The organism is Acidovorax sp. GW821-FHT09B03 (assembly GCF_059418305.1).
In genome coordinates, this window is sequence record NZ_JBWKPP010000022.1 from 54,945 (window position 1) to 95,985 (window position 41,041).

The window sequence follows — 41,041 nt, forward strand, 5'->3', positions numbered from 1 at the left end:
TCCAGAGCCCGGGGCCTGGCAGGTGCGCTGCGACGCCATGCGCGCTGCCGGTTTCATCGAAGTGCCGCCCTTCAACCCCTACTGGGCAACGTCGGGCTGCACCTTCGAGGACCCTGATGGCTACCGCGTGGTCATCCAGCGCGCTGCGTGGGGCACAGGGTCCCTAAATGCGCACGGTGGAGAGTGGGTCGACCAGCAGCAACCCCCATGAACAACGATCACCCTGAACGAACTCCGTCTGCGTGGGCAAGAGAGTGCCTGGCGATACTTCAGCAAATCGACCCGGGCTACCGCAAGAACCGTGGAGTGTCGGGTCGATTCATGGAATTCGTGCGCCCGGATCCCAGCGGCCTCCTCGTTTCGCAAAACTTCCTGCGCGTCAGGGAGGACTACTACCTCAGCTACGCGCTGACCTTCACGGAACTCCCCCCTGACCGTGCGCCTTCACCACCCGCTGGTAGCGGGCGCACGGTTCGAGAACAGCGGCGTCTCACGGCAGTGGAGCGACGACTTTGGCATGCGCCGGGGCGATCCCGGCTACCCCAGCGGCCTGTGGTCGTTCGGACCCTGGCGCTCCAATACGCTGGAGAACATCGCCCAAGGATTCGCCTTGAACGACCAGTTCATGTACCCCCGGTACAGGCAGGCACTGGCAGAGGGCAAGGCCCACCTGGTCACCCTGTTCGAGGCGGCACAGCGCATCATTGCGCAGCTGGACCCCTCCATTCCTGTTGCGCAGCAGGCTGCCCGGTTCGGCGTGGACCCGGGTGTCCTCGCTGCGTACCCGCTGGTGTCGTCGGCGCTCGACGCCTTCACCATCGCCCGACAGGGCCAGTGCTACGCCGGATTCGGCCCCGCAACCAACACGGTGGACCTGGCCAGCATCGCGCCGGAAGTCATGGTGCTGCACTTTGCCAGCGAATTTCTCCTGGTGCGCGAGCGGCTTTCGGATATCCTGGCTACCGCGAAAGCGCTTTGAGGAGGATTGGGGACCCTGGGTAGCGCGACGATGCCCGGTTGGAATGGAGAACGAGTTCCAGTGCTCCTGGGCAAGGATCAGCCAATGGTTCGAACGCTCTTCTGCGCAAAGTAGAACCATTCGTTGCCCGGCATCGCTCCAGGGTTCGGGAAGACCACAAAGCCATCGGCAGGCGCCTTCACTTCGCGGCCATCGTGCCGCAGCCCGATGAGTTGCCCGGCCACCACGGGATCGAAGCTTTTCCACGGCTGGGCAAAGCGGTCATCGTCATGTTCGCGATCCACCACATCCTGTAGGCGAAGGACCTGGAACTCGGAAGCTGGCGGCTTGAGCGCAAGCGATGTCAGTCCAAGCACCGCGAGTGTCTGCCGGATCGCGCGATAGGCGACACCGACCGCTTCAGGGTCGTCATGCTGCCCGCATTCCAGCGTCACGCCGTAGCCACCACGCGAGCGCATGTACTCGGACGTGCCGATGCCATACCCCGTGTCCAGAAGAGCGGCGTTGGCAGACTGTTGGGCCTGCCGTCGCCGCTGCACGCCACGGGCATACACATCCATCCAGCCTTCCACCACCCGCCGAGGCCCGAGGTGCGCAACCAGGCGCTCCTCCTGCGCTGAATGCTGGAACGGCTCAAGGGTGCCGGTGTTGTTGGTGGGGCCCACCATGGTGAAGGGTTGCCCCGGGGTGTGAAACGAGTGCAGGTCGAGCAACACGTCGTGCGCGTCCAGCAAGGGGCACAGGACATTCGCGATATGGTCCTCGTAGTCGGTCGGCTCAGCGCTGACACGCAGATTGCGGTTGAGATTGCGGTCCCCTTGCCGGGTGCGCTGTTGATAGGCGCAGGGATTCGTCACCGGCACCATCGTGAGGACACCCCGTTCGATGCCAAAGGCTCCAGCCGCCAGTTCGTCCACGACCTGCGCAATGGCCTGGGCACCGCATCGCTCATTGCCGTGCACGGCACCAAGGACCACGACTCGCGGACCTGGCTTCAGTGCCATGAATTGGTGAACATGAAGAAATGACGGGCGGGTCGAAGAGGTCATGGGAGTTGGCAGCGTGGCGAGCAAAACGGTGTAGATGCAAATGTCACGCCACGACTGGAACTTTGTCAAACCCTGCAGGGGCCTTTCCAAACTGGTGAAGCAAGCGCCAGCAGTGCCAGAAACGCCGCAGCCCCCAGGCCTGCAGAAACCCACAGCGCCCCCGCACCCAGGCGGTCCAGGCACAGCCCAAACAGCCATGGGGACGCCGCCTGCGCAATGCGCGCCGGCACCATGAGCAGGCCCTGCCGATGCCCGTAGCCTGCGGGCCCAAACAGCACCAGCGGCAGCGTGCCCTTGGCAATGGTCAGGATGCCGTTGCCCGCACCGTGCAGCAGCGCGAACACTGCCGCCAGCGGCGCACCGGCCACGACCAGCAGCCCGGCGCCCAGCGGGTGCATCAGCGCCGCCAGGCGTGCTGAGAGCAGCGGGTGCACATGGCGCAGAAAGCCGAACTCCAGCAGGCGCCCCCCCACCTGGGCCGGCCCGACCAAGGCGCCCACGGCCACGGCAGTGGCCAGCGTGGCGCCGCCCTCCTGCAGCAGGCGCGGCAGGTGCGCCGCCATGGCGGTGCTGGTGAACCACGTGGCCGCGAAAACGAAGGCCAGCAGCAGGGAGGCCCGGCGCGCATGAGCAGGTTCAGGATCTGCAGCCAGCACTTGCACGCCCTGTGGTGTTGCGGTGTTCGCGGCCAACGCTTCGGCCTGCGGCCGGCGTGGCGTCCAGGCGTTGAGCGGCAGGCCCACCAGCAGGTGCAGCGCGGCCCAGGCCCAGCAGGCGCCGCGCCAACCCCATTGCGACTCCATCCACATCGACAGCGGCCAGCCGACGGTGCTGGCAAAGCCGGCGATCAGGGTGATGCCCGTGATTGAATTGCGCGCGTTCTTGCCATGCAGGTGCACCAGCGCGGCAAAGGCCGCCTCATACAGCCCGCTGCCCATGCCGGCGCCGATGAGCACCCAGGCGGCAAACAGCCCCCACGGGCCCTGGGCCATCGCCAGCGCGGCCAGGCCCAGCGCAAAGACCACGCTGGTGGCCATCAGCACCGGCCGGCCGCCCCAGCGGTCAATGCTGCGGCCGGCATAGGGCCCCAGCAGCGCAGAGACCACCAGCGCGCACGAGAACGCAGCGAACACCATGGCCACCGAAACACCCAGCTCGCGTGCCATGGGCGCGGCCAGGATGGCCGGCAGGTAGTAGGTCGATGCCCAGGCCAGGGTCTGGGCCGTGCCCAGGCTGGCGACGGTGGCCGCGGGATGGTGCCAAGTCACCGGGCGCAGCATGCGGGTGCGGCGGTCGCGGTGCGGCAGCACGGCGCGGCCGGCACCGCCTGTGGCAGCTGCACCCGGCGTTCCAGCGCCGCAGCCGACTCCTTGCGCTCGCTGTAGCGGTCCACCAGGTAAGGCGACACGTCGCGCGTGAGCAGGGTGAACTTCATGAGTTCCTCCATCACGTCCACGATGCGGTCGTAGTAGGCCGACGGCTTCATGCGGTTGTCGTCGCCAAACTCCTGGAAGGCCTTGGCCACGGACGATTGGTTGGGGATGGTGAGCATGCGCATCCAGCGCCCGAGCACGCGCATCTGGTTCACGGCGTTGAACGACTGCGAGCCGCCGCAGACCTGCATCAGCGCCAGGGTCTTGCCCTGCGTGGGGCGCACCGCGCCCTGGGCCAGCGGGATCCAGTCGATCTGGGTCTTGAGGATGCCGGTCATGGCGCCATGGCGCTCGGGCGAGCACCAGACCATGCCCTCGGACCAGGCGGCCAGGGTGCGCAGCTCCACCACCTTGGGATGGGTATCCGGCGCGCCATCGGCCAGCGGCAGACCGGTGGGGTCGAAGATTTTCACCTCGGCGCCCAGCGCTTGCAGGATGCGCGCCGCCTCTTCGGTGGCCAGGCGGCTGAACGAGCGCTCGCGCAGCGAGCCATAGAGCATGAGGATGCGCGCCGGGTGGGTCGAGACCAACGGGGCCGACAGGCGGGCGATGTCGGGCCGCTGCAGCAAGGGGACGTGGATGTGTGGCAGGTCGGTCACGGAAGAACTCCTGGGTGGTGGATGCAGATCGGGTCTGTAGGCATTCAATATTTCATCGAATGTTGAATCGACGAGCAGGCTGCGGCCTCAACGGGATGCGGCCCCTCAGGCCGCCGTGGCAGTCTTGCGGCGCTTGCCGGTGCCTGCGGAAGTCGCTGGGGCCGCGGGCGCGCAGCCCGCCCTGCCGGGCAGTTCGGCGCACAGGCCCGGATTGCCCGCGCAGCACTCTTCGGTCAGGTAGCCGATCAGCTCGGCCATCAGCGCCAGGTTGGCCCGGTAGCGCTGGTAGCGGCCCTCCTGCTCGACAGTGAGCAGCGTGGCGTGCGTCATGCCCTTGAGGTGGAAGGACAGGTTGGTGGGCGGCACGTCCAGCGCGGCAGCGATCTCGCCAGCCACCAGCCCACCCGGCCCCTGCCGCACGAGCAGGCGGAACACATCGAGCCGCACGGGCGAGGACAGCGATTCGAAGACGGTGGTGGCAGCGGCTTTTTGCACGGGCTGACTATACAAGACGGGTTGAAATGGGCGCGCGACCAGGGCGGTCAAACGACCCGCCGCCCCTGGGCGTCGATGACCAGCTCGCCGTCTTCCTTGGAAAAAGGCCCGGGCAAGGGGGGCAGAAGGTCCAGCACCGCTTCGGAGGGCCGGCACAGCCGGGTGCCCAGCGGGGTGACGACGATGGGCCGGTTGATCAGGATGGGGTGGACCAGCATGACATCGAGCAGGCGTTCGTCCGACAGCGCCAGATCCTGCAAACCCAGCTCGTCGTACGGCGTGCCCTTTTGCCGCAGCAGGGCGCGCACGGGGATGCCCATCGCCGCAACCAGCTCCTTGAGCTTCTCGCGGTCCGGGGGCGCCTTCAGGTACTCGATGACCGTGGGTTCGATGCCGGCGTGCCGGATCATGGCCAGCACGTTGCGCGAGGTGCCGCAGGCCGGGTTGTGGAAGATGGTGTGGGCGGTGGAAGCTTGCATGACATCAATAATACAACTATTATTGAAATGTTCAAGTGACTGCCTGCAACCCCGCTCCGAGGGCGCTTGCAGTGCCCCACGCCCCCTCTTCTCCTCCCCTTCAGAAAGACCACCGGATGCTTCTGGCCCTGTCGATATTTGTCGCCACCATCGCGCTGGTGATCTGGCAGCCGCGCGGGCTGGGCATTGGCTGGAGCGCCAGCGCGGGCGCTGCCGTGGCATTGCTCACCGGCGTGGTGCAGTGGGCCGACATGGCCGTGGTCTGGCAGATCGTGTGGAACGCAACGGCCGCCTTCATCGCCATCATCATCGTGAGCCTGCTGCTCGACGAGGCCGGCTTCTTCGAATGGGCGGCCCTGCACGTGGCGCGCTGGGGGCGTGGCAGCGGGCGCATGCTGTTCGCGCTCATCGTGCTGCTGGGCGCGGCCGTGGCGGCGGTGTTTGCCAACGATGGTGCGGCGCTGATCCTCACCCCCATCGTGGTCGCCATGCTCGCGGCCCTGGGCTTCGGGCCGGGCGCCACATTGGCCTTTGTGATGGCCGCGGGTTTCATCGCCGACGCGGCCAGCCTGCCGCTGGTGGTGTCCAACCTGGTGAACATCGTCTCGGCCGACTTCTTTCGCATTGGCTTCAACGACTACGCAGCCATCATGGTGCCGGTGAACCTGGCCTCGGTCGTGGCTTCGCTGGTGGTGCTGCTGCTGTTCTTTCGCAAGGAGATCCCCGCAACCTACGACCAGGCCCAGCTCAGGCTGCCGGCCGCCGCCATCCGCGATGCGGCCACCTTCAAGACGGGGTGGGTGGTGCTGGTGCCGCTGCTCGTGGGCTTTTTCGGGCTGGAGCCGCTGGGCGTGCCCGTCAGCGCCACGGCAGCCGCAGGCGCCGCGCTGTTGCTGGCCGTGGCCGGCCGGGGCCCTGTGATCAGCACGACCAAGGTGCTGCGCGAAGCGCCCTGGCAGATCGTGGTGTTCTCGCTGGGCATGTACCTGGTGGTCTACGGACTGCGCAACCAGGGGCTCACGGCCTATCTCAGCCAGTGGCTCAACGCCTTCGCGGGCTACGGCATCTGGGGCGCCGCCATCGGCACCGGCGTGCTGACCGCCGTGCTGTCCTCCCTCATGAACAACATGCCCACGGTGCTGGTGGTGGCGCTGTCCATCGATGCCTCTGCGGCCACCGGGGTGGTGAAGGAGGCGATGGTCTACGCCAATGTCATCGGCAGCGACCTGGGGCCCAAGATCACCCCCATCGGCTCGCTGGCCACCTTGCTGTGGCTGCATGTGCTGGAGCGCAAGGGCATCCGCATCGGCTGGGGCACCTACTTCCGGGTGGGGGTGACCCTCACCGTGCCCGTGCTGCTGGTCACGCTGGCGGCGCTGGCGCTGCGGCTATCGATCAGGTAGCCCGGCGGCTGCCTGGCACCAATCAGGTAGCCCGGCGACTGCCTGGCACAAATCAGGCAGCCCGGCGACTGCCTGGTGCAAAAAAAGCGGGCCGGCACCCGTGGGTACCGGCCCGCCATCAGGTCGCCAGGTTCAGGCGATCAATCGCAGCAGCCCAGCATCTCCAGGCAGCACTCGGCGAGTTCCGCGCAGCAGCCGGTCTGGGCCATGGCCATGCCCGCCATCGACAGCAAGACAGCGGCCACGCCGAATTTGAAAAGTTGTTTTTTCATTGGAAAATTCCTGTTGGGGTTGGATAGAAAAGAAAAAAAAGAATCCCTCCAAACCTCAATCCGGCGGCCTCCATACCGGGGCATTCCAGGACGCCCACTGTGGCCCCGTGCCCAAGGGCTGGCCCGACTGGCGCGGCACCTCGCTCAGCGGGGTGCGTGGGGCCGTCATCAGCGACATGCCGCAGGGCTGGCAGCCGGGCATGGCGCAGGCTGCATCGCCATCGCCGCAGTCGGCGATACAGCAATGGTCGTAGGCTGAAACGCTGGCCGCCACCACCTGGTTCAGGAACACGCAGCCCAGCAGCAACAAGCAGATGGCAAGAAATCTTCGCACGGCTGCAATGTACCCCAGCCTACTTGCTGTTGCCCCCGCCCTGCTCCACCACGGCCACGCGCCTGCGCAACCGGTCTGCCGCGTCCTTGTCGCCCGCCGCCTCGGCGCGTTGCACCTGCAGCAGCAGCCAGGCCATGAGCGGGCGGCGCCAGCCCTGGGCGGATGCGGTGTCGGTGGCCGTGGCGATGGCGGCCGGGTCGGCCCGGCCGGACTGCAGCAGCACGCCGGCCGCCACCAGGCGCGAGAGCGGGTCTTCGATGCCGGCCAGCGCGGCACCGCCCGCGCCTGCGGTGGCCACGGCCCGCTGGGCCGGGGGCAGCAGCGCCACATCGGGCGCGGCCAGCGGCTTGCCAGCCAGGTGGTCGGCATAGGCACGCTCGGGCGGCGCGGCATCCTGGCGCAGCGCCTCGAAGGCGGTGCAGGGCTCTCCCACCAGGCTGGCCACCTGGGCCGCGCAGCGCAGCAGTTCCAGCCGCGCCAGCAGGTCCGGGCGGCCAGTGCGGGCCACCTCGGCGCGGGCGCGCTCCCACTCGAGCTTTTCGACACGGGCATTGCCCGACAGGTAGGCGTCGAGCGCCTTCTGCGACGCACCCTGGGCGTTCATCTCCCATTCGGGCTCGGGCGGCTTGCTGGCGCAGCCAGCGAGCAGCATGCCGATGGCGAGCACGGCCCAGGTAACGGTCGTCGTTGTCATCGTCTTCATGGCAGCTTGATCTCCCGGTCGCGTGCAAACGGCCATTTGCGGTTGATCTCGGTGACCAGGCTGTCGATCTTGCGCAGGTTGCTCTCCACCTCGGCACGCAGGGCGCCGAGGTCGTTCGTGGCCTCGCGGGCATTGGCGCCCACGGCCTGGGCCTCGACCAGCACGGCGTCGACCTTCTTCAGGCTGGCGCGGGTGTCGGCGAGCAGGTCGTTGACTTGGCCCACGGCGGCACGCAGCTCGGGCACCAGCGCATCCTTGCTGTTGCCGTCGGCGCCGAAGACCTGGCGGTCGGCGCGCGCGGCCAGGGTATCGAGGCGCGCCAGCAGCGTGTTGGTGCGGTCCAGCGTGGTCACGAGCTTCTTGGCATCGGCCTCGCTGCCCATGAGTGCGCCCAGCACGCCGCCCGGGCCTTTCAGGCGCTCGGTGAGTTCCTGCACGTTGGACAGGGTGCTGCCCAGCGCCGCGTCCTGCGCAGTCAGGTTGTTCAGGTTGCCCAGCAGCTCGCGCGCCGAGGCCATGAGTTGCGGGATCTCGGCCGTGGCATCGCCGCGCAGCACCGGGCGCACGGCGCCGTCGGGCAAGGGCGGATCGGTCAGGATGCCGCTGTAGGCGCGGATGTTGGTGCCGCCCACGATGCCGCGCACCAGCGTGAACACGCTGGACTGGCGCAGCCAGTGCGCGTCCTTGCTGGGCACCTCGACGGTGATGCGCGCGTTGCCCGCATCGGCCAGTTCGATGCGGCGCACGCGCCCGATGGGAAAGCCCGAGAACGTCATGTCCATGCCCACCACCACGCCTTCGGAATCATCGGCCGTGAGCACCAGGGTCTGCGTGGGCTCGAACACGCCGCGCGCATACATCAGGAACAGGCCCGAGCCGACGATGAGCGACAGCGTGAAGAGCAGCAGCGCCGCGGCCTTGATCTCCAGGTAGGCCACGGGGCGCAGCGTCTCCTGCGTGGAGCCTTCGGTGCCGGGCGGCGGCGGTGCAGGCGGTGGAGTGCGGTCGGTCATGGGGGGTGTTGTTGTTATGGGTTAGTAGTAGTTGCCCATCAGCGAGGCCACCTCGATCAGCAGCAGCACGGCGAACATGCGCGCCAGGCCACCGAGCTCCGAATCGGGCTGGCCCCGGCCCTCGGCGTCGTACAGCCCGGCGGCCATGGGGATCAGCGCCACGGTGAGGCTGAAAAACAGCGTCTTGAGCGCGAACAAGGTGGTCACGCTGGGCGTGAACACGCGGCCGAACATGCGCGTGTAGCCACCCGCCTCGGCCAGGTTGAAGCCGTACACGCCCAGGTAGCCCATGACCAGCGCCACCACACAGCTGAGTGCGGCCAGCGTGATGCTGGCGAACACGCCGGCCACCACGCGCGGCAGCAGCTCCACGCGCACCGGGTCCGATCCCTGGCGGCGCAGCTCGTCGAAGCGGCCCGACTGGCGCAGCAAGGCCAGTTGCGTGCCATTGGGGATGGTGGCGCGCATGGCCACGAAGAGCGCGGCGGTGAGCGGGATCAGCTCCAGCACCAGCACGCGGATCACCATCTCCATGGCGTAGCGCGACAGGCCGTAGCTGAGCGCCGTGACCACCACGATGCGCGTGAGCACCAGGCTGATGAGGGCCGCCAGCACCGTGAAGCCCAGCAGCACGGGTGCCGTGTCCAGGTACAGGTGGCGCGCCAGCGAGCGGCGCGTGGCACGCCCGTAGCTCGACGGCGACAGCACCAGCACCAGCACCACCGCCCCCAGGTACAGGATGCGCCACCACGCCACGGCCCAGCGGCGCACCGTGCTCCAGGCACGCTCGGGCAGGGACAGGCCGGGCAGGCGGTTGATCATGAATTGATCATAGCCGCCGGGCCACGGGTTCCCAAGCGGATGGCCCGTCGGGTCCATCGGGCATTTGCACCAGGGCTGGCTTGTGTGGCATGGCCGTGCAGCTACACATTGCATAGCAGACGATACATGCGCTCACACCCCAGCCACGACACTGCCGGCTACCCCGCCTGCTTGCGCGGGCCCTGCTGTGCCGCCGGCATGCGCCCCACGTAGCGCCCGCGCGGGCGGATCACCTGGGCCACGCCCAACTGCTCCAGGGCATGGGCCAGCAGGCCCACGCTGCGTGCGGTGGCGAACAGGGCGAAGGCCGCGTCCGCCGGCAGGCGGTAGTGCGCGGCCAGGGCGGCCAGGGCCACGTCGATGGTGGGCTGCAGGCCCGTCTGCTCCTGCACCTTGGCGATGAAGCGCACGATGGCCTCGGGCGGCTCGAACAGCGCGAGCAAGGCCGCCGCGCGCGGGTCGCCATCGGGGTAGATGGGGTGACCAAAGCCGGCCAGCGGCAGGCCGTTGGCCAGGTAGTGGGCCAGCACCTTGTCCTCGCCCAGGCGCTCCACCTCGCTGAACAGCGCCTGCACGCGGCCCGAGGCATCGCCGTGCAGGGGCCCCGAAAGCGTGCTGAGCCCCGCCAGCACGCAGGCGGGCAGCGAGGCCCCGGTGGAGGCCGCGATGCGCGTGGCAAAGGCCGAGCTCGTGAGCTCATGGTCGGCCAGCAGCACCAGCGCCGTGCGCAGCAGTTCGGCCACCGGGGCGCCCTGCTTCCAGCCCTTGGCAAAGCGCAGGTGCAGCGCCTGCTTGCCGGGCTGGGCACCGAAGGCATTGGCCAGCTGGCCCACCAGGGTCTGGCCCTCGGCATGCAGCACGCGCGTGAGCCGGCCGCTGGTGGAGTGCCCGCTGGCCGCCAGCCCGGCGAGGGCCACGAATGCCGGGCCCCGCCCTGGCGCCCCTGCGCCCGGCGGCGTGGCGCAGGCGAAGTCCACGGCCTGCTCCGCCCCCCACAGCAGTTGCGCCGCCTCTTCGAGCGTGGCGGTGCGCGCCAGGGCGATGGCGTCTTCGCCGCGGTAGTGCGGGCGTTCGCGAAAAAAGGCTGACAGCGCCGTCGGAATGCTGGGCTCGGCGCCGAACAGCGTGTTGGTGGCCAGCGTCTCGCGCTTGCTGCCAGCCTTCTTGCGCCGGGCCAGCCCGCTCAGGTCCTCGGCGCGGTACAGGCTCTTGCGCGTGTCGGTCGGGTCGGGCATGACCTCGAGCTTGCCCCGGCTCACGTAGGCATAGATGGTCTGCGGCTGCACGCCGAGGAGCTGGCAGGCCTCGGTCATCGAAATCCAGGAAGCCATGGCAGTGGTGGTGGTGGTCGTTGAATATATACATTGATTTTACACGTCAAGATTGACCAATTCATCAACACAAAACTACGATGCCCTCCAACGCAATGCATAGCCCACCGCACCACCGCCATGACGAAACCCCAGGTCCTGCAGCTCAACCCCATCCTGATCCCCTCGGTCAACGACCAGCTCGCCGCGCTCTACACCGTGCACCGGTACTTCGAGATGGCCGACGGCCCGGCCTGGCTGGCCGCGCATGGCGCCGCCATTGATGCCGTGGTCACCGGTGGGCACACCGGCATTGCACGCGCCATGCTGGAGCAGTTGCCCGCCCTGAAGGTCGTGGCCGTCAACGGCGTGGGAACCGATGCCGTGGACCTGGCCTACTGCCGCGCCCGCACCCTGCCCGTCACCGCCACGCTGGGCGCGCTGACCGAGGACGTGGCCGACCTGGCCATCGGCCTCCTGATCGCGGCCTGCCGCAACATCTGCACCGGTGACCGCTTCGTGCGCGAGGGACAGTGGGAGCAGTTCCCGCAACCCGGCGCCATTCCCCTGGCGCGGCGCTTTAGCGGCATGCGCCTGGGCATCGTCGGCATGGGCCGCGTGGGCCGCGCCGTGGCCACGCGCGCCGCCGCGTTCGGCTGCCCCATCGCCTACACCGATTTGCGCGCAATGGACGACGTGGCGCACCGCTTCGTGCCCACCCTGCTCGACCTGGCGCGCGGCTCGGACGCGCTGGTGCTGTGCGCCGCGGCCGACAGCGCCGAGGGCATCGTGAACGCGGCCGTGCTCGATGCCCTGGGCCCGCGCGGCTACCTGGTCAATGTGGCGCGCGGCCGCCTGGTCAACGAGGCCGACCTGGCCGCTGCCATCGGCGCGGGCCAGATCGCGGGCGCGGGGCTGGACGTGTTCGTGGACGAACCGCGCGTGCCCCTGGCGCTGCGCCAGAGCGAGCGCACCGTGCTGCAGGCCCACCGCGCCAGCGCCACCTGGGAGACGCGCGCGGCCATGGGCCAGATGGTGCTGGACAGCCTTGCCCAGGCGCTGGCCGGCGAACGCCCCGCGATGAGCCTCACGACATGAGCTAGCTGATGGCAGCGGCCCTGCCGCACTTCCTTCGATTTCAAAGAACCACAACGGAGACAAGACACCATGACGTCCACACGACGCGCCGCATTCGGCCTGGCCATCGCCCTCGGTGCCACGGCCCTCGCCGCACCCGCGGCCTTTGCCCAGGCCTTCCCCAACCGCCCGGTGACCCTGGTCGTACCCTTCCCACCCGGGGGCGGCACCGACACTGGGGGCCGCGTGATCGCCGAGCAACTCGCCCGGCGCTGGGGCCAGCCCGTGGTGGTGGAGAACAAGGGCGGCGCGGCCGGGCAGATCGGGGCCGACTACGTGGCCAAGTCCAAGGCCGATGGCTACACCCTGCTCTTGGGCAACATCGGCACGCAGGCCATCAACCCCGCGCTGTACGCCAAACTGCCCTACGACGCGGACAAGGCCTTTGCCCCGGTGTCGCTGGTCGCCGAGCTGCCGCTGGCGATGATGGTCAACCCCTCGGTTGCAGCGAAGACGCCTGCCGAGTTCATCGCCCTGGCCAAGGCGCAGCCGGGCAAGCTCAGCTACAGCAGCTCGGGCGCAGGCGGTGCGCCGCACCTGGCGGCCGAGATGTTCAAGGACCAGACGGGCAGCTTCATCCTGCATGTGCCCTATCGCGGCGGTGGCCCGGCCATTGCCGACCTGCTGGCAGGGCATGTGCAGCTCTCGTTCATGACGGCGCTGGAGGCCTCGGGCCACATCAAGGCTGGCAAGCTGCGCGCCCTGGCGGTCACCGGCGACAAGCGCCTGCCCGCGCTGCCCGAGGTGCCCACGCTGGGCGAAGGCGCGCTGCCGGGCTTCAACGCGATCTCCTGGATCGGCCTGCTGGCCCCCGCAGGCACACCGCCCGAGGTGGTGGACAGGATCTCGGCCGATGTGCGTGCCGTGCTCGCGGACGAAGCCGTGAAGGCCCGCTTTGCCGGCCTGGGCGGCGTGCCGCGCGCCACCTCGCCGGCAGAGTTCGGCAAGCTGATCGCCACCGACCGGGCACGCTACGCGCAGATCATCCGCAGCCGCAAGATCACCGTGGAGTGAGCTGGCGTGGTGGACTTCACTTTTTCCCCGCCGACCACGGTCACCCTGCCCGTGGCGGGCAGCAGCGCACGCTTTCCCGTGGGCCGGGTGTTCTGCATCGGCCGCAATTACCGCTGGGCACCCGACGAGGCAGCCCCCACGCAGATGCCCGCCTGGTTCATGAAGCCCGCCAGCGCCGTGGTGCCGGCCCGGGGCATGCTGCCCTACCCGCCCGCAACCCGCGACCTCTGCCACGAGGTGGAGCTCGTGGTGGCCATCGGCCGCGGCGGGCGCGACATCGATCCGGGTCAGGTCGAGGCGCGGCATGTCTGGGGCTATGCCGCCGGGCTGGACATGACACGGCGCGAACTGCAGCAGCAGGCCAAGCGCGACGGTGGCCCCTGGGAGCCCGCCAAGGCCTTCGACCATGGCGCGCCTTGCACGCCCATCGTGCCGGCCAGCGTGTGCGGCCACCCGCGCCAGGGCGCCATCTGGCTTAGCGTGAACGGCGTGGAGCGCCAGCGCGCAGACCTGTCGGGTCTGCTCTGGCCGGTGGCGGACCTGGTGGCCATGCTGTCGCGCTCCGTCACGCTGGAGCCTGGCGACCTGGTCTACACGGGCACACCGGCCGGCGTGGGCCCGCTGCAGCCGGGCGACCGGGTCAGCGCAGGCGTGGCCGGCATCGGCGAGCTGGCCCTGGTCGTGGGCGACGCCCCCGTGCCCGCATCCGGCCATTGATTCATACAACGACACCAGGAGACAAGCATGCAGACCCCTTCTTTCAGGTTCAAGCGCCCCCTCGGAGCCCTAGCCGCCGCAGCCATGCTGGCCGTGGCGCCCTTGCTGGCATCGGCCCAGGCAGCCTGGCCGGCGCGGGCCATCAAGATCATCGTGCCGGCCCCGCCGGGCGGCGCCATCGACACCATTGCCCGCGTGGTGGGCGACAAGCTCGCGGCAGCGCTGGGCCAGGCGGTGGTGGTAGACAACCGGCCCGGCGCCTCGAACAACCTGGGCACCGACGTGCTGGCCAAGGCGCCGCCCGACGGCTACACCATCGGCATCGTGGGCGGCAGCCACAACATCAACAAGTATCTGTTCAAGAACCTGGGCTGGGACCCGGAAAAGAGCTTCGAACCAATCGTCTACACGCACGAGGTGCCGCTGGTGTTCGCCATGTACCCGCAGATCCCCGCCAAGACGCTGCCCGAGTTCATCGCCTGGATGAAGGCCAACCCCGAGCAGGCCAAGATCGCCACCTCGGGCCGCGGAAGCGCGCAGGAGATGGCGGCCGAGATGTTCCGCATGGCCAGCGGCACGCAGATGCTGCTGGTGCCCTACAAGGGCTCGTCCGCCGCCCACCCCGACCTGCTGGCCGGGCGCACTGCGCTGTACATCGACACCATCAGCGCCATCCAGGCCCAGGTCAAGGCCGGCAATGTGCGCGCCATCGCGGTCTCCACGCGCAAGCGCACCGCCGCCCTGCCGGATGTGCCCACGGCCGAGGAACAGGGTCTCAAGGGCTACGACGCCAACACCAACGGCGGCTTCCTGGCCCCGGCCGGCACGCCCAAGGCCATCGTCGCCCGGCTCAACACCGAGATCAACGCGGCCCTGAAGCTTCCAGACGTGCGCGCCAAGCTCGAGGCCGCCGGCATCGAGATCCAAGGCGGCACGCCGCAGGAGTACGCCGCGCTGATCAGGTCGGACCTGGCCAAGTGGGGCAAGGTGGTCAAGGAGGCGGGCATTCAGCCCGAATAAACGGCCCTAGCCCCGCGCCCGCACGATCTCGTCCTCCACCTCGCGCAACCTGTCCTTGCCGAAGAACATCTCGTCCCCCACGAAGAAGATCGGCGAACCGAAGGCACCGCGGGCAAAGGCATCCTGGGTGCTCTGCAGCAGGGCATTCTTCACCTCGGGCTCCTGGCTGGCGGCCAGCAGCGCCGCTGGGTCGAGTCCGGCCTGGTGCAGCTCGGCAGCGATCACCTGCGGGTCGTCCATCTTCTTGCCGCGCTCCCACATGCTGGCGTAGACGGCGTCGACATACGGCTCGAAACAGCCCAGCCTGCGGGCCGCGACCGCGCCGCGCATGAGCGCCAGGGTGTTCACCGGAAAGTGCGGGTTGTGCGTGAACTTCGACAGCCCATGCCTTTGCACGAAGCGGTCCATCTCCCGTTGCTCATAAGCCCGCTTGGTCGGGATGCCGGCGTTGCTCTCAGCCGGCGAGCGGTTGTTGGCCAGCTTGAACAGGCCGCCCAGCAGGACGGGCACATACTCGAATGTCGCGCCCGTGCGGGCCTCGATAGCGGGCAGCACCTTGTGGCTGAGGTAGGCGTTCGGGCTGCCGAAGTCGAACAGGAATTGCACTGTCACGTTGCTCATGGGTCTTTGTCTCCTTGTGGATTTTTTGTGATCAATGGCGTTCAGGGGAATGTCACCAGGTCTCCATCCATGGGCGAATCTCCGTCTCATGGGTCCAGGCATCGCGGGGCTGGTTGTGCAGTTGCCAGTACACCTCGGCAATGCTCTCGGGGCTGACGATGCCGCCTTGCTCCTTGGTGGCGTAGCGCTCGGGGAAGTTGCTGCGGATGAATTCGGTATCGATCGCACCATCGATCACCGGGTGGGCGACATGGATGCCCTGGGGCCACAGCTCCCGGGCCATGCTCTGGGCCAGTGCGCGCAGCGCATGCTTTGCGCCCGCAAACGCCGCAAAACCCTCGCGGCCGCGCAGGCTGGCCGTGGCCCCCGTGAAGAGAATGGTGCCCCGCCCGCGCGGCAGCATCACCTTGGCCGCCTCGCGCCCCATCAGGAAGCCGGCGAAGCAGGCCATCTCCCATACCTTGAAGTACACGCGCGAGGTCGTCTCGGTGATGCCGAAGCGCACATTGGCCCCGATGTTGAACACCGCGACTTCGATGGGGGCGATCTCCGATTCGATCTTGGCGATGAGTGCGACCATGTCCTCCTCCTTGCGCGCATCCGAGCCAAAGCCATGCGCCTCCCCGCCCGCAGCGCGGATCTGGTCGACGAGGGGCTGCAGCTTGTCCGCGCTGCGCCGGGTCACGCAGGCGATATAGCCCTCGCGGGCGAAGCGCTGGGCAATGGCGCCGCCCGTGGCGTCGCCTGCGCCGATGACCAAAATTGCCTTCTTCCTGCTGTCTGCCATGGGGTCTCCTGGGGTTGCAAAGGGATGGGAACCGGCACTGCGCCCGTGTCCATCTAGTTCATTTTTTGAACTGACTGCACGATAAGTTTGAAAATTGAACTCGTCAAGGGTAGAGTTGCGGACATGAAGTGGAACGACCTGGAACAGGAACATTGCTCGATTGCCCGCACCGTCTCGGTGATCGGCGACCGCTGGACGATGCTGGTGCTGCGCGACAGCTTTCTCGGCGTGCGCCGGTTCGACGAGTTCCAGCAGCGCCTGGGCATCTCCCGCCCCATGCTGGCAGACCGCCTGGCCAAACTCGTGGAGGCCGGCGTGCTGCGCAAGGCCGCCTACCAGGAGGCGCCTGTCCGCCATGAGTACCGCCTGACGCCCAAGGGCCTGGACCTGCACCCCGTCATCATGGCCATCGTGCACTGGGGCGACGTGCACATGGCCGGCAAGGCCGGCCGCCCCCTGCTGCACCGGCACACCGGCTGCGGCCACCTGTTCGACCCGGTCACCACCTGCTCGGAATGCCAGGCGGAGCTGCGCGCCAGGGATGTGTCGGTGGAGAGAGGGCCTGGGGCATTTCCGATGGTTTGAGGGCAGAGGTGTTGGCGCGTCAGCGGTCGGCGAAAGGCGGATCGTTCGGGATATCCATGCCCGCACAATCTCCTGCCGCCTGGCCCATCCCTGTAGCAAACAGTTGCTACGTGGGGAACGGCCAACACACTCCAAAGCCAGGCGGATGCGATAGCCTTTGCGCATCACAAGAATCACCCCGGGAGGTCGAAGATGCCTTTGCAGATAACCGGCGCACACGCCACCGTCAGCATGCTGAGCCGTTTGCTCTTGGAGCAGCCGCTGTGGTATGGGCCGCATTCGTATGGATACCACGTGGCCGCGGTAGAAGCGAAGGGGCCCGAGGCGGTGGCACTGGAGTTCGGCAAGGGCTATGGCGATTCCCCCTGGCCCGAAGCCTATCTGTCGACCATGCTGCTGGAGAAGATGGGCCTGTTGCCCAACCCCGCCTTGCAAAACGAACTGACGAACTACCTGACCGCGGTGGGCAAGACCAATCTGGGCATCGTCGCGCTGCAGCTGGGGCAAATCCTTTCGGGCCTGGAAGGCGCCACGGGCGACCTGGCCATCTACGCGGCCGCCGCGGTGCGCTGGAACGACAAGATCGCGGCGGCGCATGCGTACTCCACCAACCCTGCCAGCGTCGGCTTTGCGACGGGAGGCTACCCGGTGGGCACGGGTGCCACGTTCGAACTGACCAGCGATGCCGACACGCTGAAGGGCACACCGTATGAGGACGTCTTTCTGGCCATGACGCCCGGCCAACTGGGTTCGGCAGACGTCATCCAGAGCGGCGGCAGTGGCATCAGGGGCGATGTGCTCAAGGCCACGCTGGCGGCTGGCGAGAAGGTGGCGCCCACCCTGCGCGGCATCTCGTCCGTGTTCATCACCGCGGGCGCGGGGGCGCAGTTCGGTGCGGAGAAGTCGCCCGAGATCAGGGGGCTGTGGCTCGACGCGGCCCCGGGCGGCAGCGCCACCTTCACCGGGGTGACCAGCGAGGCGCTGGCAGGCATCCAGAACTCGCTGGCCGGCACGGCTCTCACGGTGCTCTTCAAGCCCCCTGCGGACAGAACTGCGCCGGTGAATCTTGCGCTGGTCGATGCGACGGGGGCCGACGAACTCATCGTGCCCGATATGTTCGCCCTGCGCATCGCCAGCATGCCCGGCAGCGTGGCCGCCACCACGGTCAACAGCGCAAAGATCACGGCGGGGGCGACCAAGGAGATCATGCTCTACGGCAACCAGGCCCTCAACACCACCATCACCGGCGCCCAGGTGGAGGTGATCCATGCCGCCTACCTCCAGGCACCGCTGGACCTCACGTTCGCCACCACGGGCGCCACGCCCATCGGCATCATCGGCGGCATTGCGGCAGACCGGATCACGGTGAACGACGCCTCTGGCGCGCGCGCGGCCATCGACGCGGGTGACGGGGCAGACACCATCACCATCGGCGCCCGCAATGCCCACAGCATCACCCTGGGCGCTGGCGCGGACGTACTCGCCCTCACCGGCCTGGCCGGCCCCACCAGCGCGGCCCAGGGCCTGGACAATGCGGCCGCGCTGCGCCGCTTGGCCATTGAGGTGACCGACTTTGCGAGCGGCACCGACCAATTGCGCCTGGCCGCCACCATGCCAACGGCCAAGGCCACGCCCAGTACCTTGCAGCTGGCCAGCATCGCCGCGTCCACCTCCCTGTTGGACGCCGCCACACTGGCTGCCAGCACGGCAGGTGCGAACAAGGCCATTGCTTTTGGCTATGGCGGCGACACCTACATCTTGGTGAACGACGCCACGGCGGCGTTGGGCAGCCATGACAGCCTGGTCCGATTGAACGGAGTGTCGGCGCTGGGGGATGGGGATTGGGGGGTGGTGTAGGGAGCGCTGAACTGGGCCGAGGAGATATCCCGGCTCGCGGTCTCGTCGCTCTACCTGGCCTGGCCGCACCGACCCGATGACGGCATGGTCGAGTTCGACGGGCCGGACGAGTTTCGGCTGTGGCGGTGCGGCTATGTGAACCGCACGCCGACGGGACCGGTGGGGTTCGACAGCTAGATGTGCTGCGGTGGTCGCACCACGGCACTCAGCAGCGAGCCTGGCTCCAGACTCAGGCTACCTGGGGCAGGTAGCTTGGCCGGGGCGCCGTCAGCCCGATCTTGACGTGCTGGGTGAGCTCATCGGCCAGCACTTCATCCAGACCCGATTCCAGCCCGTTCAGCGCCCGCTTGACGATCTGCTCGGGACTGGTCTTGGGCACGTCGAAGCCGCGTGTGAGGTCGGTGTCGACATAGGCCATGTGCAGTCCCAGCACCTGCGTTTTCTGCGCTGCGAGCTCGTTGCGCAGGGCATTGGTCAGCGACCAGGCAGCCGACTTGCTGGCCGAGTAGGCGGCCAGCTCGCCGCCATTCACCCAGGAGGCCACCGACAGCACATTGAGCAAGGCGCCGCCGCCGTTGGCCGCAAGAACGGGGGCGAAGGCCTGGCTCACGCGCAGCACGCCGAAGACATTGGTCTCGAAGATGCGCCGCATGACCTCCTCGCTGTCGGGCGCGAGAAAGCCGCCGGGCTGGGCGATGCCGGCATTGTTGATGACCAGGGTGACGTCCTGCGCCAGTGCTGCGGCCGCGGCCACGTCGCCGGGGTTGTTGACGTCCAGCCGCAGGGCCTGTACCCCGGCCTGGGGGGTGATGCTGGCGGGATCGCGCGCGCCGGCGTAGACCTTGCGCGCACCGCGGGCGAGCAACTCGCGGGCAAAGGCCAGGCCGATGCCGCGATTGGCACCGGTGACAAGGACAACAGCGTTTTCAATCTTCATGGTAACTCCAGGGGTGGATGCAAAGGGGCTCACTTGAGCTGGATGACGACCTTGCCTTTGGCACGGCCGGATTCGACATACGCCAGGGCCTCGTTGGTGGCCTCGAAGGGAAACACCTTGTCGACCACCGGGCGGATGGTTCCGGCGTCCATGAGGCGGGTGATTTCACGCAGTTGACTGCCCTCGGCCCGCATGAAAAGGAAGGAATAGCCAATGCCCAGGCCTTGTGCCCGCCGCCGCACGCCCGCGCTGAGCAGGCGCAGCAGCAGCCGCACGATGCCGGGCGCCCTGCTGCCCTTGGCGAATGCAGGGTCCGGCGGGCCCGAGATGGAAATGAGCTTGCCACCCGGCTTGAGCACGCGCAGGGATTTTTCGAGCGCCTTGCCATCCTGGCTGTGCAGGACCAGGTCGTAGCCGCGCAGCAGGGCCTCGAAGTCCTGCGTGCGGTAGTCGATGGCGAGGTCGGCTCCCAGCTTGTGCATGGCCAGGGCACTGGCCGCGCCTGCGGTGGTCGCGACACTGGCACCCAGGTGTTTGGCCAGCTGGATGGCAAAGCTGCCCACCCCGCCGGAGCCAGCCTGGATGAAGACCTTCTGCCCCCGCCGGAGCCCGCCCTGCTCCACCAGGGCCTGCCAGGCGGTGAGTCCCACCAGGGGGATGGAGGCCGCCTCGACCATGGAAAGTCCACGGGGCTTGGGCGCCAGCGAGGACTCCCTGACCGGCACAAACTCGGCAAAGGTGCCGATGCGGAAATCGTCCGCCCGGGCATAGACCTCGTCGCCGATCTTGAACTGGCGCACCTGGGGGCCGACCTGCACCACCACCCCGGCCACGTCGTGGCCCAAGACGAGGGGCAAGCGGTAGGGCAGGATGGGCTTGAACTCTCCGTTGCGGATCTTGGCATCCAGCAGATTCACGCCCGCCGCATGCACCTCCACCAGCACCTCGTCATCGCGCAGTTCGGGCCGGGGCAGGTCGGCCAGGCGCAATGCGCGCTGTTTGCCGTAGCGCTCAAGAATGAAGGCTTTCATGGGGTCTCCTTGCGGGCGGGCAAATTTCGAATGACGATCATCATATTAAAAGGCAAAAAAAAAGCGCACGGCCTGCACGGGCGGTTCAGGGTGCGGAAGGCGCCAGGTGCTTGAGCGCCGCTTCGCGCAGGCCGTCCGACAGCGCAGGCTCATCCACCGCACGCGCCAGCAGCAAGGCCCCCACCATGGTGGCCACGGTGGCCAGCGCGCGCTCGTGGGCGCCGGGTTGCCCCCAGTCCGGGGACTGGCGGGCGATCAGATCGACCATTTCCTTGATGTGCCGGGTAGCGACCCGCCGCACCTCGGGGGCCTGGCGCATGGTTTCGGAGCCCAGCGCGGCCAGGGGGCATCCCAACTCCACCTGTTCCACATGCCCCCGGGAGAGATAGCTGCCCAGCATGGACGCCAGGGCCGTGCCCGGCGGCACGCTGGCCACCACCTCGGCGGCAGCGGCTGCGGACTCCGCGCAGGCCTTCGCCGCCGCTTCGGCCAGCATGGCCTCACGCGAATCGAAATGGGCGTAGAAGGCGCCATGCGTGAGGCCCGCCTCCTTCATGATGTCCGCGACCCCGGTCCCGTCGTAGCCACTGCGGCGAATGGCGCGGGCCGCCACGGACACGATGCGCTCGTGCGTGGCCTCCTTGGCAGCGCTTCTGGCAGTGGTCTTGCTATTTCGCATGATGCATATCATACAATTTTAGGATGCAAGGCGCAAGGCAGCCCTGCTCACACATGCCGCTTGGCCGGCGCCGGCCCCGGCGGCGCCACGGGCTCGGCATCAGCACGCTCGTGCAGCGCCTCGATCACATGGCAGTGCCCGTCGGTGCCATCGCAGCGGCGGCGCAGCGCGATCAGGTCGCGCTCCAGGGTCTTCAACTCCTGCAGGCGGATGCGCACGTGGCTCAGGTGCTCGTCCAGCGTGTCGCAGGCAGTGTGGTCAGCGGCGGCGCTGTCCCGGTCCAGCGCCAGCAGCGTGCGCACCTCGTCGAGCGACATGTCCATGGCGCGGCACAGGCGGATGAAGCGCAGTTGGTGGATGTCGGCATCGCTGTACAGGCGGTAGCTGCTTTCGCTGCGCGGGCCGGCGGCGAGCAAGGCCTCTTTCTCGTAGTAGCGGATGTTGGCGGTGGAGACGCCCGAGCGCTGGGCGGCCTCGCCGATGCGTAACCTTGCTATGTCTGTTGGCATGCGCTTGACCTTCAAGTGACTTCAAGGATTCCAATCATGGCATGGCGGATCGACATCCGCCCCCGCAAAGGAAAAGACCATGACCACGGAATCGAGCCGACACACCCATCCGCAGGGACCGCCAGAGCCCTCCGCGCCCGTGGCGGTGGCCCTGCCCCTGCCCCGGGCATCTACCCCGCGCCGCCCGCTGCAGGTCAATGTGTCCTGCTGCGCGCCCGATGGCAGTTGCTCTGCCAATGCCGCGCCGGTCAAGGCATCCGCAGCGCCGCATGACCACACGCACGGCGGCGCCCATGACCACACAGGCCACGACCACGCCAGCCAGGGTGGTGCAGACGAGCATGCAGGCCACGACCACGGCGCCCTGCCCGGCTGGGGCCGCATCGGCGCATCGCTGGCGGCGGCCACGGGCGCCGAGCTGGCGCACCTGCTGGGCCCGGACACGCCGGTGTGGCACTACGGCGGCATGGCGCTGGCGGCGGTGGCCATCTTGCTGGCGGGCCTGGGCATCTACAAAGCCGGCCTGAAATCGCTGCTGCGCGGGCAACTGGGCATCAACACCTTGATGGCTGTGGCCGTCACGGGCGCCTTCGCCATCGGCCAGTGGCCCGAGGCGGCCATGGTGATGGCCTTGTACGCCCTGGCCGAGCGCATCGAGGAAGGTGCCGTGGGCCGCGCGCGCAACGCCATCGGTTCGCTGCTGGCGCTGAGCCCGGAGCAGGCCGATGTGCAGCAAGCCAATGGCCAGTGGCGCAGCGTGCCCGCGGCCGAGGTGGCGCTGGGCGCCACGCTGCGCGTGCGCCCCGGTGGCCGCGTGCCGCTGGACGGCACGGTGACCACCGGGCGCGGCGCGGTGGACGAATCCAGCGTCACCGGCGAAAGCCTGGCCGTGGACAAGGTGCCCGGCGACAAGCTCTACGCCGGCACGCTGAATGCCCAGGCCGAGTTGCTGATGCAGGTGACCTCCGCCGCCGGCAACACAACGCTGGACCGCATCATCCGCGCGGTGGAAGAGGCCCAGGCCAGCCGCGCGCCCACGCAGCGCTTCGTGGACCGGTTTGCTGCCATCTACACCCCCGCCGTCTTCGTGCTGGCGGTGGTGGTGGCCGTGGGCGCACCATTGCTGCTGGGCTGGGGCTGGCTTGATGCCATCTACCGCGCACTGGTGCTGCTGGTGATTGCCTGCCCGTGTGCGCTGGTGATCTCCACGCCCGTCACGGTGGTCAGCGGCCTGGCCGCGGCGGCGCGCCGCGGCATCCTGGTCAAGGGCGGTGCCTGGCTGGAGCAGGCGCGCGGCATCCGCGCCGTTGCCTTCGACAAGACCGGCACCATCACCGCCGGCAAACCCGTTCTGGTGGGCCAGGCGCAGTTTGGCGACGATGCTGCCACCGACGTGGCGCGCGCGCTGGCGGGCCACTCGGACCACCCGGTATCGAAAGCCATCGCGGCCGGCCTGGGGGACGCCGCAGGCGCCGACCTGCCTGCGGTGGAGGACTTCACCGCCCTGGCCGGGCGCGGCGTGCAGGGCCGCATTGCCGGCAGCACGTGGCAGTTGGGCAACCGCCGCCTGATGCAGGAGCGCCAGCTGTGGACCGACGCCGTCGAGGCCGCCGCCGCAGAGCACGAGGCCCTGGGCCGCAGCGTGACCCTGCTGGCCGACGCCGATGCCGTGCGCGCCCTGTTCGCCGTGGCCGACACCCTGCGCCCGCAGGCCGTGCAGGCCGTGGCCGACCTCAAGGCCCTGGGCGTAGTGCCCGTGATGCTGACCGGGGACCATGCCGCCGCCGCCCAGGCCGCCGCCAGGGAAGCCGGCATTGCCGAAGTACAGGCCAGCCTGCTGCCCGAGCACAAGCTCGCCGCCATCGCCGCCCTGCAGCACAAGCACGGCATGACGGCCATGGCGGGCGACGGCATCAACGACGCCCCCGCGCTGGCCAAGGCCGACATCGGCTTTGCCATGGGCGCGGCCGGCACCGATGTGGCCATGGAGACGGCCGACGTGGTGATCATGAACGACGACCTGCGCCGCGTGGCCGAGACGGTGCGCCTGTCTCGCCGCACGCACCGGGTGCTGGTGCAGAACATCACGCTGGCGCTGGGCATCAAGGCCGTGTTCTTCGGCCTGGCGCTGGCCGGCCAGGCCACCATGTGGATGGCGGTGTTCGCCGACATGGGCGCCAGCCTGCTGGTGGTGGCCAACGGCCTGCGCATGCTGCGGCCCGAGGGCGGCACCGCCACAGCGGAAAAGACAACCGCATGACCGACCGCCACCCCACCGACCCGCAGGCCGCCGTGCCCGCCGCCCTCGGCACCGCCGAGATGGGCCCGCCCGCCTCCACCCTGCAGCGCCCGCCCGGCAGCCTGCGCGTGTGCCTCACCACCACCCTGCCCGCCCCGGCCGACTGGGTGGCTGCGCAGCTGCAGACCACAGCGCTGTTTCGCCATATCACCGCGCCGCTGCTGCGCTTTGGCACCATGCAAGGTCCCTGGCCCGCGCACTGGCCGCTCGGCGACACGGAGCTGCGCTTCGCGCTCTTCGGCCTCGTGCCCATGGGCCGGCAGACCGCGCGCATCAGCGTGCACGCCTGCGACGGCATCCCCCGCGCCTGGCCGCTGCTGCGCGACAACGGCACAGGCCAGCTCATGCGCGCGTGGGACCACCGCATCACCGTGCACAGCCTGCCCGGCACACCTGGCACGCCCGAGCGCACCTGCTACACCGACGAGGTGTTCGTGCGTGCGCGCCATTTGCCGTGGCTGATGACACCGCTCAGCGCCGCATTTGCCTGGGTGTTCTACCTCCACCGGCAGCGGCGCTGGCGGCAGCTTGCGCGCGGCCATGCCCACGCGCAAGGCCGCGGGACAGCCGCATGAGCGGCCCGCCACCGCTGGCGCCCGTACCTGTACCCGCACCCGCGTTGCAGCGTCCGGCATTCGATCATCTCCTGGCCCGCTTCGAGGCCAGCGCGGGCGAGCCGCCGGCCGCACGCTGGCAGTGGCTGGAGGCGGCCCACGTGCTGGGCCAGACCCGGCTGGGCCTGCACTGGCGCTCGCACACCGCCATGCTGCGCTACGCCCTGCAGCTGCGCGACGGGCGCGAGGTGCTTGGCCAGGTGCTGCGCCTGGCGCTGGTGCCATTGGGCCACCTGCTGCAGCGCCTGCCCATCGGCAACATCGGGCGCGCGCATGTGCCAGCACTGCGGCCCATGGTGCCGGCGGCGGACACCACGGCGCGCATCCATGCCGCGCTGCGGGCCGCGGACATCGGGGCCACTGTCCGCCCAGGGTGAAGGGACGCAGACCTGCCCGACGCGCGGATGGGCAGCTCTCCGACAGCCAGGCGCCTGCAGCACTTCCATCCTTGGGGTACCGCACGTTTCGCGGTGCCAACCAAGGAAAGCGAACCATGAACAAGGACCAAGTAGCAGGACGTGCCACCGACATCAAGGGCCAGGTGAAGGAAGCCGCTGGCAAGGTTGTCAACAGCCCCAAGCTGCAAGGCGAGGGCCTGGCCGACCAGGCCGTGGGCAAGACCCAGGCGCAGGTGGGCGACGCCAAGGAGGCCGTGAAGAAGGCCATCGACAAGATCTGATCGATCCTTGCGCGGAACAAGCGGCCTGCGGGCCGCTTTTTTCTTGCGACCATGCGAACAGGGGGTCAAGCGGGGTCTTCAACCGCCGCCGGGTCCCGCTTCTTCTCGCGCAGCACCGCGTTGACTTCCGCGCCAAAGATCAGCGTGGTCGCGCTGATGTAGAGAAACACCAGGGTGGCCACGATGCCCGCGAAGCTGCCGTAGACCAGCGCCAGCTTGCCGGCCGTGCGCAGCGAGTACGACAGCGTGGCGGCCGCGACCACCCACAGGGCCGCCCCGATGAAGGCGCCGGGCAGCACCGTGCCCAGGCGCTGGCGTATGTCGGGCAGCCAGCCGTAGAGCAGCGCGTACAACAGGCTCAGCGTGATGTAGGCCGCGCCGTAGCGCACGCTGTCGTACAGCCAGACCACCTCGTCGGCACCGTCGACGCTGGACACCACGAACTGCCAGATGCGCGGCATGATGATCACCGAGCTGAAGGTGGCCAGCACGCCAGCGCCCACGATGACGGTGAACAGCGTAGCCTTGATGCGCGCCTTCCAGAACGGCAGGCCGCGCGTGATGCCGTAGGAGCGGTTCAGCGCCGAGCGCACGGCCTGCATGCCGGACGAGCCGGTCCACAGCGTCACGATCAGGCCCACGGTGAGCAAGGCCTCGTTGCGCTGCGCGAGCACCTGGCGGATGACGGGCTGCATGGCATCGCGCACCACCGGTGGCGCGTAGCCCACCACGCGCTCGGCCAGTGCCGCGGCCTCGCCGGGCTGGCCGAAGAAGCCGGCAGCGGCGGACAACAGGATCAACAGCGGAAACATGGCCAGCAGCGACGAGAACGCCAGGCTGCCCGCCTGGTTGGCGCTCTGGTGCAGCACATAGTTGCGCACCGCCAGGACCAGCACGCCCAGCACCGGCATGCGGATGCATGCCCGGCCCAGTTGCCGCAGGCCCTGCATGGCCACGGTCAGCACAAAGCCGCCGGGCGCGTCATGGGCGAAGCTGCCCTTCGATGGAGTCGTCCAGCGTCTTGCCGATGGCAGCGCCGATCACCATCTTGGTGGCCGCCACCAGGCCGCCATGCTTGTTGTCCCAGTAGTAGCCGGAAGCCGGCACAACCTCGATCACTGTGATGCGCGGATCGTCCTTGCCCGCGGTGAACCAGGTCTTCATGACCGGGTTCCACAGCCCGTCGATCAGCGCCTTGTCGCGGTGGATGGTGGCGGTGCCTTCCAGCACCAGAAAGCCCGAGTGCTTGGCCCCCTGCAGGAAGATGCGCACATGGGGGTCGGCCTCGATCTCGCGGTTCTTGTGGCTGTCGGATGCGCTCAGGAACCACAGGTGGCCTGCCCCATCCGCCTTCTCGATGCTCATGGGCCGCGTTCCCTTGGTGTCGCCGCCGGGCGCGTTGGTGCAGAAGAAGCAGGCCCCGGCATCCTCGGCCATCGCCTGGATGCGCCGGGCTGCCTCGCCGCCCGCCAGGTGCTGGTGCGTGTCTTCGGGCTGGTTCTGGTTGATCGAGTCCACGGCGTTCTCCAGGCAGGGATGGGGATGCCGAAATTGGGCCTGACCGCACAGGGCCGTTGTGTAGGAGCCGATCCGTTGCCCGCGCCATCCAACACGACATGGGCCCATCGGGCGCACCTGCCGCTGCGCACCCTTGTAGGCCGACAGCGCGTCTACGGGCGCTTGTACCCACCTCGGCAGGCGATCTGGTTAGAGTGGAAAAAAACACCGTTTGAAAGAGAGGCAAGAAAATGAAAGCCCTTTGTTTTGCCGTTGCCTGCCTTGGCTTCGCCGGGTGCAGTGGCACCGGTCCCGCACCCACCCAGCGCACGGCGGCCGAAGATCCTACGGCCATCTGCCTTGCGGCACTGGACAGCCACGCCAGCCTGGCCACGCTCAAGCCCCGGGTCGGCAGCATCGCGCAGCCCGAGGCGGCACCCCTGGCGCTGCGCTCGAGCACCGAGGTCGCGACGGTGGGGGACGAAAAGCAAGCCATCCAGTCGTGGGCAGGCCTGCGCAAGGACTGCGTGAACGCGGGTGCGGAGTTCCGCCTGAAGAACGCGCCGCCCGCCTATGCTGACATCGTGGAAGAGGAGAACTCGCGCTTCACCGTGCTGCTGTCGCGCCTGTACACCGGCCAGGTCGGGTACGGCGAATTCCTCAACGAGCGCATCGCCCTCGACGCCGAGATGAAGAGCCGGCGCAACAACGCACGCGAGCAGCACCAGCGCGCCAACGCGCCCATCCGGGAAGAAGAAGCCCTGCGCCGGCGAAGTGAGCTGAGCAATGCGCTGGCCGCGCTGCAACTGCCCCCTCCCCCGCCCGGCAAGAACTAGGACTCAGTCCTAGGATTCGGCCGTGAAGCCGATGGCCTTGACGATCGGGCCCCAGCGCTCGCCATCGGCCTTGAGCAGCGCCGCCAGCTCGGCCGGGCTCGACGAGCGCGCCTCCAGCCCCATCGCCGCCAGCCCGGCGATCACATCCTTGTCGGCCAGCGCGGTGCGGATGGCGGCATTGGCCTTGGCCACCAGCTCGGCCGGCGCCTTGCCCGGCAGGAAGAAGCCGAACCATTCGTTGTAGGCCATGTCCTTGTAGCCCTGCTCGATCAGCGTGCTGACACCCGGCATGAACTTGTTGCGCGTGGCGCCCGAGGTGGCCAGCACGCGGATCTTGCCGCCCTGGAGGTGCGGCAGGAACTCACCCACCGGCGCCGAGACGGCCGCGATCTGCCCGCCCAGCAGGTCCAGGATGGCCGGCTGCGAGCCGCGAAAGCCCACGTGGCGCATGTCCACCTTGCCGGCGCGGCTGATCAGTTCACCCACGAAGTGCGGCACCGAGCCCGGCGCGGGCGAGCCGAAGTTGGCGCCCGTGGGGTTGGCCTTGCACCATTCGAGGAACTCGGGCACGGTCTTCACCGAGGCCGGCACCTGCGGGCCCACGGCAAAGCCCATGTCGAACACCACGCCCAGCGAGACCGGGGTCACGTCGGCCACGGGGTCGTAGGGCAGCTTCTTGTAGGTATGGGGGTAGATGCCCAGCATGGACATGGGCGTGGCCAGCAGCGTGGCGCCGTCGGCAGGGGCGGCCTTGAGCGTGGTGATGGCGATCTGCCCGCCCGCGCCGGTCTTGTTCTCCACCACAGCCGACTTGGCGTAGCCACCCGTGATCTGGGTCGCCACGCGGCGCGCCAGGGTGTCCACGGTGCCGCCGGCGGCAAAGCCGGCCAGGATCTTCACGGTGTCGATGGCCTGGGCCTGGGCCATGAAGGGCAGCGTGCCTGCGGCGCCGGCCAGGGCCAGTTGCAGGATGTCGCGGCGGGAGGTTGCGGGGGAAAGGCTCATGGTTTGTCTCCTGTGCTTGTTGTGCAATCAGTGCGTGCGAAGCGGTGGCGGCAATCCCCTGCCCGGTGGATGCCACGGCCCGGCGATGGTACGTGAAAATCGGGCCCGTCCGCCCTAGAAAATACCCGTCAGTGGACCAGGTCGCCAAGCCCCAGGCCCGCCCGGCGCACCGCGGCCCAGAACAGCTTGGCATGCAGATCGTTGTCCGGGTCGGTCAGCCCCACGTCGCGCGACGACACCGCGAGCGCCTGGGCCGGGATGGGGGTGTTGGCGCCGGCCATGGAATCGGCCAGCACCTGCACCTCGCAGGCACGCTGCAGCACGTAGTTGAAGTAGAAGGCCTCGGGCAGGCTGCGGCCCGTGACCAGCAGGCCGTGGTTGCGCAGGATCAGGCAGTTGCTGGCACCCAGGCTGTGCACCAGGCGGTCCTGTTCGCCCGGGTGCACGGTGATGCCCTCGAAGGCGTGGTAGGCCACGTTGCCGCTCAGAAAGGCCGAATAGAAATTGTCGAACTTCAGGCCCTCGGCCTTGCACGACACGGCCACGCCCGCCGTGTGGTGGGTGTGCATGATGCAGTGCGCGTCCTCGCGCGCCGCATGGATGGCGCTGTGGATCACGAAGCCGGCGCGGTTGACCGGGTAGTCCGCAGCCCCCACCGGCTGGCCCTGCAGGTCGATCTTCAGCAGGTTGTTCGCCGTCACCTCGCCGTAGTGCAGGCCGAAGGGGTTGATCAGGAAGTGCGCCTCCCGCCCCGGCACGCGCACCGTGATGTGGTTGAAGATCTCCTCGCTCCAGCCCCGGGCGTGGAACACGCGGTAGCAGGCCGCCAATTGCACGCGCAACGGCCACTCCATCGCATCCATGCCCTCGGGGCGGGTTGCCGCCAACTCTCGTTCATCGAACATCGTCATCTCCTTTCGGCCGGGAACGTTCTCAGACGCTCTCCAGCATGATTGTCTTGCGGGCACCTGCCGCAATGCGCTTTTGCCACTCCGCCGGCCCGGTGATGTGGGCGCTGGTGCCCCCCGCATCCACGGCCACCGTCACCGGCATGTCCACCACGTCGAATTCGTAGATGGCTTCCATCCCCAGGTCCGCAAAGCCCAGCACCTTGGCGGTCTTGATGGCCTTGCTCACCAGGTAGGCGGCGCCGCCCACGGCCATCAGGTAGGCGCTCTGGTGCTTCTTGATCGCCTCGATGGCCACCGGGCCGCGCTCGGACTTGCCGATCATCGCGATCAGGCCGGTCTCGGCCAGCATCATCTCGGTAAAACCGTCCATGCGCGTGGCGGTGGTCGGGCCGGCCGGGCCCACGGCCTCGTCGCGCACCGGGTCCACCGGGCCGACGTAGTAGATCACGCGGTTGGTGAAGTCCACGGGCAGCTTCTCGCCCTTGGCCAGCATGTCCTTGATGCGCTTGTGCGCGGCGTCGCGTCCGGTGAGCATCTTGCCGTTGAGCAGCAGGGTGTCGCCCGGCTTCCAGCTGGCCACTTCTTCCTTGGTCAGGGTATCGAGGTTGACCTTCTTGCTCTTGTTGTAGTCGGGTGCCCAGTTCACGTTGGGCCACAGGTCCAGCGAAGGCGGCGTCATGTACACCGGGCCCGAGCCATCCATCACGAAGTGGGCATGGCGCGTGGCCGCGCAGTTGGGGATCATGGCCACGGGCTTGCTGGCCGCATGCGTGGGGTACATCTTGATCTTCACGTCCAGCACCGTGGTCAGGCCGCCCAGGCCCTGCGCGCCGATACCGAGGGCGTTGACCTTGTGGTACAGCTCCAGGCGCATCTCCTCGACCTTGTCGAGCTTCTCGCCGCGCGAGGACTTGGCCTGCAGCCCGTACATGTCGAGGTCGTCCATCAGGCTTTCCTTGGCCATGACCATCGACTTCTCGGCGCTGCCGCCTATGCCTATCCCGAGCATGCCCGGAGGACACCATCCTGCGCCCATGGTGGGGACCGTCTTGAGAACCCAGTCCACCACGCTGTCGCCAGGATTGAGCATGGCGAATTGGCTTTTGTTCTCGCTTCCTCCCCCTTTGGCGGCGATGAACACTTCCAAGGTGTTGCCGGGAACGATCTCGGCAAAGATCACCGCAGGCGTATTGTCCCTGGTGTTCTTGCGCTCGAACTGGGGGTCCGCCACTACGGACGCCCGAAGCGGATTGGCGGGATCGGTGTAGGCGCGCCGTACCCCTGCATTGATGGAATCATCCAGGGTACCCTCGAACCCCGCCCACCGGACATCCATCCCCACTTTCAGGAACACGTTCACGACGCCCGTGTCCTGGCATACGGGGCGCCGGCCGGTGGCGCTCATCTTGCTGCTCGCCAGGATTTGTGCAATCGCATCCTTCGCGGCCCGGCTTTGCTCTTTCTCATACGCCCTCGCCAGGTGAGCGATGTAGTCCGGTGGATGGTAGTAGCTGATGAACTGCAGCGCAGCAGCAACGGACTCGACGAGATCGTCGTATTGGATCGTGGTGGTGGTCACGGGCACCTCAATCGACCTTGATGCCGCGCTCGCGGATCAGCTTGCCCCAGCGCTCGCGCTCGGTACCGACGTAGCTGGCCATCTGCTGCGGGGTGCCGGGCGTGGGCTCCACGCCCATGGCGAGCAGCTTGCCCTGCACCGCCTCGGACTGGAGCGCCGCGACCAGCGCGGCGTTGAAGCGCTTCACGTCCTCGGCCGAGGTGGCCGTGGGCACCGTGAGGCCCTGCCACGAATAGGCGTCGAACCCGGTCAACCCCTGCTCGGCCAGCGTCTGCAGCTGGGGCAGCACGCGCGTGCGCTGCTCGGTGGTGACGCCCAGCGCCCGCAGCTTGCCGCCCGCGATGTGCGGCAGGCCGCTGGCCGAATCGATCAGCATGCAATCCACCTGGTTGCCCAGCAGGTCCTGCACCGCAGGCGCGGCGCCCCGGTAGGGCACGTGCACGAGGTTCAGGCCCGTGCGCTCGCGCAGCAGCTCGGTGGCCAGGTGGTGGGCCGTGCCGGAACCGGGCGAGGCGTAGGTCACCCCTTGCGGAAGTGCTTTGGCCCAGGCCAGGAACTCCTTGAAGTTGCTGGCCGGCACCCGGGGCGCGACCACCAGGATCAGCGGAAAGCGCGCCATCATGCCGACCGGCGCGAGGTCTTTGGCCGCGTCGTAGCTGAGCTTGTCGAACAGCGCGGGGTTGGCCGCCAGGGTCGCAAAATCGCCGCTGAACAGGGTGCGGCCACGTTCGCGCGAGCGGGCCACATAGTCGGCCGCGATATTGGTCGCCGCCCCGGGCTTGTTGACGATGACGATGGCCTGCCCCAGTGCCTTGCCCATGGATTCGGCCAGCAGCCGGGCCACCACGTCGGAGCCGCCGCCGGCGGCATAGCCCACCACCCATTCGATGGGCCGGGTGTCGGCGCCGTTGGCCCGCGCCAGGCGGGACAGGGGCAGCAGGCAGGCGCCCGCCAGCAGGGCGCGCCGTTCGGGCATTGCAGGCACTGAAAAGGGTTTGGTCATCATGGTCTCCTGGTGGTTCTTGTAGGGGGGTTGTCAGCGCGCATCCACCTGGCTGGCGGGCTGGGCGCGCTGGAAGGCCGGCAGCGCCATGCAGGCCTGCTCGATATGCCGCACGCGTTCATAAGGTCCGAGGTCGAGTTCGAAGCGCCGCGCATTGAACAGCTGCGGCACCAGGAAGCAATCGACGATGGAGGGCGATGCGCCCAGCGCGTAGTCACCGGCGCAAGGTACGGCCTGCAGCTCTGCCTCCATGCGGGCCAGGCCCTCGGCGCACCAGTGGCGGTACCAGATGCCGACCTCGGACTCGGGCAGGCCCAGCGTGCCGCGCAGGTACTGGAGCACGCGCAGGTTGTTGAGCGGGTGGATCTCGCAGGCCACGAGCTGGGCCAGGGCGCGGGCGCGGGCCTTCTCGGGCTCGCCCACAGGCAGCAGCGGCACGGCCGGAAAGCGCGCATCGAGGTACTCGATGATGGGCATCGACTGCTGCAGCCGCAGCCCGTCGATCTCGAGCAAGGGCACGAGGCCGAAGCTTGCGATCTCGCGGTAGGCCTCGCCGCAGTGCGCGCCGGCCGCCAGTTGCCACGGCACCGGCTCCCAGGCCAGGCCCTTGAGCTCCAGCGCAATGCGCACCCGAAACGCCGCCGAGCTGCGAAAGTAGGTGTGCAGGCGCAGGCCCGGCCCTGCGCTCATGCCGCCGCCCCCGTGCGCACGGTCTGCTCGATGGCGCCGAACAGGCTGTGCCCCGCCGCATCACGCACCTCGATGCGCACCCGGTCGCCGTGGCGCAGAAAGGGAGTGAGCACGCTCGCCCCGCCCAGTTGCTCGCGCACCCGGCGCTCGGCCAGGCAGCTCACGCCCGCGGCCGGGTCGCGGTTGGAGACCGTGCCGCTACCCACGATGGTGCCGGCCACCAGCCGGCGCGTGCGCGCGGCATGCGCGATCAGTTGCCCGAAGTCAAAGTCCATGTCCACGCCGGCATGGGGCGCGCCCAGGCGTTCGCCGTTGAGCGTGGACACCAGCGGCAGGTGCAGCTTGCCGCCGCGCCAATGCGGGCCCAGCTCGTCGGGTGTGGCGAACACCGGGGACAGGGCCGTGGCGGGCTTGGACTGCAGGAAGCCGAAGCCCTTGGCGATTTCGGGCGGGACCAGGTGGCGCAGCGTGACGTCGTTGGCCAGGCCGACCAGGCGCACCCGGCCCAGCGCGGCTTGCGCACTGCAGCCGATGGGCACGTCGCCCGTGACGACGACGACCTCGGCCTCCAGGTCGATGCCGAAAGCCTCGTCGGCGGCTTCGATGGGGTCGTGGGCACCCAGGAAGTCGTCCGATCCGCCCTGGTACATCAGCGGCTCGCGGCGCAATTCATCGGGCGTGTCGGCGCCGCGTGCGCGCCGCACCAGCTCCACGTGGTTCAGGTAGGCCGATGCATCGAGCCACTGGTAGGCGCGCGGCAGCGGCGCCGCGCAGGCCTCGGGGTGGAAGGCCTCGAAGGGCCCCTGCCCCGCGTCCAGGGCGTCGGCGGTGCGCTGCAGCGCGGGCGCCATGGCGTCCCACTGGTCCAGGGCGGACTGCAGGGTGGGGCATTCGGGCACGGCGCGCATGCGCTGCAGGTCGCGGCTGACGACCACGAGCTGGCCGTCGCGGCGGTGGTTTCGGAGGGTGGCGAGTTTCATGGAGTGGCTGGGGAATCGTTGGTTTCAGGACTGGATGGCGGCCCACATCTCGCGGTCACGCACGTCGGTCCAGATGCGCGGGTTGGCGATGCCCCGGGCTTCGTCGTAGGCGCGCGAGACGTCGAAGGGAATGCAGTGCTCGTAGATGAAGACCTGGCCGAACACGGGGTCCATCACCCGCCGCGTGTCGGCATAGACCTGCTGCAGCGTGTGGCCCGCGGCCACCCCGTCGCGCGCGCACTGCAGCAGGGTCTGCACCCAATCGCGCGTATAGGCGATGGCGTTCAGGCTGTCGGCCGCCGTGCGCAGCGCCGGGCCGCGGCCGGGCACGAGCTGCTCGGGCTTCAGGGCGGCCAGGCGGTCGAGCGTGGCCGGCCAGGCCGCCAAATGCGCGTCGCCGGTGTAGACGCCGGCATTGAACTCCACCAGGTCGCCCGAGAAGACGATGCCCTGCGAGGGGATCCAGACGATGGAGTCGCCGCTGGTATGGCCGGCGCCCAGGTGCAGCAACTGCACTTCGAGGCTGCCCAGGTGCAGGGTCAGCTCCTTGTCGAACACGATGGTTGGCCAGGTCAGGCCGGGAATGCTCTCCTGGGCCTGGAACAGCCGCGGGAAGCGGCCGATCTCCGAGGCCATGTCCTCGGCCCCGCGCTCCACGATCAGGTCGCGCGTGGCCCGGCTGGCGATCACGTTGACCGCCCCCTCGGGCACAAAGCCGGCGGCGCCCAGCACCCGCACGGCGTGGTAGTGGGTGAGCACCACGTGGCGGATGGGCAGGTCGGTCACCTCGCGGATGCGGCGCACCAGGGCCGCGGCCATCACCGGGGTGGCCGTGGCATCGATGACCATCACGCTGTCGTCGCCGATGATCACGCCGGAGTTGGGGTCGCCCTCGGCGGTGTAGGCCCAGGCGTTGGCGGACAGCTGGGTGAAGCTGGTCTTCTTCTCGGCCAGGTCGGCCTGCGAAGCGAATGCGGGGGAATGGCTCATGCGTTCTTTCGATTCAAGGGGGAAATTCAAGGGAGTGCGGGTTGCAGGCTGCGGCCGGCGGAGCGGGCCACACTGGCGATGGCGGCCTGCAGCCGCGCGGCGTCGTCCACTTCGGCCGCGAGCGCCAGCACCAGGCGGGTGAGCAGATCGCTCTGCACCGCGGGGGTGGCGGCGTCGGTCAGCGCGATCAGGGACTCCAGTACGTCATCAAGCTGTTGTTGCGTGCAGGTCATGGGCAAGGGCGGGTGGTGGATCGGTGGGAAGGGGCGCGAGGGCGGCGGCCAGCAGGGCCGGCACCAGCGCGGGCTGCAGGTGGGCCTGGCGGGTGGCGACATGCTGGTCGGGCCGCACAAGCCAGCACTCGCCGCTGTCCGCCCCCACCCCGAGCTGGCGCAGCAGCGCCGCGCGGCCCTGCCCATCGCAGGCCGGGGACACCAGCACCACCGCCAGCAGCGGGTGCTGTACCGAGGCCAGCGCACGCGGCAGCCGGTCGCCAAACACCAGCAGGGTGAACCAGGGGCCCAGCAGGTGGTGCAGGCTGGTGCCGCCCAGGCGCACGTCGGGCAGCGCGGCACCCGCCCCGGCATCGCCGGCCAGCAGCGGCGAATCGGTGTAGCGGCACGGGGCCGACAAGCGGCCGGTGTTGATGCAGCGTGCCGCCCAGGGCAGCTGCGGCGCCATGGAGATGATGGCCTCGCGCCAGAGCCGGGCCGAGGCATGGCCCTGCGGGTGCACGAAGCGCGAGGAGCGCCGCGCCTGGCGGATGTTCTCGAAGGCGCCCTGCTTGCGCTCGGTGGAATAGGTGTCGAGCAGCGCCTCGTCGGCGCCATGGTTCAGTACCAGGGCCAGCTTCCAGGCCAGGTTGTCTGCGTCCTGCACGCCGCCATTGCCGCCGCGCGCGCCAAACGGCGCAACCAGGTGGGCGGCATCGCCGGCAAACAGCACGCGGCCGGCGCGCAGGTCGGCCAGGCATTCGTGCCGGTAGGCCCAGACGCCGGACCAGGCGATCTCGAACACCAGGTCGTCACCGAACAGGGCATGCACGCGGCGGCGCATGGCCTCGGGCGTGGCAGCGGCCACGGCGTCCTCGTCCTCGCGCAGCTGGAAATCGAGCCGCCAGGTGTCGTCGGCCATCTTGTGGCGCCAGACCGCGCGCCCGCCGTTGGCCGAGGCGTCCAGCCAGGTCCAGCGCTCCTGGGCCCAGTCGCAGCCAGGCACCGTGATGTCGATGATGATCCAGCGGTCTTCGGTGCGGTCGTGCACCACGGGCGCCAGGCCCAGCGCAGCGCGGCTGGGGCTGGAGGCCCCGTCACAGGCCACGGCCCACTGCGCGTCCAGTTCATAAGGCCCATCGGGGGTGCCCACGGTGAGGCGCACGCCGCCCTGGTGCGGGGCCATGTGCTCGACCTTGTTGAGCCAGCGCACTTCGGCCAGCGGCTCGGCCTGCAGCGCCTCGACCAGGTACTGCTCCACGTAGTACTGCTGCAGGTTGGCAAAGCCGTTGTGGCGCAGGTCGGGCTGGTCCTGCAGGGTGTAGGAGGTGACGGGCTGGTCCCTGGCCAGCACGCGCGCCACGTTCCAGGCCACGCCCTTGGCGGTGATGCGCCCGGCGACGCCCAGGCGCTCGAAAATGTCCAGCGTGCGCTGCGCCCAGCACATGCCGCGCGAGGCCAGGCCGCGCACGCCCACGGTATCGTCGTCGTCGAGCACCAGCACGGGCACGCCGCGGCGCGCCAGGTCCAGGGCCAGCGACAGGCCGGTCAGGCCACCGCCGATGACCACGGCGGGGCGGGGATCTTGAGGGCGCCCGTCCAGTTCGGGCGGGCGGCGGTAGGGGTAGCGGGGCAGGACGTGCATGGCATCTCGGCGTTGACTGAGCTGCCATTCTCGAAAGCACCGTGTCCCCTGTCTGTCCCCTCGCAGGGGGACATGCGTGCGGCCATGGTCTGTGGCATCATTTCAGGAAAGCGCGCCTGCGCACCCCACGCAAGGCAGAGCGCACAGGAGACAAGACAATGGATTGCACAACCGCGCTAGCGACGCGCGATGCCTGGCTGGGGCAATGCGTGGCGGACATCGGCAGGCCGCGTTTTCATGCCCGCCTGCTCGAAGGCATCCACGCGGTGCTGGGCGCCGACCACTTCAGCCACCTGAGCTACGACCCCGAGGGCCGCATCCGCCATGCGGCGGCGGCTAGCGTGTGCAACCAGCCGCTGATCGACTCCACCACCGACATCTACGTCAAGCACCTGTACCGGCGCGACCCCAACTACCCGCTGGTGCGCGATGGCAGCACACCCGAGGCGCCCGCGCGCAGCGGCGCCGACCTGCGCCTGCTGGGCATGTCGCCCACGGGCATCGGCGATGCAGAATACCGGCGCGTGCTGTTCGACGAGCCGGGGTTCACGGGCAAGGTGTCGCTGCTGGGCCTGCAGGGCGGCCACCGCTGCTACCTGAACTTCTACTTCTCGCGCGTGCCACTCGACATGGGGCATGCCGCCACGCTGCTTGGCCAGTACGGCAGCACGCTCATGGGCCTGGCCTGCCGGCACGACGAGCTGGCGTTCCCGCAGGAGGAGCAAAAACAGGGGGAGCGTGATCCCTGGAGCACACTGTCTGCGCGCGAGCGCTCCACCGCAGAATGGCTGATGGAGGGATGCACCGCCAAGGAAATCGGCCGCAAGATGGCCCTGTCGCCCGCGACCATCGTCACCTACAAGGAGCGCATTTTCTCCAAGCTCGGCGTGGGCAGCCTGCGGGAGTTTCTGGCCTTGGGTGGCCCGCCTGAGCGCAGGCCCGCATCCCTGGGCCCGCGGCAGCTGTCATAGCAGGGTTGCGATGAGCAGCCCCGTGGCACCGCACGCCAGCAGCGAGGCCACGATCATCAGCGCGCCGTCGCGCACCAGCAGAGCCAGGCCGATCAGCGCAATCGCGCCCATGGGCACCGAGCTGGCGAACGGAAACAGCTCCAGTGGCGGCACCATGCAGGCCAGCGCGATGCAGGCCAGCGCCGCCAGACGCATCCCCAGGCCCGAGGTCAGCCAGCGCAAGCGGCCGTGGAACCAGCGGTCCAGGCGCGTGGCCATGGGGCGCGCGCCGGCCACCAGGCGCTTCATCCTGGCCGCGGCCACGTCGCGCCGGGCCACCCACGCGGGCATCCACAGGCGCTTGCGGCCGCTGAGCATCTGCGCCGCAAACAGCACCACCACCACGGCCAGGGCCGTGGGCACGCCGGGAATGCCCCCCAGGGGCGATATCTCGATCAGCGCCGGTACCAGCAGAAACGGCCCGTAGCTGCGCGGGCCCACGGCGTCGACTAGGTCGGCCACAGCCACCCGCCCGTGGCTCTGGGCCAGGGCGTCGAATTCGTCGAGGATTTCGCCCAGGGTATCGGGCTGCTGACCGCCAGCGGATGGGGACAGTGCGGCGGAACGGCTTGCAACGGAAATGGTCATGCCCCAGCATGCGCACCGTGCAAGGCCGTGCGTGCCAGACAGCACCGCATCTGCAGGTGGGACCCTCACATCAACGACGGCAGCACCTGCACGATGAGCGCCCCGGCGATGCCCTGCACCGTCACGTAGTGCCAGAACAGCACCGTGTTGTCGAGCGTGGCGCGCGCACCCTGCTGCAGGTGTCCGGACAGCGAGCGCGCCAGCAGATAGGCACCCATGATGGCGAGAATGCCCACGTGCATCGCCTGCCAGCCGAGCAGCGCGGCGACGGTGGCACTCCAGGCATCGGCACGCGGGTTCAGGCCCGCCTGCAGGTGGCCCGTGAACTCCAGCGCGATGGCACCACCGGCGCAGGCCATGGCCAACACGGTGGCCACACGCAGCCAGGCCTGGCCTGTGGCCTGCGAGAAGGACCGCTGGGCCACCCACAGCGCGGCCGACCCGACCAGAAGCAGCGCGCCCGATGCGAGCGGCCAGCCGGCCTGCGGCAAGGCAGCGCCCGGTGGCGGGCAGACATCGGCTGCCATGGAGACATGCAGGTGGGCGAAGGTGGCCGAAGCGAACACGCTGGCGTCCACGCACAGCAGCACCACCACGGCCCACCACGAGTGCGAGTGGCGCCCCACCCGGCGCGTGGGCAGAAACACGCCCTCGGCCACCTCGGCCTCTGGCGCGGCCACGGGCCGGTCGGACTGCCAGAGCCAGACCACCATGGCCACCAGGGCGATCACGCCGCACAGCACCGCGGGCACCACCATCGATACCGTGAGCAGCAGGAAGAACCCGGCCGTGCCCGCCGCCGCGATGAAGGGCGACCAGCCGTCGCCAGGCAACAGCAACAGCTGGCGCGGCGTGGCATCGACCGGGCTGGTGATCAGCGACTCGCGCCCGCCGAAAATGGTGCGCGGCAGCCAGTAGGCGCCCAGCTCCGCCGCTTCGCGCAGGCCTGGGTGCTGCCACAGCGGCTCGCGCGAGCCCACGGGCGGTATGCTGCGCAGCCCGTACTCGCCGCCCGAGGCCCATTCGAGCGTGGGCGCGTTCCAGGGGTTGGCGGGCGGCCCGTCTTCGCGCAGAAACGTGCGCACCAGGTCGAAGAAGCACAGCACCACACCGAGCGCGAAGACGAAGGCCCCGGCGCTGGACAGCAGGTTGGGCCACTCCCAGCCCAGGCCCGCGTCGTAGGTGTACACCCGGCGCGGCATGCCCATGAGCCCGGCGATGTGCATGGGGAAGAAGGCCAGGTTGAAGCCCCCGAACATGAGGCCGAACACCCAGCGCCCCAGGCTCTCGGACATGCGGTGGCCATTGATCAGCGGCAGCCAGTAGTACAGCCCCGCGAACACCGGGAACACCATGCCCCCGATCAGCACGTAGTGCAGGTGGGCCACGATGAAATAGGTGTCGTGCACCTGCCAGTCGAAGGGCAGCACCGCCACCATGATGCCCGTGAGCCCGCCCAGCACGAAGATGGCGTGGAAACCCACCAGGAACAGCGTGGGCGCGTTGGCCTCGACCCGCCCGCGCCAGAAGGTGGCGATCCACGCGAACACCTGCACCGCGCTGGGCACGGCCACGGCAAAGCTTGCGGCCGACACCAAGTGCATGGTGAACGAGCCCAGCCCGGCCGTGAACATGTGGTGCACCCACAGCGCAAAGCTGAGAAGGCCCACGCCCAGCAGTGCGGCCACCACCCAGCGGTAGCCCACGATGGGCGTGCGCGCCAGCGCCGGCACCATCATCGACACCATGCCTGCGGCGGGCAGGAAAATGATGTACACCTCGGGATGGCCGAAAAACCAGAACAGGTGCTGCCACAGCACCGGATCGCCCCCGCGCGCGGGGATGAAGAAGGGCCAGTCGAACGCACGCTCCATCTCCAGCAGCAGCGTGCCCGCGATGATGGCCGGGAACGCGAACACGATCATCAGCGCCGTGACCAGCATGGCCCAGGCGTAGATGGGCATGCGCATCAAGGTCATGCCCGGCGCGCGCGTGAAAAGGATGCCGATGATGATCTCGATAGCCCCGGCGATGGCCGATATCTCGATGAAGCCGATGCCCAGCAGCCACCAGTCGGCCCCCACCCCGGGCGAATGCTCCTTGCCCGTGAGCGGCGGGTACATGAACCAGCCACCGTCGGGCGAGGCGCCGAAGAAGATGGTGCCGAAGAACACGGTGCCGCCGATGGCATAGGCCCAGAAGCCATAGGCCGACAGGCGCGGGAACGGCATGTCGCGCGTGCCCAGCATGCCGGGCAGCAGGTACACGGCCATGGCTTCGACCACGGGCACGGCGAAGAGGAACATCATCACCGTGCCGTGCATGGTGAAGATCTGGTTGTAGGTGGCGGCCGATACCAGGCCGGCCTGCGGTACGGCCAGTTGGGCACGCATGATGAGGCCGAGCACGCCGGCGAGGATGAAGAACATCAGGGCGGTGGCTATGTAGAACAGGCCGACCTGGGTGTTATTGACGGCGGAGAGTCTTCTCCAGCCTTTGGGTGGAGGTTGCCAGGCGCGCTCCAGGGCCTCGCGTTCGCCTGGGGGGCGGGGTAAGGGGTTGAGGGCTGGAGGGGCTTCTGTCATGGTGTTCCCCGTGGTTGCCCTGTGCTATGGCCGTTTTTCTGTGGTTGCTTTGTGCCTTGGTTGAGTGCGGGGGCCGGGATGTGCGCCCGGCGGCGCAGTAACTTTCTCTTGCGTCGCCAAGAGAAAGTCACCA

45 protein-coding genes (1 of these 45 running past the window's edge) are annotated in these 41,041 nt (G+C 68.8%); 15 read left to right on the forward strand and 30 right to left on the reverse strand.

The features are described 5' to 3' along the window. On the forward strand, window positions 1-211 hold the final stretch of the coding sequence (locus tag AC07PA_RS28300; RefSeq protein ID WP_494607983.1) for a VOC family protein. Its footprint begins 230 nt before the window's first position; the window shows 211 of its 441 coding nt (coding positions 231-441); its start codon lies beyond the left edge, outside the window; its stop codon occupies window positions 209-211. Window positions 212-436: 225 nt separating this feature from the next. Continuing rightward, window positions 437-979 (forward strand): hypothetical protein, encoded by a 543-nt coding sequence (locus AC07PA_RS28305; protein WP_494607981.1) that lies wholly within the window; start codon window positions 437-439, stop codon window positions 977-979. Window positions 980-1,056: 77 nt separating this feature from the next. Here the strand turns inward: AC07PA_RS28305 and AC07PA_RS28310 are convergent, their stop codons facing one another. The 5 genes from AC07PA_RS28310 to arsC all read right to left on the reverse strand — a co-directional run bounded on the left by AC07PA_RS28310 (window position 1,057) and on the right by arsC (window position 5,034). Beyond that, the gene (locus AC07PA_RS28310; RefSeq protein ID WP_494607979.1) at window positions 1,057-2,028 is read right to left on the reverse strand and encodes a M14 family metallopeptidase; all 972 of its coding nucleotides are present in this window, start codon (window positions 2,026-2,028) and stop codon (window positions 1,057-1,059) included. A 65-nt stretch (window positions 2,029-2,093) separates the two neighbouring features. Further along, complete coding sequence (locus AC07PA_RS28315; protein WP_494608071.1) at window positions 2,094-3,308, reverse strand: MFS transporter; 1,215 nt, start codon at window positions 3,306-3,308, stop codon at window positions 2,094-2,096. Continuing rightward, window positions 3,293-4,060, reverse strand: a complete 768-nt coding sequence (arsH, locus tag AC07PA_RS28320; RefSeq protein WP_494607977.1) for an arsenical resistance protein ArsH — start codon at window positions 4,058-4,060, stop codon at window positions 3,293-3,295. Before arsH ends, AC07PA_RS28315 begins: the two co-directional genes overlap by 16 nt. 105 nt (window positions 4,061-4,165) lie before the next feature. Then, window positions 4,166-4,555 carry an ArsR/SmtB family transcription factor gene (locus AC07PA_RS28325; RefSeq protein ID WP_494607975.1) on the reverse strand — a complete coding sequence of 130 codons (390 nt, stop codon included), beginning with the start codon at window positions 4,553-4,555 and terminating at the stop codon, window positions 4,166-4,168. Between the two features lie 47 nt (window positions 4,556-4,602). Next, a complete protein-coding gene (arsC, locus tag AC07PA_RS28330; protein ID WP_494607973.1) occupies window positions 4,603-5,034 on the reverse strand; it encodes an arsenate reductase (glutaredoxin) in 432 nt (143 codons plus the stop codon). 116 nt (window positions 5,035-5,150) lie between these two features. On the opposite strand from arsC, the gene AC07PA_RS28335 reads away from it, so the two are divergent. Continuing rightward, the gene (locus AC07PA_RS28335; RefSeq protein ID WP_494607971.1) at window positions 5,151-6,437 is read left to right on the forward strand and encodes an arsenic transporter; all 1,287 of its coding nucleotides are present in this window, start codon (window positions 5,151-5,153) and stop codon (window positions 6,435-6,437) included. 140 nt (window positions 6,438-6,577) lie between these two features. On the opposite strand, the gene AC07PA_RS28340 is transcribed toward AC07PA_RS28335, so the two are convergent. The 6 genes from AC07PA_RS28340 to AC07PA_RS28365 form a co-directional block, all read right to left on the reverse strand. After that, a complete protein-coding gene (locus AC07PA_RS28340) occupies window positions 6,578-6,709 on the reverse strand; it encodes a hypothetical protein (RefSeq protein ID WP_494607969.1) in 132 nt (43 codons plus the stop codon). Window positions 6,710-6,764: 55 nt separating this feature from the next. After that, window positions 6,765-7,043 (reverse strand): hypothetical protein, encoded by a 279-nt coding sequence (locus AC07PA_RS28345; protein ID WP_494607967.1) that lies wholly within the window; start codon window positions 7,041-7,043, stop codon window positions 6,765-6,767. 19 nt (window positions 7,044-7,062) lie between these two features. Then, window positions 7,063-7,746, reverse strand: a complete 684-nt coding sequence (locus tag AC07PA_RS28350) for a hypothetical protein (RefSeq protein ID WP_494607965.1) — start codon at window positions 7,744-7,746, stop codon at window positions 7,063-7,065. After that, complete coding sequence (locus AC07PA_RS28355; RefSeq protein WP_494607963.1) at window positions 7,743-8,759, reverse strand: MlaD family protein; 1,017 nt, start codon at window positions 8,757-8,759, stop codon at window positions 7,743-7,745. The genes AC07PA_RS28350 and AC07PA_RS28355 overlap by 4 nt, the downstream gene beginning before the upstream one ends. Window positions 8,760-8,780: 21 nt before the next feature. Next, the gene (locus AC07PA_RS28360) at window positions 8,781-9,581 is read right to left on the reverse strand and encodes an MlaE family ABC transporter permease (RefSeq protein ID WP_035204758.1); all 801 of its coding nucleotides are present in this window, start codon (window positions 9,579-9,581) and stop codon (window positions 8,781-8,783) included. Between the two features lie 158 nt (window positions 9,582-9,739). Then, window positions 9,740-10,912 carry a citrate synthase gene (locus AC07PA_RS28365; protein WP_494607961.1) on the reverse strand — a complete coding sequence of 391 codons (1,173 nt, stop codon included), beginning with the start codon at window positions 10,910-10,912 and terminating at the stop codon, window positions 9,740-9,742. A gap of 120 nt (window positions 10,913-11,032) precedes the next feature. Here AC07PA_RS28365 and AC07PA_RS28370 point away from each other — a divergent pair, with 120 nt between their 5' ends. From AC07PA_RS28370 to AC07PA_RS28385, 4 genes are all read left to right on the forward strand, one after another. After that, entirely contained in the window at window positions 11,033-11,989 is a 957-nt protein-coding gene (locus AC07PA_RS28370) for a 2-hydroxyacid dehydrogenase (protein WP_007857219.1), read from the forward strand. A 69-nt stretch (window positions 11,990-12,058) separates the two neighbouring features. Continuing rightward, window positions 12,059-13,042 (forward strand): tripartite tricarboxylate transporter substrate binding protein, encoded by a 984-nt coding sequence (locus AC07PA_RS28375; protein WP_007857220.1) that lies wholly within the window; start codon window positions 12,059-12,061, stop codon window positions 13,040-13,042. A gap of 6 nt (window positions 13,043-13,048) precedes the next feature. Next, complete coding sequence (locus tag AC07PA_RS28380) at window positions 13,049-13,759, forward strand: fumarylacetoacetate hydrolase family protein (RefSeq protein ID WP_494607958.1); 711 nt, start codon at window positions 13,049-13,051, stop codon at window positions 13,757-13,759. Between the two features lie 27 nt (window positions 13,760-13,786). Beyond that, on the forward strand, window positions 13,787-14,779 hold the full coding sequence (locus tag AC07PA_RS28385; RefSeq protein WP_494607957.1) for a Bug family tripartite tricarboxylate transporter substrate binding protein: 993 nt from the start codon (window positions 13,787-13,789) through the stop codon (window positions 14,777-14,779). Between the two features lie 6 nt (window positions 14,780-14,785). Here the strand turns inward: AC07PA_RS28385 and AC07PA_RS28390 are convergent, their stop codons facing one another. Together AC07PA_RS28390 and AC07PA_RS28395 are read right to left on the reverse strand one after the other, a co-directional pair. Then, window positions 14,786-15,400 (reverse strand): 2-hydroxychromene-2-carboxylate isomerase, encoded by a 615-nt coding sequence (locus tag AC07PA_RS28390; RefSeq protein ID WP_494607955.1) that lies wholly within the window; start codon window positions 15,398-15,400, stop codon window positions 14,786-14,788. Between the two features lie 52 nt (window positions 15,401-15,452). Then, window positions 15,453-16,187: an SDR family oxidoreductase gene (locus tag AC07PA_RS28395; RefSeq protein ID WP_494607953.1), complete on the reverse strand. Its 735-nt coding sequence runs from the start codon at window positions 16,185-16,187 to the stop codon at window positions 15,453-15,455. Window positions 16,188-16,310: 123 nt separating this feature from the next. Between AC07PA_RS28395 and AC07PA_RS28400 the strand changes: the two genes are divergently transcribed. Together AC07PA_RS28400 and AC07PA_RS28405 are read left to right on the forward strand one after the other, a co-directional pair. After that, the gene (locus AC07PA_RS28400) at window positions 16,311-16,772 is read left to right on the forward strand and encodes a winged helix-turn-helix transcriptional regulator (protein WP_145699004.1); all 462 of its coding nucleotides are present in this window, start codon (window positions 16,311-16,313) and stop codon (window positions 16,770-16,772) included. Window positions 16,773-16,964: 192 nt separating this feature from the next. Next, a complete protein-coding gene (locus tag AC07PA_RS28405) occupies window positions 16,965-18,629 on the forward strand; it encodes a bluetail domain-containing putative surface protein (RefSeq protein ID WP_494607951.1) in 1,665 nt (554 codons plus the stop codon). Between the two features lie 229 nt (window positions 18,630-18,858). On the opposite strand, the gene AC07PA_RS28410 is transcribed toward AC07PA_RS28405, so the two are convergent. From AC07PA_RS28410 to AC07PA_RS28425, 4 genes are all read right to left on the reverse strand, one after another. Continuing rightward, window positions 18,859-19,566 (reverse strand): SDR family oxidoreductase, encoded by a 708-nt coding sequence (locus tag AC07PA_RS28410; protein WP_494607949.1) that lies wholly within the window; start codon window positions 19,564-19,566, stop codon window positions 18,859-18,861. 29 nt (window positions 19,567-19,595) lie between these two features. Next, the gene (locus AC07PA_RS28415) at window positions 19,596-20,597 is read right to left on the reverse strand and encodes an NADP-dependent oxidoreductase (RefSeq protein WP_494607947.1); all 1,002 of its coding nucleotides are present in this window, start codon (window positions 20,595-20,597) and stop codon (window positions 19,596-19,598) included. Between the two features lie 85 nt (window positions 20,598-20,682). Continuing rightward, window positions 20,683-21,288: a TetR/AcrR family transcriptional regulator gene (locus tag AC07PA_RS28420; protein ID WP_145699007.1), complete on the reverse strand. Its 606-nt coding sequence runs from the start codon at window positions 21,286-21,288 to the stop codon at window positions 20,683-20,685. Between the two features lie 35 nt (window positions 21,289-21,323). Next, window positions 21,324-21,785, reverse strand: a complete 462-nt coding sequence (locus AC07PA_RS28425; RefSeq protein WP_494607945.1) for a MerR family transcriptional regulator — start codon at window positions 21,783-21,785, stop codon at window positions 21,324-21,326. Window positions 21,786-21,864: 79 nt separating this feature from the next. Between AC07PA_RS28425 and AC07PA_RS28430 the strand changes: the two genes are divergently transcribed. The 4 genes from AC07PA_RS28430 (at window position 21,865) to AC07PA_RS28445 (ending at window position 25,377) form a co-directional block, all read left to right on the forward strand. Continuing rightward, window positions 21,865-24,045, forward strand: coding sequence for a heavy metal translocating P-type ATPase (locus AC07PA_RS28430; RefSeq protein ID WP_494607943.1), 2,181 nt, complete (start codon window positions 21,865-21,867; stop codon window positions 24,043-24,045). Further along, window positions 24,042-24,659 (forward strand): hypothetical protein, encoded by a 618-nt coding sequence (locus AC07PA_RS28435; protein WP_494607941.1) that lies wholly within the window; start codon window positions 24,042-24,044, stop codon window positions 24,657-24,659. Before AC07PA_RS28430 ends, AC07PA_RS28435 begins: the two co-directional genes overlap by 4 nt. After that, complete coding sequence (locus AC07PA_RS28440) at window positions 24,656-25,075, forward strand: DUF3703 domain-containing protein (RefSeq protein WP_494607939.1); 420 nt, start codon at window positions 24,656-24,658, stop codon at window positions 25,073-25,075. The genes AC07PA_RS28435 and AC07PA_RS28440 overlap by 4 nt, the downstream gene beginning before the upstream one ends. 116 nt (window positions 25,076-25,191) lie before the next feature. Next, window positions 25,192-25,377, forward strand: a complete 186-nt coding sequence (locus tag AC07PA_RS28445; RefSeq protein ID WP_494607937.1) for a CsbD family protein — start codon at window positions 25,192-25,194, stop codon at window positions 25,375-25,377. Between the two features lie 65 nt (window positions 25,378-25,442). Here AC07PA_RS28445 and AC07PA_RS28450 read toward each other — a convergent pair whose 3' ends face one another. Beyond that, window positions 25,443-26,342: a YihY/virulence factor BrkB family protein gene (locus AC07PA_RS28450; RefSeq protein ID WP_494607935.1), complete on the reverse strand. Its 900-nt coding sequence runs from the start codon at window positions 26,340-26,342 to the stop codon at window positions 25,443-25,445. A 16-nt stretch (window positions 26,343-26,358) separates the two neighbouring features. Then, a complete protein-coding gene (locus tag AC07PA_RS28455) occupies window positions 26,359-26,895 on the reverse strand; it encodes a pyridoxamine 5'-phosphate oxidase family protein (RefSeq protein WP_494607934.1) in 537 nt (178 codons plus the stop codon). Between the two features lie 230 nt (window positions 26,896-27,125). Between AC07PA_RS28455 and AC07PA_RS28460 the strand changes: the two genes are divergently transcribed. Beyond that, window positions 27,126-27,710 carry a hypothetical protein gene (locus tag AC07PA_RS28460; protein ID WP_145699014.1) on the forward strand — a complete coding sequence of 195 codons (585 nt, stop codon included), beginning with the start codon at window positions 27,126-27,128 and terminating at the stop codon, window positions 27,708-27,710. A 9-nt stretch (window positions 27,711-27,719) separates the two neighbouring features. Here AC07PA_RS28460 and AC07PA_RS28465 read toward each other — a convergent pair whose 3' ends face one another. From AC07PA_RS28465 to AC07PA_RS28505, 9 genes are all read right to left on the reverse strand, one after another. Then, window positions 27,720-28,715, reverse strand: a complete 996-nt coding sequence (locus tag AC07PA_RS28465) for a Bug family tripartite tricarboxylate transporter substrate binding protein (protein ID WP_494607933.1) — start codon at window positions 28,713-28,715, stop codon at window positions 27,720-27,722. 128 nt (window positions 28,716-28,843) lie between these two features. Then, entirely contained in the window at window positions 28,844-29,626 is a 783-nt protein-coding gene (locus tag AC07PA_RS28470) for a class II aldolase/adducin family protein (protein WP_494607931.1), read from the reverse strand. A 22-nt stretch (window positions 29,627-29,648) separates the two neighbouring features. Continuing rightward, entirely contained in the window at window positions 29,649-31,205 is a 1,557-nt protein-coding gene (locus AC07PA_RS28475; RefSeq protein WP_494607929.1) for a fumarate hydratase, read from the reverse strand. Window positions 31,206-31,212: 7 nt separating this feature from the next. Continuing rightward, window positions 31,213-32,208 (reverse strand): Bug family tripartite tricarboxylate transporter substrate binding protein, encoded by a 996-nt coding sequence (locus AC07PA_RS28480; RefSeq protein WP_494607927.1) that lies wholly within the window; start codon window positions 32,206-32,208, stop codon window positions 31,213-31,215. Between the two features lie 33 nt (window positions 32,209-32,241). After that, window positions 32,242-32,898: a maleylacetoacetate isomerase gene (gene maiA, locus AC07PA_RS28485; RefSeq protein WP_494607925.1), complete on the reverse strand. Its 657-nt coding sequence runs from the start codon at window positions 32,896-32,898 to the stop codon at window positions 32,242-32,244. After that, window positions 32,895-33,878, reverse strand: coding sequence for a fumarylacetoacetate hydrolase family protein (locus tag AC07PA_RS28490; protein ID WP_494607923.1), 984 nt, complete (start codon window positions 33,876-33,878; stop codon window positions 32,895-32,897). Before AC07PA_RS28490 ends, maiA begins: the two co-directional genes overlap by 4 nt. A 24-nt stretch (window positions 33,879-33,902) precedes the next feature. Continuing rightward, window positions 33,903-34,868, reverse strand: a complete 966-nt coding sequence (locus AC07PA_RS28495; RefSeq protein ID WP_494607921.1) for an MBL fold metallo-hydrolase — start codon at window positions 34,866-34,868, stop codon at window positions 33,903-33,905. A 26-nt stretch (window positions 34,869-34,894) separates the two neighbouring features. After that, on the reverse strand, window positions 34,895-35,101 hold the full coding sequence (locus AC07PA_RS28500) for a DUF2783 domain-containing protein (RefSeq protein ID WP_494607919.1): 207 nt from the start codon (window positions 35,099-35,101) through the stop codon (window positions 34,895-34,897). Continuing rightward, window positions 35,076-36,725: an FAD-dependent oxidoreductase gene (locus AC07PA_RS28505; RefSeq protein ID WP_494607917.1), complete on the reverse strand. Its 1,650-nt coding sequence runs from the start codon at window positions 36,723-36,725 to the stop codon at window positions 35,076-35,078. Before AC07PA_RS28505 ends, AC07PA_RS28500 begins: the two co-directional genes overlap by 26 nt. A gap of 158 nt (window positions 36,726-36,883) precedes the next feature. Between AC07PA_RS28505 and AC07PA_RS28510 the strand changes: the two genes are divergently transcribed. Further along, the gene (locus tag AC07PA_RS28510) at window positions 36,884-37,696 is read left to right on the forward strand and encodes a helix-turn-helix domain-containing protein (RefSeq protein ID WP_494607915.1); all 813 of its coding nucleotides are present in this window, start codon (window positions 36,884-36,886) and stop codon (window positions 37,694-37,696) included. On the opposite strand, the gene AC07PA_RS28515 is transcribed toward AC07PA_RS28510, so the two are convergent. Together AC07PA_RS28515 and AC07PA_RS28520 are read right to left on the reverse strand one after the other, a co-directional pair. Then, a complete protein-coding gene (locus tag AC07PA_RS28515) occupies window positions 37,691-38,323 on the reverse strand; it encodes an exopolysaccharide biosynthesis protein (protein WP_494607913.1) in 633 nt (210 codons plus the stop codon). The two genes, AC07PA_RS28510 and AC07PA_RS28515, sit on opposite strands and share 6 nt — an antisense overlap. 65 nt (window positions 38,324-38,388) lie before the next feature. Continuing rightward, entirely contained in the window at window positions 38,389-40,908 is a 2,520-nt protein-coding gene (locus AC07PA_RS28520) for a cbb3-type cytochrome c oxidase subunit I (RefSeq protein WP_494607911.1), read from the reverse strand. Window positions 40,909-41,041 lie beyond the last annotated feature (133 nt).

Bases quoted from the DNA above. Each gene is read 5' to 3' on its own strand.
- AC07PA_RS28435 (WP_494607941.1), top strand. From the start codon at position 24,042: ATGACCGACCGCCACCCCACCGACCCGCAGGCCGCCGTGCCCGCCGCC.
- AC07PA_RS28490 (WP_494607923.1), bottom strand. From the start codon at position 33,878: ATGAAACTCGCCACCCTCCGAAACCACCGCCGCGACGGCCAGCTCGTG.
- AC07PA_RS28520 (WP_494607911.1), bottom strand. From the start codon at position 40,908: ATGACAGAAGCCCCTCCAGCCCTCAACCCCTTACCCCGCCCCCCAGGC.
- AC07PA_RS28430 (WP_494607943.1), top strand. From the start codon at position 21,865: ATGACCACGGAATCGAGCCGACACACCCATCCGCAGGGACCGCCAGAG.
- AC07PA_RS28505 (WP_494607917.1), bottom strand. From the start codon at position 36,725: ATGCACGTCCTGCCCCGCTACCCCTACCGCCGCCCGCCCGAACTGGAC.
- AC07PA_RS28420 (WP_145699007.1), bottom strand. From the start codon at position 21,288: ATGATATGCATCATGCGAAATAGCAAGACCACTGCCAGAAGCGCTGCC.
- AC07PA_RS28365 (WP_494607961.1), bottom strand. From the start codon at position 10,912: ATGGCTTCCTGGATTTCGATGACCGAGGCCTGCCAGCTCCTCGGCGTG.
- AC07PA_RS28355 (WP_494607963.1), bottom strand. From the start codon at position 8,759: ATGACCGACCGCACTCCACCGCCTGCACCGCCGCCGCCCGGCACCGAA.
- AC07PA_RS28395 (WP_494607953.1), bottom strand. From the start codon at position 16,187: ATGGCAGACAGCAGGAAGAAGGCAATTTTGGTCATCGGCGCAGGCGAC.
- AC07PA_RS28510 (WP_494607915.1), top strand. From the start codon at position 36,884: ATGGATTGCACAACCGCGCTAGCGACGCGCGATGCCTGGCTGGGGCAA.
- AC07PA_RS28335 (WP_494607971.1), top strand. From the start codon at position 5,151: ATGCTTCTGGCCCTGTCGATATTTGTCGCCACCATCGCGCTGGTGATC.
- AC07PA_RS28495 (WP_494607921.1), bottom strand. From the start codon at position 34,868: ATGAGCCATTCCCCCGCATTCGCTTCGCAGGCCGACCTGGCCGAGAAG.
- AC07PA_RS28515 (WP_494607913.1), bottom strand. From the start codon at position 38,323: ATGACCATTTCCGTTGCAAGCCGTTCCGCCGCACTGTCCCCATCCGCT.
- AC07PA_RS28360 (WP_035204758.1), bottom strand. From the start codon at position 9,581: ATGATCAACCGCCTGCCCGGCCTGTCCCTGCCCGAGCGTGCCTGGAGC.
- AC07PA_RS28410 (WP_494607949.1), bottom strand. From the start codon at position 19,566: ATGAAGATTGAAAACGCTGTTGTCCTTGTCACCGGTGCCAATCGCGGC.
- AC07PA_RS28465 (WP_494607933.1), bottom strand. From the start codon at position 28,715: ATGAGCCTTTCCCCCGCAACCTCCCGCCGCGACATCCTGCAACTGGCC.
- AC07PA_RS28340 (WP_494607969.1), bottom strand. From the start codon at position 6,709: ATGAAAAAACAACTTTTCAAATTCGGCGTGGCCGCTGTCTTGCTGTCG.
- AC07PA_RS28315 (WP_494608071.1), bottom strand. From the start codon at position 3,308: ATGCTGCGCCCGGTGACTTGGCACCATCCCGCGGCCACCGTCGCCAGC.
- AC07PA_RS28425 (WP_494607945.1), bottom strand. From the start codon at position 21,785: ATGCCAACAGACATAGCAAGGTTACGCATCGGCGAGGCCGCCCAGCGC.
- AC07PA_RS28500 (WP_494607919.1), bottom strand. From the start codon at position 35,101: ATGACCTGCACGCAACAACAGCTTGATGACGTACTGGAGTCCCTGATC.
- AC07PA_RS28370 (WP_007857219.1), top strand. From the start codon at position 11,033: ATGACGAAACCCCAGGTCCTGCAGCTCAACCCCATCCTGATCCCCTCG.
- AC07PA_RS28480 (WP_494607927.1), bottom strand. From the start codon at position 32,208: ATGACCAAACCCTTTTCAGTGCCTGCAATGCCCGAACGGCGCGCCCTG.
- AC07PA_RS28375 (WP_007857220.1), top strand. From the start codon at position 12,059: ATGACGTCCACACGACGCGCCGCATTCGGCCTGGCCATCGCCCTCGGT.
- AC07PA_RS28415 (WP_494607947.1), bottom strand. From the start codon at position 20,597: ATGAAAGCCTTCATTCTTGAGCGCTACGGCAAACAGCGCGCATTGCGC.
- arsC (WP_494607973.1), bottom strand. From the start codon at position 5,034: ATGCAAGCTTCCACCGCCCACACCATCTTCCACAACCCGGCCTGCGGC.
- AC07PA_RS28390 (WP_494607955.1), bottom strand. From the start codon at position 15,400: ATGAGCAACGTGACAGTGCAATTCCTGTTCGACTTCGGCAGCCCGAAC.
- AC07PA_RS28445 (WP_494607937.1), top strand. From the start codon at position 25,192: ATGAACAAGGACCAAGTAGCAGGACGTGCCACCGACATCAAGGGCCAG.
- AC07PA_RS28460 (WP_145699014.1), top strand. From the start codon at position 27,126: ATGAAAGCCCTTTGTTTTGCCGTTGCCTGCCTTGGCTTCGCCGGGTGC.
- AC07PA_RS28350 (WP_494607965.1), bottom strand. From the start codon at position 7,746: ATGAAGACGATGACAACGACGACCGTTACCTGGGCCGTGCTCGCCATC.
- maiA (WP_494607925.1), bottom strand. From the start codon at position 32,898: ATGAGCGCAGGGCCGGGCCTGCGCCTGCACACCTACTTTCGCAGCTCG.
- AC07PA_RS28470 (WP_494607931.1), bottom strand. From the start codon at position 29,626: ATGACGATGTTCGATGAACGAGAGTTGGCGGCAACCCGCCCCGAGGGC.
- AC07PA_RS28385 (WP_494607957.1), top strand. From the start codon at position 13,787: ATGCAGACCCCTTCTTTCAGGTTCAAGCGCCCCCTCGGAGCCCTAGCC.
- AC07PA_RS28405 (WP_494607951.1), top strand. From the start codon at position 16,965: ATGCCTTTGCAGATAACCGGCGCACACGCCACCGTCAGCATGCTGAGC.
- AC07PA_RS28310 (WP_494607979.1), bottom strand. From the start codon at position 2,028: ATGACCTCTTCGACCCGCCCGTCATTTCTTCATGTTCACCAATTCATG.
- AC07PA_RS28440 (WP_494607939.1), top strand. From the start codon at position 24,656: ATGAGCGGCCCGCCACCGCTGGCGCCCGTACCTGTACCCGCACCCGCG.
- AC07PA_RS28400 (WP_145699004.1), top strand. From the start codon at position 16,311: ATGAAGTGGAACGACCTGGAACAGGAACATTGCTCGATTGCCCGCACC.